Source organism: Peribacillus aracenensis, from assembly GCF_025175645.1.
In the GTDB taxonomy this organism is placed as follows: domain Bacteria; phylum Bacillota; class Bacilli; order Bacillales; family DSM-1321; genus Peribacillus; species Peribacillus aracenensis.
On record NZ_JANZMJ010000037.1, the window covers coordinates 1 to 57,317 of the forward strand.

The 57,317-nt window shown below is 41.2% G+C and carries 58 protein-coding genes, 2 tRNA genes and 2 rRNA genes; 59 read left to right on the forward strand and 3 right to left on the reverse strand.

Going from position 1 to position 57,317, the window contains the following annotated elements:
- Nucleotides 1–2: 2 nt before the first annotated feature.
- The 12 genes from rrf (at nucleotide 3) to rsmI (ending at nucleotide 8,094) form a co-directional block, all read left to right on the forward strand.
- Nucleotides 3–118: ribosomal RNA gene (rrf, locus tag N0M92_RS24800) — 5S ribosomal RNA — on the forward strand.
- A 209-nt stretch (nucleotides 119–327) separates the two neighbouring features.
- Complete coding sequence (locus tag N0M92_RS24805) at nucleotides 328–546, forward strand: sigma factor G inhibitor Gin (RefSeq protein WP_141993387.1); 219 nt, start codon at nucleotides 328–330, stop codon at nucleotides 544–546.
- A 241-nt stretch (nucleotides 547–787) separates the two neighbouring features.
- On the forward strand, nucleotides 788–2,236 hold the full coding sequence (locus N0M92_RS24810) for an aminotransferase class I/II-fold pyridoxal phosphate-dependent enzyme (protein WP_260288321.1): 1,449 nt from the start codon (nucleotides 788–790) through the stop codon (nucleotides 2,234–2,236).
- A 39-nt stretch (nucleotides 2,237–2,275) separates the two neighbouring features.
- Nucleotides 2,276–2,917, forward strand: a complete 642-nt coding sequence (gene tmk, locus N0M92_RS24815; RefSeq protein WP_260288322.1) for a dTMP kinase — start codon at nucleotides 2,276–2,278, stop codon at nucleotides 2,915–2,917.
- A 101-nt stretch (nucleotides 2,918–3,018) separates the two neighbouring features.
- Nucleotides 3,019–3,348: a cyclic-di-AMP receptor gene (locus N0M92_RS24820; protein WP_063235895.1), complete on the forward strand. Its 330-nt coding sequence runs from the start codon at nucleotides 3,019–3,021 to the stop codon at nucleotides 3,346–3,348.
- 24 nt (nucleotides 3,349–3,372) lie between these two features.
- Nucleotides 3,373–3,813, forward strand: a complete 441-nt coding sequence (locus tag N0M92_RS24825) for a YaaR family protein (RefSeq protein ID WP_260288323.1) — start codon at nucleotides 3,373–3,375, stop codon at nucleotides 3,811–3,813.
- 8 nt (nucleotides 3,814–3,821) lie between these two features.
- A complete protein-coding gene (gene holB, locus N0M92_RS24830) occupies nucleotides 3,822–4,826 on the forward strand; it encodes a DNA polymerase III subunit delta' (RefSeq protein ID WP_397443919.1) in 1,005 nt (334 codons plus the stop codon).
- A 1-nt stretch (nucleotide 4,827) separates the two neighbouring features.
- Nucleotides 4,828–5,658 (forward strand): PSP1 domain-containing protein, encoded by an 831-nt coding sequence (locus N0M92_RS24835; protein ID WP_061440314.1) that lies wholly within the window; start codon nucleotides 4,828–4,830, stop codon nucleotides 5,656–5,658.
- 50 nt (nucleotides 5,659–5,708) lie between these two features.
- Nucleotides 5,709–6,047, forward strand: coding sequence for a DNA replication initiation control protein YabA (gene yabA, locus N0M92_RS24840; protein ID WP_370662572.1), 339 nt, complete (start codon nucleotides 5,709–5,711; stop codon nucleotides 6,045–6,047).
- 173 nt (nucleotides 6,048–6,220) lie between these two features.
- Nucleotides 6,221–6,964, forward strand: coding sequence for a tRNA1(Val) (adenine(37)-N6)-methyltransferase (locus N0M92_RS24845; RefSeq protein ID WP_260288325.1), 744 nt, complete (start codon nucleotides 6,221–6,223; stop codon nucleotides 6,962–6,964).
- A complete protein-coding gene (locus tag N0M92_RS24850; RefSeq protein WP_260288326.1) occupies nucleotides 6,951–7,211 on the forward strand; it encodes a GIY-YIG nuclease family protein in 261 nt (86 codons plus the stop codon). Before N0M92_RS24845 ends, N0M92_RS24850 begins: the two co-directional genes overlap by 14 nt.
- A gap of 1 nt (nucleotide 7,212) precedes the next feature.
- Nucleotides 7,213–8,094, forward strand: coding sequence for a 16S rRNA (cytidine(1402)-2'-O)-methyltransferase (gene rsmI / locus N0M92_RS24855; protein ID WP_260288327.1), 882 nt, complete (start codon nucleotides 7,213–7,215; stop codon nucleotides 8,092–8,094).
- A gap of 46 nt (nucleotides 8,095–8,140) precedes the next feature.
- Here rsmI and N0M92_RS24860 read toward each other — a convergent pair whose 3' ends face one another.
- The gene (locus tag N0M92_RS24860) at nucleotides 8,141–8,425 is read right to left on the reverse strand and encodes an AbrB/MazE/SpoVT family DNA-binding domain-containing protein (RefSeq protein WP_048689982.1); all 285 of its coding nucleotides are present in this window, start codon (nucleotides 8,423–8,425) and stop codon (nucleotides 8,141–8,143) included.
- A gap of 631 nt (nucleotides 8,426–9,056) precedes the next feature.
- On the opposite strand from N0M92_RS24860, the gene metG reads away from it, so the two are divergent.
- The 30 genes from metG to N0M92_RS25010 all read left to right on the forward strand — a co-directional run bounded on the left by metG (nucleotide 9,057) and on the right by N0M92_RS25010 (nucleotide 38,929).
- Nucleotides 9,057–11,018, forward strand: a complete 1,962-nt coding sequence (gene metG / locus N0M92_RS24865; protein WP_260288328.1) for a methionine--tRNA ligase — start codon at nucleotides 9,057–9,059, stop codon at nucleotides 11,016–11,018.
- Nucleotides 11,019–11,214: 196 nt separating this feature from the next.
- A complete protein-coding gene (locus N0M92_RS24870; protein WP_260288329.1) occupies nucleotides 11,215–11,982 on the forward strand; it encodes a TatD family hydrolase in 768 nt (255 codons plus the stop codon).
- A 280-nt stretch (nucleotides 11,983–12,262) separates the two neighbouring features.
- Complete coding sequence (locus N0M92_RS24875) at nucleotides 12,263–13,417, forward strand: G5 and 3D domain-containing protein (protein WP_260288330.1); 1,155 nt, start codon at nucleotides 12,263–12,265, stop codon at nucleotides 13,415–13,417.
- A gap of 250 nt (nucleotides 13,418–13,667) precedes the next feature.
- Nucleotides 13,668–14,231 (forward strand): ribonuclease M5, encoded by a 564-nt coding sequence (gene rnmV, locus N0M92_RS24880; protein ID WP_260288331.1) that lies wholly within the window; start codon nucleotides 13,668–13,670, stop codon nucleotides 14,229–14,231.
- A complete protein-coding gene (gene rsmA / locus N0M92_RS24885; RefSeq protein WP_260288332.1) occupies nucleotides 14,224–15,102 on the forward strand; it encodes a 16S rRNA (adenine(1518)-N(6)/adenine(1519)-N(6))-dimethyltransferase RsmA in 879 nt (292 codons plus the stop codon). Before rnmV ends, rsmA begins: the two co-directional genes overlap by 8 nt.
- A 200-nt stretch (nucleotides 15,103–15,302) precedes the next feature.
- Complete coding sequence (yabG, locus tag N0M92_RS24890; RefSeq protein WP_260288333.1) at nucleotides 15,303–16,181, forward strand: sporulation peptidase YabG; 879 nt, start codon at nucleotides 15,303–15,305, stop codon at nucleotides 16,179–16,181.
- A 313-nt stretch (nucleotides 16,182–16,494) separates the two neighbouring features.
- Nucleotides 16,495–16,746: a biofilm formation stimulator Veg gene (veg, locus tag N0M92_RS24895; RefSeq protein ID WP_034316343.1), complete on the forward strand. Its 252-nt coding sequence runs from the start codon at nucleotides 16,495–16,497 to the stop codon at nucleotides 16,744–16,746.
- A 149-nt stretch (nucleotides 16,747–16,895) separates the two neighbouring features.
- On the forward strand, nucleotides 16,896–17,072 hold the full coding sequence (locus N0M92_RS24900) for a small, acid-soluble spore protein, alpha/beta type (protein ID WP_034316340.1): 177 nt from the start codon (nucleotides 16,896–16,898) through the stop codon (nucleotides 17,070–17,072).
- 320 nt (nucleotides 17,073–17,392) lie between these two features.
- The gene (gene ispE / locus N0M92_RS24905; RefSeq protein ID WP_098372657.1) at nucleotides 17,393–18,262 is read left to right on the forward strand and encodes a 4-(cytidine 5'-diphospho)-2-C-methyl-D-erythritol kinase; all 870 of its coding nucleotides are present in this window, start codon (nucleotides 17,393–17,395) and stop codon (nucleotides 18,260–18,262) included.
- 62 nt (nucleotides 18,263–18,324) lie between these two features.
- Entirely contained in the window at nucleotides 18,325–19,149 is an 825-nt protein-coding gene (gene purR, locus N0M92_RS24910) for a pur operon repressor (RefSeq protein WP_260288334.1), read from the forward strand.
- Between the two features lie 13 nt (nucleotides 19,150–19,162).
- Nucleotides 19,163–19,537 carry a RidA family protein gene (locus N0M92_RS24915; RefSeq protein WP_053537019.1) on the forward strand — a complete coding sequence of 125 codons (375 nt, stop codon included), beginning with the start codon at nucleotides 19,163–19,165 and terminating at the stop codon, nucleotides 19,535–19,537.
- A 189-nt stretch (nucleotides 19,538–19,726) separates the two neighbouring features.
- Nucleotides 19,727–20,023 carry a septation regulator SpoVG gene (gene spoVG, locus N0M92_RS24920; protein WP_034316332.1) on the forward strand — a complete coding sequence of 99 codons (297 nt, stop codon included), beginning with the start codon at nucleotides 19,727–19,729 and terminating at the stop codon, nucleotides 20,021–20,023.
- A gap of 642 nt (nucleotides 20,024–20,665) precedes the next feature.
- The gene (gene glmU, locus N0M92_RS24925; RefSeq protein ID WP_260288335.1) at nucleotides 20,666–22,039 is read left to right on the forward strand and encodes a bifunctional UDP-N-acetylglucosamine diphosphorylase/glucosamine-1-phosphate N-acetyltransferase GlmU; all 1,374 of its coding nucleotides are present in this window, start codon (nucleotides 20,666–20,668) and stop codon (nucleotides 22,037–22,039) included.
- A 15-nt stretch (nucleotides 22,040–22,054) separates the two neighbouring features.
- A complete protein-coding gene (locus tag N0M92_RS24930; protein ID WP_057276495.1) occupies nucleotides 22,055–23,008 on the forward strand; it encodes a ribose-phosphate diphosphokinase in 954 nt (317 codons plus the stop codon).
- Between the two features lie 309 nt (nucleotides 23,009–23,317).
- On the forward strand, nucleotides 23,318–24,298 hold the full coding sequence (locus N0M92_RS24935) for a sulfonate ABC transporter substrate-binding protein (RefSeq protein ID WP_260288336.1): 981 nt from the start codon (nucleotides 23,318–23,320) through the stop codon (nucleotides 24,296–24,298).
- Nucleotides 24,299–24,311: 13 nt separating this feature from the next.
- Nucleotides 24,312–25,484: an FMNH2-dependent alkanesulfonate monooxygenase gene (gene ssuD, locus N0M92_RS24940; protein ID WP_260288337.1), complete on the forward strand. Its 1,173-nt coding sequence runs from the start codon at nucleotides 24,312–24,314 to the stop codon at nucleotides 25,482–25,484.
- Entirely contained in the window at nucleotides 25,447–26,232 is a 786-nt protein-coding gene (gene ssuC, locus N0M92_RS24945; RefSeq protein WP_260288338.1) for an aliphatic sulfonate ABC transporter permease SsuC, read from the forward strand. Before ssuD ends, ssuC begins: the two co-directional genes overlap by 38 nt.
- Before the next feature lie 13 nt (nucleotides 26,233–26,245).
- On the forward strand, nucleotides 26,246–26,998 hold the full coding sequence (locus tag N0M92_RS24950) for an ATP-binding cassette domain-containing protein (protein ID WP_260288339.1): 753 nt from the start codon (nucleotides 26,246–26,248) through the stop codon (nucleotides 26,996–26,998).
- Between the two features lie 161 nt (nucleotides 26,999–27,159).
- Nucleotides 27,160–27,798, forward strand: coding sequence for a 50S ribosomal protein L25/general stress protein Ctc (locus N0M92_RS24955; RefSeq protein ID WP_260288340.1), 639 nt, complete (start codon nucleotides 27,160–27,162; stop codon nucleotides 27,796–27,798).
- Between the two features lie 262 nt (nucleotides 27,799–28,060).
- A complete protein-coding gene (pth, locus tag N0M92_RS24960) occupies nucleotides 28,061–28,621 on the forward strand; it encodes an aminoacyl-tRNA hydrolase (RefSeq protein ID WP_098372664.1) in 561 nt (186 codons plus the stop codon).
- A 105-nt stretch (nucleotides 28,622–28,726) separates the two neighbouring features.
- Nucleotides 28,727–28,957 (forward strand): anti-sigma-F factor Fin family protein, encoded by a 231-nt coding sequence (locus N0M92_RS24965; RefSeq protein ID WP_063574553.1) that lies wholly within the window; start codon nucleotides 28,727–28,729, stop codon nucleotides 28,955–28,957.
- Nucleotides 28,958–29,119: 162 nt separating this feature from the next.
- On the forward strand, nucleotides 29,120–32,656 hold the full coding sequence (gene mfd, locus N0M92_RS24970) for a transcription-repair coupling factor (RefSeq protein ID WP_260288341.1): 3,537 nt from the start codon (nucleotides 29,120–29,122) through the stop codon (nucleotides 32,654–32,656).
- Nucleotides 32,657–32,844: 188 nt separating this feature from the next.
- Entirely contained in the window at nucleotides 32,845–33,381 is a 537-nt protein-coding gene (gene spoVT, locus N0M92_RS24975) for a stage V sporulation protein T (protein WP_192207409.1), read from the forward strand.
- Nucleotides 33,382–33,603: 222 nt separating this feature from the next.
- The gene (locus N0M92_RS24980; RefSeq protein WP_260288342.1) at nucleotides 33,604–35,226 is read left to right on the forward strand and encodes a putative polysaccharide biosynthesis protein; all 1,623 of its coding nucleotides are present in this window, start codon (nucleotides 33,604–33,606) and stop codon (nucleotides 35,224–35,226) included.
- A complete protein-coding gene (locus N0M92_RS24985) occupies nucleotides 35,219–36,691 on the forward strand; it encodes a bifunctional methyltransferase/pyrophosphohydrolase YabN (RefSeq protein ID WP_260288343.1) in 1,473 nt (490 codons plus the stop codon). The genes N0M92_RS24980 and N0M92_RS24985 overlap by 8 nt, the downstream gene beginning before the upstream one ends.
- A gap of 23 nt (nucleotides 36,692–36,714) precedes the next feature.
- Nucleotides 36,715–36,978 carry an RNA-binding S4 domain-containing protein gene (locus tag N0M92_RS24990; RefSeq protein WP_034316386.1) on the forward strand — a complete coding sequence of 88 codons (264 nt, stop codon included), beginning with the start codon at nucleotides 36,715–36,717 and terminating at the stop codon, nucleotides 36,976–36,978.
- Between the two features lie 76 nt (nucleotides 36,979–37,054).
- Nucleotides 37,055–37,363 (forward strand): sporulation protein YabP, encoded by a 309-nt coding sequence (gene yabP / locus N0M92_RS24995; protein WP_034316308.1) that lies wholly within the window; start codon nucleotides 37,055–37,057, stop codon nucleotides 37,361–37,363.
- Nucleotides 37,360–37,992: a spore cortex biosynthesis protein YabQ gene (yabQ, locus tag N0M92_RS25000; RefSeq protein ID WP_260288344.1), complete on the forward strand. Its 633-nt coding sequence runs from the start codon at nucleotides 37,360–37,362 to the stop codon at nucleotides 37,990–37,992. The genes yabP and yabQ overlap by 4 nt, the downstream gene beginning before the upstream one ends.
- 13 nt (nucleotides 37,993–38,005) lie before the next feature.
- Nucleotides 38,006–38,392: an FtsB family cell division protein gene (locus N0M92_RS25005; protein ID WP_192207413.1), complete on the forward strand. Its 387-nt coding sequence runs from the start codon at nucleotides 38,006–38,008 to the stop codon at nucleotides 38,390–38,392.
- 81 nt (nucleotides 38,393–38,473) lie between these two features.
- A complete protein-coding gene (locus N0M92_RS25010) occupies nucleotides 38,474–38,929 on the forward strand; it encodes a S1 domain-containing RNA-binding protein (RefSeq protein WP_063235924.1) in 456 nt (151 codons plus the stop codon).
- A 164-nt stretch (nucleotides 38,930–39,093) separates the two neighbouring features.
- Here N0M92_RS25010 and N0M92_RS25015 read toward each other — a convergent pair.
- Nucleotides 39,094–39,165, reverse strand: a tRNA-Glu gene (locus tag N0M92_RS25015).
- 20 nt (nucleotides 39,166–39,185) lie between these two features.
- Nucleotides 39,186–39,259 (reverse strand) — tRNA-Met (locus N0M92_RS25020).
- Between the two features lie 327 nt (nucleotides 39,260–39,586).
- Between N0M92_RS25020 and spoIIE the strand changes: the two genes are divergently transcribed.
- From spoIIE to N0M92_RS25105, 17 genes are all read left to right on the forward strand, one after another.
- Nucleotides 39,587–42,061 (forward strand): stage II sporulation protein E, encoded by a 2,475-nt coding sequence (spoIIE, locus tag N0M92_RS25025; protein ID WP_260288345.1) that lies wholly within the window; start codon nucleotides 39,587–39,589, stop codon nucleotides 42,059–42,061.
- Nucleotides 42,062–42,250: 189 nt separating this feature from the next.
- Nucleotides 42,251–42,988, forward strand: a complete 738-nt coding sequence (locus tag N0M92_RS25030) for a VWA domain-containing protein (RefSeq protein ID WP_063235926.1) — start codon at nucleotides 42,251–42,253, stop codon at nucleotides 42,986–42,988.
- Nucleotides 42,954–43,952: a protein kinase domain-containing protein gene (locus N0M92_RS25035; protein ID WP_311202600.1), complete on the forward strand. Its 999-nt coding sequence runs from the start codon at nucleotides 42,954–42,956 to the stop codon at nucleotides 43,950–43,952. The genes N0M92_RS25030 and N0M92_RS25035 overlap by 35 nt, the downstream gene beginning before the upstream one ends.
- A gap of 93 nt (nucleotides 43,953–44,045) precedes the next feature.
- The gene (gene tilS, locus N0M92_RS25040) at nucleotides 44,046–45,440 is read left to right on the forward strand and encodes a tRNA lysidine(34) synthetase TilS (RefSeq protein WP_260288346.1); all 1,395 of its coding nucleotides are present in this window, start codon (nucleotides 44,046–44,048) and stop codon (nucleotides 45,438–45,440) included.
- A gap of 32 nt (nucleotides 45,441–45,472) precedes the next feature.
- On the forward strand, nucleotides 45,473–46,012 hold the full coding sequence (gene hpt / locus N0M92_RS25045) for a hypoxanthine phosphoribosyltransferase (protein WP_076373001.1): 540 nt from the start codon (nucleotides 45,473–45,475) through the stop codon (nucleotides 46,010–46,012).
- A gap of 117 nt (nucleotides 46,013–46,129) precedes the next feature.
- Nucleotides 46,130–48,190: an ATP-dependent zinc metalloprotease FtsH gene (ftsH, locus tag N0M92_RS25050; protein WP_260288347.1), complete on the forward strand. Its 2,061-nt coding sequence runs from the start codon at nucleotides 46,130–46,132 to the stop codon at nucleotides 48,188–48,190.
- Between the two features lie 167 nt (nucleotides 48,191–48,357).
- Nucleotides 48,358–49,137, forward strand: a complete 780-nt coding sequence (locus N0M92_RS25055; protein WP_260288348.1) for a type III pantothenate kinase — start codon at nucleotides 48,358–48,360, stop codon at nucleotides 49,135–49,137.
- A 27-nt stretch (nucleotides 49,138–49,164) separates the two neighbouring features.
- Entirely contained in the window at nucleotides 49,165–50,046 is an 882-nt protein-coding gene (gene hslO / locus N0M92_RS25060; protein ID WP_260288349.1) for an Hsp33 family molecular chaperone HslO, read from the forward strand.
- Between the two features lie 18 nt (nucleotides 50,047–50,064).
- A complete protein-coding gene (locus N0M92_RS25065; RefSeq protein ID WP_260288350.1) occupies nucleotides 50,065–50,961 on the forward strand; it encodes a peptidyl-prolyl cis-trans isomerase in 897 nt (298 codons plus the stop codon).
- Between the two features lie 129 nt (nucleotides 50,962–51,090).
- Nucleotides 51,091–52,017 carry a cysteine synthase A gene (gene cysK / locus N0M92_RS25070; protein WP_260288351.1) on the forward strand — a complete coding sequence of 309 codons (927 nt, stop codon included), beginning with the start codon at nucleotides 51,091–51,093 and terminating at the stop codon, nucleotides 52,015–52,017.
- 167 nt (nucleotides 52,018–52,184) lie between these two features.
- Entirely contained in the window at nucleotides 52,185–53,024 is an 840-nt protein-coding gene (folP, locus tag N0M92_RS25075) for a dihydropteroate synthase (RefSeq protein WP_260288352.1), read from the forward strand.
- Between the two features lie 5 nt (nucleotides 53,025–53,029).
- The gene (gene folB, locus N0M92_RS25080; protein WP_260288353.1) at nucleotides 53,030–53,389 is read left to right on the forward strand and encodes a dihydroneopterin aldolase; all 360 of its coding nucleotides are present in this window, start codon (nucleotides 53,030–53,032) and stop codon (nucleotides 53,387–53,389) included.
- A 2-nt stretch (nucleotides 53,390–53,391) separates the two neighbouring features.
- Nucleotides 53,392–53,919, forward strand: a complete 528-nt coding sequence (gene folK, locus N0M92_RS25085) for a 2-amino-4-hydroxy-6-hydroxymethyldihydropteridine diphosphokinase (RefSeq protein ID WP_192207423.1) — start codon at nucleotides 53,392–53,394, stop codon at nucleotides 53,917–53,919.
- Nucleotides 53,871–54,083, forward strand: a complete 213-nt coding sequence (locus N0M92_RS25090; RefSeq protein ID WP_063235935.1) for a helix-turn-helix domain-containing protein — start codon at nucleotides 53,871–53,873, stop codon at nucleotides 54,081–54,083. Before folK ends, N0M92_RS25090 begins: the two co-directional genes overlap by 49 nt.
- Before the next feature lie 23 nt (nucleotides 54,084–54,106).
- Entirely contained in the window at nucleotides 54,107–55,105 is a 999-nt protein-coding gene (gene dusB / locus N0M92_RS25095) for a tRNA dihydrouridine synthase DusB (RefSeq protein ID WP_260288354.1), read from the forward strand.
- Nucleotides 55,106–55,294: 189 nt separating this feature from the next.
- Complete coding sequence (gene lysS, locus N0M92_RS25100) at nucleotides 55,295–56,794, forward strand: lysine--tRNA ligase (protein ID WP_192208113.1); 1,500 nt, start codon at nucleotides 55,295–55,297, stop codon at nucleotides 56,792–56,794.
- A 424-nt stretch (nucleotides 56,795–57,218) separates the two neighbouring features.
- Nucleotides 57,219–57,317: ribosomal RNA gene (locus N0M92_RS25105) — 16S ribosomal RNA — on the forward strand; the annotation flags it as partial.

Genomic DNA, 57,317 nt, shown 5'->3' on the forward strand with positions numbered 1-57,317 from the left:
TGTTTGGTGGCGATAGCGAAGAGGTCACACCCGTTCCCATTCCGAACACGGCAGTTAAGCTCTTCAGCGCCGATGGTAGTTGGGGGTTTCCCCCTGTGAGAGTAGGACGCCGCCAAGCCATTTAAAAAGATCAGCCATCTGGCTGGTCTTTTTTTGCATAATGCAAAGAAAAATCATTGGATATAAAGGGATTATCAATTAAGGAAACTTTTATAAAGACATACACGTATTGAAATTCTTCATCATACATTGTTAAAAGCATCCCCGGTTCTCTTAAACTATTTAAATTAATGTATGCGAACAATGGTTTTTGGGGAGAATGCAGGTATGGAGGTGGAGATGTTGGGGACAACAACAACCAAAACAACGGCAGGGGAAACGTGCGCGGTTTGTGAACAAATAAAAGGGATGGGTATACATCTATATACGACCTTTATTTGTGAGGAATGCGAAAGGGATATGATCAGGACGGATACGAATGATCCCAAGTACCAATATTACTTAAAGCAATTAAGAAAAATCACTAATCCTGAAATATTATCATGAAAAAATAGTATGTGGAAAGTTAAAGAGTCAGAGAAAAAAGAAATGATGTGTTTCTTTAATCTCTGATTCTTTTTTTGGTACTTTAGAAGAATGCTTGGCAACAAGCTCCCATGTTACTGTTTGTTCCCCCAAACCGACATGTTCGGAAACGCATAATTGCCTTTCAGCCGACGCAATATGAGATAAAATTGAACTTATTTGATAAAATGAAAAAATACTATGATATATGAGGGAAGAGAAAATGAATCAATCACAGACACCGTTGTTCGATGCAATGAGTGCTTTTCATAAAAAAAGGCCAATATCTTTTCATGTTCCAGGGCATAAAAATGGGTGGGTGTTTAATAAAAAGGGCCAAGCCTTATATAACCTCATTCTTGGTATTGATGCCACGGAGATAAGCGGTTTAGATGATCTGCATGCTCCAGAGGGCGCCATTTTACAGTCCGAGCAACTACTCTCTGACCTATATGGGGTAAAGCGGAGTTATTTTTTGGTTAATGGGTCCACCGTAGGCAACATTGCCATGATTCTTGCTACCTGCCGGGAAGGTGATAAGGTCCTTGTCCAAAGAAACTGCCATAAATCGATTTTACATGGATTGATGTTAGCGAATGTACAACCGATTTTTTTACAACCAGCCTATTATGAGAAATGGGGCATTGCTGGCGGTGTGGGATCAACATTAATCGCAGAAGCCTTGAGTGTACATCCAGATGTAAAAGCAATCATTGTTACCTATCCTAATTATTATGGTCTTGGTGAAGACTTGACGGAAATGGTAAGACTCGCACATCAAAAGGGGATTCCTGTACTGGTGGATGAGGCACATGGCGCTCATTTTCAGTTGGGAAGCCCATTTCCTAAGCAGGCAATTTTGGCAGGGGCAGATGCCGTTGTCCATTCAGCGCATAAAACACTGCCGGCTATGACGATGGGGTCTTTTCTTCATGTGAATTCACCCTTAGTTGATGTCGACCAAGTATCATTTTATTTACAAATGCTTCAGTCGAGCAGCCCATCTTACCCAATTATGGGGTCGCTCGACTTGGCCAGGGCCTACTTAGCTGCTTTTACATCAGAAGATAAAATATCCCTTATTGAAAAGATATCAGACTTCAGAGGGGAATTAGGTGCCTTGCAAACAGTAAGGGTGCTGGAGGCGCCACAAGGCACCTTGGCAGACCCGTTGAAAGTGGTCATTCAATCAACAAATGGTTTAAGCGGGTTTGAATTACAGCGGCTATGTGAAGCCAAAGGCATTTTTACGGAATTGGCTGATCCTCATAATTTATTAATGATTTTACCCTTATTAAAAATGGGCACCGAATTTCCTTTTCATGAAATCGTTCAAACTATAAAAAGAGCCACTGAAGACAGAACTGGAAACAAGGAATCAGAACTTGGGGCCCCATGGACTGATGGAAGGTCAATGACAGGACTTGAAATACCATACTCCGTCATGAAGCATAGTAAATCAAAGCCTGTCACATTACGGGAAGCAGTGGGTGAGGTATCTGCCGAGATGGTCATTCCCTATCCGCCAGGCATCCCTTTAATTATGTCCGGGGAAATGATTACTCCTGAGCATATAGACAACCTGAGGGGACTGCGAGAACTGGGATCAAGGTTTCATGGCGGTTCCTCCCTTTCAAACGGCGAATTGATCGTTTATGAAAGCAGGCATTAAAATGATATACTACAAACAAAGAACCTTGGAGGTACATCGATGAAACGTGGTATTTTTATAACAATGGAAGGGCCTGAGGGTGCCGGGAAAACAACAATTACCCAAATGCTTGGCAAGGCCCTGCAACAAGAAGGCTATCAAGTCCTATTAACGCGTGAGCCAGGGGGTGTTCCCATTTCAGAGCAAATTAGGGAAGTGATCCTTAATAAAGATAATACAGCCATGGACTCGAGAACAGAGGCTTTATTATACGCAGCAGCAAGGCGTCAGCATTTAGTGGAAGTGGTCAGGCCTGAGTTGGAACGAGGGGGAATTGTCCTCTGTGACCGATTCATAGATAGCTCGTTAGCCTATCAGGGTCATGCAAGGGGTTTGGAAATAGAAGAAGTTTATAATATCAATAAATTCGCAATTGGAGATATGATGCCAGATGCCACGTTCTTTTTTGATATAGACCCGGAAGAGGGATTGAGACGTATCCAGTCCAATGGGGAACGGGAAGTGAACCGTCTGGATCTTGAAGCCCTCGACTTCCATAAAAAAGTTTGTGAGGGCTATCAGCTCATTATAAATAGATGGAAAGAGCGTTTCATTATCGTGGATGCAGGCCGGACAATAGATGAAGTTTTTGAGGAAACGAAAGCCAATTTGCTGAAATTTTTAGCGAAAGCAGGAAACTAAATATACAGGTTTCCATATTATTCAACCAATACTATTCCAGACAAGGACTAGTTGCTATAATGGAGTTAGTAAAAATTCAGAGTAACCGGAGGATGATGAGAATGAAAATGATCATTGCTGTCGTTCAAGACAAGGATAGTCATCGCCTGCTGAATGAATTAGTGGAAAATAATTTCGGAACGACCAAGCTAGCCAGCACTGGCGGGTTTTTAAAATCAGGCAATACGACTTTTATGATTGGCACAGAGGATGAACGTGTTGACAAAGCCATCCAGATCATCAAACAGAATTGTCAGTCACGATCCCAGTTAGTATCACCGGTTTCACCGATGGGCGGGAATGCCGAATCCTATGTACCTTACCCAGTGGAGATTCAAGTAGGCGGTGCGACCATTTTTGTTCTGCCAGTTGAAAACTTTTTACAATTTTAACGGTTCGTTTCAGGGAGGTTCATTATGAAAATCAACTATGATATCCCTATAAAGCTGGATAAATCGCGTCAGGATGCCAAACAGTTTCAAACCGGAAATGGCAGATTCCAACAAATGGTCCAGACACAGGATCAAAAGATGCAAGTCCAAACATTAAACCGTTTGTTAGGCGATATTGAAGGGGCGGGTCAGCGTTTAGTAAGGTCACGCACTTTTAGGGAATTGGCAAAATATAAAACATTGGTGAAACGGTTTGTTAAAGAAGCGGTTGAATATGGATTGGAACTGAAGCAATCCACGAACTGGAATGAATATGGACAGAGCAGGCCGTTGAAAACCGTGGAAACGATAGATGTAAGATTAGTTGAGTTAAGTGAGGAAATTCTTAATAAAGAGAAAAGCTCGCTTGAAATATTGGAAATGATAGGCGAAATTAAGGGTCTGCTGATTAATTTATATACTTAAGTGAGTTGATGGTTTTGGATAAAACATGGCGGGACATGAGTCAAATTCAGCCGCAGGTAATGACGATGCTGCAAAATAGCATAACGAAGAAAAGGGTGGCCCATGCGTATTTATTTGAAGGGGAAAAAGGGACAGGTAAGCAAGAGATAAGCAATGCCTTTGCCAAAAGCTTACTATGTGAAGCCCCGACAGCAGGTTATGAGCCATGCGAACTTTGTCGGAATTGCAAACGGATTTCAAGTGGGAATCATCCTGATGTCCATTTAATAGAAAGAGACGGTCTCTCAATAAAGAAAGAACAAATCAAGGGGCTTCAGGAAGAATTTTCGAAAAAAAGCGTAGAGGCGGATCGGAAGGTTTATATGATTGCCGATGCCGACAAAATGTCGGTGGGGGCAGCCAACAGTCTATTGAAATTTTTAGAAGAACCTTCAGCTGATACTGTAGCAATATTGATGACCGAACAGCTTCAGAGGATTCTGCCGACTATATTATCAAGATGCCAAGTGATTTCGTTCAAGCCATTATCTCCTGAGAATGTGAAACGGAAGCTGATGGAACAGGATGTAGAACCACTGCTGGCTTCGGTTATTGCACACATAACACAGAATGTGGAAGCTGGAATCGGGCTTAGTCATGATGAATGGTTTGTACAAGCTCAAAAAATAGTGGTAAAATTATATGAAGTGTTAAAACTTAATTCCTTGAAGGCATTGCTGTACCTTCAGACGGATTGGTTCACACACTTTAAAGAAAGAGAACAGGTTGACAGAGGTCTTGATTTGTTACTTCTTATATATAAGGATTTATTATACATTCAGTTGGACAAAAAGGACTTCGTTGTGTTCCAAAATAAACTGAAGGAATTTGAAACTCACGCTCTTCATCTTTCCCCAAGGCGCCTTGCTGAACATATGGGTTGCATTTTGGAAGCAAAAAGGAAGCTGATGTCCAACACGAATCCACAGCTGTTGATGGAACAGCTTGTGCTGAATTTGCAGGAGGGATCATGATTTGTATGATGTTGTAGGTGTCCGTTTTAAAAAGGCGGGCAAAATATACTACTTCGATCCGGGTGAATTCGCTATTCCTAAGGACGATTTTGTAATAGTGGAGACTGTCCGCGGTGTTGAATTCGGTAAAGTCGTTACAGCCCGAAAACAAGTAGATGAAAACGATGTTGTCCTGCCATTGAAAAAAGTACTTCGGGTCGCTGATGCAAAAGATAAGCTGATTGTAGACGAGAACAAGGCGGCTGCAGAAGAGGCTTACTCTATATGTTGTCAAAAGGTTGTGGAGCATAAGCTGGATATGAAGCTGGTTGATGTGTCATATACTTTCGACAGAAATAAAGTCGTGTTTTATTTTACAGCGGATGGTCGCGTGGATTTCCGTGATTTAGTCAAGGATTTAGCTGCCATATTCAGAACTCGCATAGAACTGCGCCAAATTGGGGTAAGGGATGAGGCAAAGATGCTTGGTGGCATCGGACCTTGTGGCAGAATGCTTTGCTGCTCCACATTTCTTGGAGATTTTGAACCGGTTTCCATCAAAATGGCGAAGGATCAGAATTTATCATTAAACCCTACAAAAATCTCAGGTTTATGCGGTCGATTGATGTGCTGTCTGAAATATGAAAATGATGAGTATGAAAGTGCGAAGGAAATGCTTCCTGATTTAGGTGAAATGATTAATACGCCTGGTGGCAAAGGCAAGGTAGTGGGGCTTAATATTCTAGAACGCGTACTTCAGATTGAACTAATCGAGCAAGAAAGAGTATTAGAGTATACTCTAGATGAGATTCTAAAAGAGGGAGCCGTTTCTATTCAAGCCACAGATTATTAAGGTGGTGGGAGAGCGTGGATAAGAAAGATATTTTTGAGTCGGTGACCAATATGGAAACCCAGATAGGCCAATTATATAAGCAGCTTGGAGAATTGAAGCAGAACTTAGCTGAAATCCTTGAGGAAAATCAGTCGCTCAAGCTGGAGAAAGAGCATTTGCGCCATCGGTTGGGCCTTGTGGAAGTCGAAAGTGCGCCTGCTGCAGTAAAGGTCAAACAAAAAGTGAAAAACCGTACCGCAAGTACGGACAAGGTTATGGATATCGGGGAAGGCTATGATAATTTAGCCCGTATCTATCAAGAAGGCTTTCATATTTGCAATCTGCATTTTGGCAGTTTACGAAAAGAAGGGGATTGCCTGTTCTGTTTATCTTTTTTAAACAAGAAGTGATAAAGGAATAATATAAAAGATGTTTCTTTTACGTGATAGATAGACCGTTTACAATATATAGTGATTCGGGGTCTGACGCATACTATGAGTCAGGCCTCTTTTTGTACGATAGTAATGTAGAAGCATGGTCCCTATACATGCTTTTTCGATACATGATTAGGAGGGTAACAGCAATGGTGGAACTTAAAGGCGATGAGCGCCTGGATTATCTATTGGCTGAGAATTTAAGGATCATCCAGAGCCCATCGGTGTTCTCTTTTTCATTAGATGCCGTTTTATTATCAAGGTTCGTAAATGTACCGATCCAAAAAGGGAAAATCGTAGATCTTTGCTCAGGTAATGGGGTCATACCCTTGCTGTTGAGTACAAGAACGAAAGGGACAATTACCGGTGTTGAAATACAAGAGCGGTTATATGACATGGCCCAGAGAAGCATGGACTATAATGGCGTGTCCTCCCAAATCGAGATGATTCATGGGGATATAAAGGAAATTCCAAAACAGATAGGGTATAGCAAATATGATGTCGTAACTTGCAACCCACCCTATTTCCCGACACCGTCCATCGAGGAAATTAACAAAAATGAGCACTTTGCAATTGCCCGACATGAAATAATGTGTAATCTTGAGGACGTCATGCGTGTTACAAGCCAGCTGCTGCGTCAAGGTGGGAAAGCTGCATTCGTTCATAGACCGGGCCGTCTGATGGATATCCTGCATTTCATGAGGATGTACAGAATTGAACCGAAGCGGCTGCAATTCGTTTATCCTAAGAGCTCAAAAGAAGCGAATACTATTCTTATAGAAGGGATAAAGGACGGCAACCCTGATTTGAAGATTCTTCCTCCGCTTGTTGTATATAATGATCAAAATGAGTATAATCCGGAAATCAGAAGGATTCTATATGGAGAGGAATAAACATTATTTTTATGTTTTGAAATGCAGGGACGGCAGCTATTATGCAGGGTATACGAATAATTTGCACCGAAGGATTGATGCTCATAATAATGGCAGGGGCGCAAAGTATACACGAGGCCGGGCACCGGTTGAACTGATTTATCATGAAATATTCGAAACACGGACATTGGCCATGCAGGCTGAATATAAGTTTAAGCAATTAACAAGAAAACAAAAGCAAAAGTGGATGGCAAAGGAGGATACATGATATGTGGCAGCAAAAGAGTTTTGAAAAAGAAGGATTGGAGCCAGCTCTATATCTGGTTCCTACACCGATAGGAAACCTTGAGGATATGAGTTTCCGGGCTTTAAGAATCTTGAAGGAAGCGGATGTCATTGCTGCTGAGGACACGCGAAATACGAAGAAATTATGCAACTACTTTGAAATTTCGACACCTATCGTCAGTTACCATGAACATAATAAGGAATATAGCGGGAAGCAAATGCTAGAGAGGCTTCGATCCGGCGAGGTCATCGCATTGGTAAGTGATGCTGGCTTGCCGACGATATCCGACCCGGGATATGAACTGGTCAAAGAGGCCATTGCCGAAAAGTTTAAAGTCATCCCGTTGCCAGGGGCCAATGCTGCATTAACTGCATTGATCGCATCAGGACTGATTCCGCAGCCTTTTTACTTCTATGGCTTTCTACAACGGGGAGCAAAAGAAAAAAAGCAGGAGCTGGAAAAATTAAAAAAAATGGAATCGACTTGGATCGTTTATGAATCGCCACATCGATTGAAAGAAACATTGAAACATATGCATGAAATTTTAGGCGACCGCCGTATAGTATTATGCCGCGAGTTAACCAAGAAATTTGAAGAGTTCATTCGGGGGACTGTAAGTGAAGCATTGACGTGGGCGATGGAATCAGAAATTCGCGGTGAGTTCTGTTTAATAATTGAAGGTGGGCAATGGTCGGAAGAAGAACCTGAAGAAGCTTGGTGGTCGGCCCTTGACATCGTCGGTCATGTTAATCATTATATGGAAACCAAGGAGTTCACCTCTAAGGATGCAATCAAGCAGGTCGCAAAAGATCGCAATATGCAAAAACGTGATGTATATCAGGCGTATCACATTGATATAAAATAATAATAAACATAAAAAAACTTCCGAAGACCGGAAGTTTTTTTATCATTTATTTAGAAGCAGTGAAGTTTTGTTGAATTTCTTGAATAAGTAATTCTGCACCTTCACGACTAAGGATCAATTTACCATTAGCAAGTGTAAGGTTGTTATCGGAAACTTCACCTGTAACTTGGCAAGTCATGTTTGGTTTGTATTTTTTCAGGATGATGCGCTCATCATCAACATAGATTTCAAGAGCGTCTTTCTCAGCGATACCCAATGTACGACGAAGTTCGATTGGAATAACCACCCGGCCTAACTCATCAACTTTACGAACAATACCTGTAGATTTCATTTAAAAAATTCTCCTCTCAGTTACAATCTAGTACCCTATTTCTATTTTTTTCGCCATTATTCGACAAATTTTTTATAAATTTATAATACCAGCCATTCCCAAATTCGTCAATGATTTATTTTCATTTTTTTGTAAGAAATAGCATGGCTCTTTTCGTGTAACAAAAAGGCTTTTAAAGAGAAAAAATCGGTTATATCATTAAAAAAGAAGAAATAGCAGGAAACAGAGGACTACTCACTTCACCACATTTCGACAAAGTATGCATATAAAAAACACACTTCACTATTATATGATTAAATATAATTTAGTTTCAAAACAAAAGTTCTGAATTAAGGATAATCTTCTGAAAAAATTTACGAATATGTGAGTTGTTGCACAAAAAAAGAAATTTAGGTATATTTTGTTGAGGTAAGAGGTAATGCTGTCATAAGGGAAGTTCACTTCCAGTCCCCTTATTGTTAAAATGAAAATTTACTTCTATTTTTTATTCTATTAACATGATGATTAGATTAGTGATTATTGTCGCACAGAATTGTATATAGCGTTAAAATAGAGATAATAGCTTAAAATATATTCTTATGGCTTGGGCGAGTCCTATAGCCGGTTTTTCAAATGATGAGGAGGGAACGAAGTGCAAGATAAATTAAAAACATTCTATATCACGACACCCATATATTATCCGAGTGGTAATTTACATATAGGGCACGCGTATACGACAGTGGCAGGGGATGCCATGGCTCGTTATAAAAGGATGCGTGGCTTCGATGTCATGTATTTAACTGGAACTGATGAACATGGTCAAAAAATCCAGCGTAAAGCGGCTGAAGAAGGAGTCACTCCTCAGCAATATGTAGATAATATCGTATCAGGGATTAAAGAGCTCTGGGAAAAGCTTGATATTTCATATGATGATTTCATCAGGACGACGGAAGATCGCCATAAAGAGGTCGTAGCCAAGATTTTTAAAAGGCTATTGGACCAGGGTGATATATATTTGGACCAATATGAAGGATTATATTGTACACCTTGCGAATCTTTCTTCACGGAACGTCAGGTGGAAGAAAGCAATGGAAATTGTCCTGATTGCGGTAGGCCTGTTGAAAAGGTGAAAGAGGAATCTTATTTCTTTAAGATGAGTAAATATGCGGATCGGTTACTGAAGTTTTATGAGGAAAACCCGGATTTCATTCAACCGGAATCGCGCAAAAACGAAATGATCAATAACTTCATCAAGCCTGGATTGGAAGATCTGGCCGTTTCCCGTACTACTTTCGATTGGGGCATCAAGGTGCCGGGAGATCCAAAGCATGTTATTTATGTATGGATTGATGCATTGACCAATTATATAACGGCATTAGGATACGGAACGGATAATGACTCTAAATACTTGAATTATTGGCCTGCCGATGTACATTTGGTAGGAAAGGAAATCGTTCGTTTCCATACAATCTATTGGCCGATCATGTTAATGGCTCTTGACGTGCCGCTACCAAAGAAAGTCTTTGCCCACGGATGGCTTCTCATGAAAGATGGTAAAATGTCCAAATCAAAAGGGAATGTTGTGGATCCCGTTACATTGATTGATCGTTACGGTTTGGATTCTTTACGCTACTACTTATTGCGAGAAGTACCATTTGGTTCAGATGGAGTATTTACACCGGAAGGGTTTGTGGAGCGGATCAATTTTGACCTGGCAAATGATTTAGGGAATTTATTAAATCGAACTGTTGCAATGGTCAATAAGTATTTTGATGGTGTGATTCCTAATTACGAAGGATCCAATGGCGAATTCGAAAAGGCTTTGCTTGAAATGAACCAAGATACGGTAGGCAAGTATGAGGAAGCCATGGAAAACATGGAATTTTCAGTTGCACTAACATCCATTTGGCAACTCGTGAGCAGAACTAATAAATTCATTGATGAGACCCAGCCATGGACTCTTGCTAAAGATGAATCAAGGAAAGAAGACCTTGCTAGTGTCATGGTTCATTTGGCGGAATCATTGCGCAGGACGGCAATCCTTTTGAAACCGTTCTTGACGCAAACACCAGAAAAAATCTTTGCTCAGCTTAGCATCAAAGATGATGTGTTAAAATCCTGGGACAGTTTAGCGGAATTCGGTCAAATTCCTGCTGAAACAAAAGTCTTGAAGGGAGAGCCGATCTTCCCTCGTCTGGATATGGAAGAGGAAGTTTTATATATTAAAGATCAAATGCAGGGCGGCGCCCCTAAGGCCGAGGAAAAAGTGGAAGAGACGATTCCTGAAGTCGATGAAATCACTATAGATGACTTTACAAAAGTGGAGCTTCGTGTTGCTCAGGTCATGGAAGTTGAGCCTGTAAAGAAAGCGGATAAGCTTCTTAAACTTCAGCTTGATTTGGGTTATGAGAAACGTCAAGTCGTATCAGGCATTGCACAGCACTATAAACCTGAAGATTTAGTAGGCAAAAAAGTGATATGCGTAACAAATTTGAAACCTGTTAAACTTCGTGGCGAGCTCTCTCAAGGAATGATTTTGGCGGGAAGCCAGGATGGAGTGCTTTCAGTTGCTACAATAGATTCATCGATTCCTAATGGTTCAAAGGTGAAATAAACCGATGAAAACATAAAGGTGTTTCATATGAAACATTTTTATGTTTTTTTCTTTATGCTTTTGGAAAAAGTAATTTAATACAGGTTCAGGTTCTGCATTTGGGCATATAGAAGCTTTTGTAATCTTTTTGTTACCTAAATGTGAAACATAAAACTTTCATTTTTTAATAAAATAGTGCTAGAAAGGGAGAAAAATAATGTTATTTGATACACACGTACATGTTAATGCGGAACAATTCAACGAGGATCTCGAGGACGTAATAGACAGAGCTAAGGAAGCAGGAGTCAATAATATGGTAGTCGTTGGTTTTGACCGGCCCACTATTATAAGGGCAATGGAATTAATAGAAGCTTATGATTTCATGTATGCCGCGGTCGGATGGCATCCTGTGGATGCTATAGATATGACAGAAGAGGACTTACAATGGATCGAGGAATTATCCAATCATCCAAAGGTTGTGGCCATTGGTGAGATGGGTCTGGATTATCATTGGGATAAATCACCGAAAGATGTTCAAATGGAGGTGTTCAGGAAGCAAATCCGACTGGCAAAAAAGGTGGGGCTGCCCATTATCATCCATAATCGGGAAGCGACCGCGGATATCGTGAACATACTCAAGGAAGAAGAGGCATCAAGGGTTGGAGGCATCATGCATTGCTTTAGCGGAAGTGCTGAAACGGCTTTGGAATGCATCAATATGAACTTTTATATTTCATTGGGTGGCCCTGTGACCTTCAAGAATGCAAAAAAACCAAAGGAAGTGGCAGCATCCGTACCTTTAGACCGTTTATTGATAGAGACCGATTGTCCATACTTGGCTCCCCATCCTTATAGAGGGAAGCGTAATGAACCTTCGTATGTGAAACTTGTTGCTGAACAAATTGCAGAAATCAAACAACTCACATTAGAGGAAGTTTCCCAGGCAACAACGGAAAATGCCAAGAAATTATTCGGCATTAACTGACATTTTTTTTTACAATATCTCCCGGGGTTCACTAGCTAAAATTGAATTTTTTCTAAGGTTTCTACAAATTTCACTCCAACCATAGGCTTATTATGTCGAGAAGTCGCCCTTTCCTTTTTAAGGTGAAATATGCATAATAGGTAGTAATTTCCTAAATGAGAAGTGAATGGGTTGACAGCTTGATAACTATGTCTATATAATCACCGGGAGGAAGGAGGAGTTTTTCATCCTATTAAAAAATATGAAAAACCTTATTCCCAGACCTTTTGGGAAGAAGAGAATGGCAATTGCCATTTTCAGTGCTATTCTTGTTTCTACAGCATTGGGAATACTGATATATCAAGGAACAAAGGATACAGTTACAATCATGCTAGACGGAAAAAAAGAGGTAGTGCGTACACACGCGGCTACTGTAAATGATATGTTGGAAGATTTAGAGATTACCGTTAAAGCCGCAGACTACGTCCATCCATCTAGAACCACCAAGGTAGATGATGATTTAGAGGTGGTTTGGAAGCCTGCACAAAAAATCGTCATGGTACAGGATGGTAAGACGAAGAATGTTTGGTCCACCGCCGATACGGTAGACGAACTTTTAAAAGACCAAAATCTTAGTGTGAAGGAACAGGATAAGATCACCCCTTCGAAAAATACGAAGCTGAAAGCGAATATGGAAGTTGCCATAGACAAAGCCTTTTCACTGAAATTAGTGGTAGGTGGAGACGAAAAGCAGGTATGGTCAACTTCGGCTACTGTCGCTGACTTTTTAAAGCAACAAGGAGTAAAACTCAATGATTTGGATCGTGTTGAGCCAGATTTAACCGAAAAAGTTGAAGCTGAGAATACGGTAAACGTAGTTCGAATTGAAAAAGTCACCGATGTAGTGGAAGAACCAGTTGACTTTGCTGTCATAACTAAAAAAGATGACTCTTTATCAAAAGGGAAAGAGAAAATTGTCACAGAAGGAAAAGACGGACTCATTTCCAAAGAATATGAAGTTATTAAAGAAAATGGCAAAGAGGTTAAAAGAGAATTACTTTCAGAAAAAGTGGTTAATAAAAAGCAGGATAAAGTTGTAACGGTCGGAACTCGAACGACGGTTGCCCAAGCATCACGCGGAGTAACTAACGTTAGTTCTTCAAGTGGAAAAGAAATATATGTATCATCAACAGCTTATACTGCCAGTTGTAAGGGCTGTTCCGGTGTCACGTCCACAGGCGTGGATCTAAAGAGCAATCCGGGTGCGAAAATCATCGCTGTCGATCCAAACGTAATTCCTATGGGCTCGAAAGTATATGTGGATGGCTATGGCTATGCAGTAGCTGCTGACAAAGGCGGAGCCATAAAGGGAAATAGGATTGACGTCTTCTTTTCCTCGAAGAATGATGCTTATCGCTGGGGTGTAAAGAGGGTAAAGATTCGTGTATTGGACTAATAAGGTTTCTCTCGCAGGAGATGAATTCGTCTCCTGTTTTTTGCGTTTTATTTTCCATTTGTTGAAAAACCCTATGTAAAACTGTTTTAATAAGATAGACGTTTCATTATTCCATAAGATTTCAATATGTGCGTGTGAACTTCATAAATGATCTTGACTGGATTCTCTATCCAAAAAAATTTACGTGGGACCGGTTACGTTTATCCAAGAGCTAATCAAAGCGCTTGCGCTTTTCTGTATGGAGGAAACCATGAAAAAGATTAAAGAAATTATTGTTGTAGAAGGAAAAGACGATACGGTAGCGATAAAAAGGGCTGTTAATGCTGATACAATAGAAACCAACGGTTCCGCGGTGAATGAGTCTTGTATTGAGCAGGTGAGGCTTGCACAAAGGACACGTGGAGCCATCATTTTCACAGACCCTGATTTTCCTGGTCAAAAAATCAGGAATATAATTTCAGAACAAGTAAAAGGCTGTAAACACGCCTTTTTAACGAAGAAGGAAGCCCTTCCTAAGTCAGGTAGAGGAATTGGTGTGGAACATGCTTCTCCTGAGGCAATTCGTAATGCTTTAAAGGAAGCCCAATTAATGGATGAAGAGGCTTCAGAAGAGATTTCACAACAAGATTTAATAGATGCCGGTTTAATCGGGGGATCCGGTGCCAAGGAACGAAGGGAAAAACTTGGCTCTATTTTAAAAATCGGGTTTACCAATGGTAAACAGTTATATAAGAGACTAAAAATGTTCCAAATATCAACTGAGGCTTTTGAGAAAGCGATGGTACAGATAATTCAGGAGGAAAAAAATGAATAAGGATATTGCAACCCCTGTCAGAACGAAAGAAATATTAAAGAAATATGGATTCTCCTTTAAAAAGAGCTTAGGCCAGAACTTTTTAATTGATACGAATATCTTGAAACGTATTGTCGAACATGCCAATTTGACAGAGGAAAGCGGCGCCATTGAAATTGGGCCGGGAATCGGGGCATTGACGGAACAACTAGCGAAAAGCAGCAAAAAGGTTGCGGCCTTTGAAATCGATCAGCGTCTGCTGCCCATCTTATCGGATACACTGTCTCCCTATAACAATGTAAACATCATTCACGGAGATGTTCTTAAAGCTGATGTCAAGAAAGTCATCGACGAGGAATTTTCTGGATTTTCGGACCTGATGGTCGTTGCGAATCTTCCATATTATGTCACGACGCCCATCATTTTAAAGCTATTGTCCGAAGACCTGCCCATTAGGGGCATCGTGTGCATGCTGCAAAAGGAAGTGGCCGATCGAATTGCAGCAAAACCTGGGACAAAGGAATACGGTTCTTTATCCATTGCCATTCAATATTATACTGAAGCCGAAACAGTGATGATAGTACCCAAAACGGTATTCATGCCTCAGCCTAATGTTGATTCTGCTGTAATCCGCCTTACAAAGCGCGTGAAGCCGATCGTCGAGGTCCTGGATGAGGATTTCTTATTCACGGTGACCCGGGCGAGCTTTGCCCAACGCCGGAAAACGATTTTAAATAACTTAACAAGTCAGCTGCCAGATGGTAAATCGAAAAAAGAACAAATACTGGCCGCTCTCGAAGCTGCGGAAGTGGATCCTTCCAGACGGGGGGAAACGCTGAGCATCAAAGAATTTGGCCGCTTAAGTGATGCATTATTGCCGAATTTCAAATAAAGGAAATGTGAAAGATTCAAGTCGGAATGGGGTCAATCCCCGCTTCCGGCTTTTTTTATTATGAAATTGGCCAACCTGAAGGAACGTATCCGAAAATGTAATCAATCCCCGCCTTTCACCATTCAAGAAGGGTTCGCATAACTTAAGAATGAAAATAAACTAGGGCGGGCTGAAAATAAGTCTTCTCATGGGGTGAGGCCATGAATATTCAAATAAACGATATTGTTGGTCGGGTTTCTTATAAATGCGACGTGTTGTTCCGGGTAATCGATATCCGTGATATTGACGGAAGGCGTCAAGCTGTTCTTTATGGGGAAGATATCCGATTGATTGCAGATGCACCTTTTCAAGATTTAATGATCATTAATGATAATGAAAGAAATGATCGACAAAGGTCGAATGAGGTACTTCAAGAACAATCTTACCGCTTATTAACGCAAGATCTAGAGCTGCAACAACAAAAAAATGGCTATCAATCAAGTAATGGTTATCGGTACGGCGGTGAATACTTTCAGATACCAGGGCGGGTCCTCCATGTTGATGGGGATGCCTCTTACTTAAGGAAATGCATGGATCTATATCAGAAATTCAGTATTCCGGTCAATGGCATCTATTGCAATGAAAAGGAAATGCCCCATAGAATTGGGGGGCTGTTGGACCATTATCGACCGGACATTCTTGTTGTCACCGGCCATGATGCCTATTCAAAATCAAAAGGGCCGATATCCGATATTAATGCCTACCGTCACTCAAAGGATTTTGTTCAGACGGTTAGAGAAGCGCGAAGGCGAGTTTCTCATTTAGACCAACTGATTATATTTGCCGGGGCTTGTCAGTCACATTTTGAATCGCTGATCCAAGCGGGGGCAAATTTTGCAAGTTCTCCTTCCCGCGTTAATATACATGCTCTTGATCCGGTATATATCGTCGGAAAGGTAAGCTTTACGCCTTTTTCTGATCATATTCATGTATGGGATGTCCTTCGAAATACATTAACTGGAGAAAAGGGGTTGGGGGGAATTGAGACAAAAGGGGTGTTACGGACCGGGTTGCCCTTCAAGCCATTTCAGGAAGAATGAACGAGCTGCATTTTGAAAGAATGCAGCTTGCTTTTGGTGAGTAAGAATTCGGATATCGTTACAGAAAAACCGGTTTTTGGTTAAGTGATGTTAGTAGGTAATGATTTAATTACGAAAATTCGGCTTAATAGATAATGGAATAGTTCGTTTACATAATTTTTCATTTCCCAGGATATAATAAAATTGTTCGCGATTTTGCCGAATTTCAGATAAAAATATATTGACTACATTTTTAAGTGCTGATATAATTTATTATTTTGTTTGCGTATATTTGTAAATTGTGATATACTTAACTTAGTGAGGTGGACCGAAAATGCCAAAAACTCTAGCTGATATTAAAACTGCACTTGATTCAAACCTAGGTAAAAGATTGCTCTTAAAAGCAAACGGTGGAAGAAGAAAGACTGTAGAACGATTCGGAACTTTGGCGGAAACTTATCCGGCTGTTTTTGTAATTGAGCTCGACCAAGATGAAAATGCGTTTGAAAGAGTATCTTACAGCTATGCGGATGTTTTAACGGAAACCGTGGAACTAACATTTTTAAACAAACAACAAGAGATGTAACTTAGACGAGGCAGTGAACAACTTTGTTTGCTGCTTTTTGTTTTGTATAGAATACCTGTGAGCTCCAATAAAGGCTTAAAAAGGATGTAATGAAATAGCGTATGATGCAAACACTAGGCATGTGACGGCATGGAAAGGGGTTGCTTCGCTTGAGCAGGAAAAAAGGGATTATGTCAAATGATCTTAAAGAGGAATTGGCTAAAGAACTTGGATTTTACGATGTTGTCCAGAAAGAAGGCTGGGGAGGAATCCGGGCCAGGGACGCAGGGAACATGGTAAAGCTTGCTATCGAAAAAGCACAACGTCAATTAGTGAACAAAGAGTAGATCAAACACTTAATTGCATCATGTCGTCATGTTGAAGAAGCCGGACTCTTTATACAATGTATAGCTCCATTCATTTTTGCTTACATTGTAGTTAAGGAGTCTGGTTTTTTTATGTATCGGTGAATGCTATATGGATATGTAGCAAGTCTTTTGGGATGCAGGAAGCAGCTGCTCCCCAATGTGCCTACATGTGTCTATTCTCCTCTAAGGGTGATCTTAGCTTCATTACATTGAAATTACGATGAAAAAACCTTTAGAATATAAACAAATATGATAGAATAGGACAAGAACTTTTAAGAACGTTAAAGTAGGTGGACATATTGAAGCTTATGGAGAAAGCCCCGGCTAAAATTAATTTGGCTTTGGATGTGCTTTTCAAACGGCCTGATGGATATCATGAGGTGGAAATGATCATGACGACAGTCGACCTTGCCGATAGAATTGAACTAAAGGAAATAAAGGGAAATCATATTCAAATTCTATCCCATAATCGATTTGTTCCGGATGATCATCGGAATTTAGCTTATCAAGCTGCATTTATTCTAAAGGAACGTTTTGGAATCAAAAAAGGTGTTTCCATAACTATAGAGAAAAATATACCTGTGGCTGCAGGACTTGCTGGTGGAAGCAGTGATGCCGCTGCTACCTTGAGAGGCTTGAATAGACTGTGGAAACTTGGTCTTTCCATGGATGAACTTGCGGAAATAGGAGCTGAAATTGGCTCTGATGTTTCATTTTGCGTATATGGAGGAACGGCATTGGCCAGGGGGCGCGGGGAAAAAATCACGCATCTTCCCGCACCGCCAAAATGCTGGGTCATCTTGGCCAAACCGACGATCGGCGTATCGACGGCAGATATATACAAAAGGCTCCAGACGTCAAAAATGGAGCATCCGGATGTACCTGGAATGATTTCGGCTATTATGGAAAACAATTATCACGATGTATGTGAAGGGTTGGGTAATGTTCTGGAACAAGTGACATTGCAGTTATACCCAGAGGTTGCGAACATTAAAGATCAAATGAAGACATTTGGAGCGGATTCGGTCTTGATGAGCGGAAGTGGTCCGACCGTTTTTGGTTTGGTGGAACATGATTCGCGCATGCAAAGAATTTATAATGGACTTCGTGGATTTTGTGACCAAGTCTATGCGGTCCGTTTACTGGGTGATCGAAACAATCTTGAATAGAAACGTACATTAGTGGTATAGTTGCTATATAATATTCGGGAATTAACAAAGGGGGTGTCTCAATGAAATTTCGTCGCAGCGAGAGGCTAGTCGATATGACCAATTATTTATTAGAACATCCAGGGGAACTTGTTTCGCTGACTTATTTTGCTGAAAGATATAGTTCGGCAAAATCCTCGATCAGTGAAGATTTGACAATCATCAAAGATACCTTTGAACAACGGGGGATAGGATCTTTAACAACCGTTCCAGGTGCGGCCGGTGGGGTGAAATATATTGTTTCCATCAAGGAAGAAGAAGCCAATGCCTTCATTGACGGATTATGCAATACGATCGCTAGTCCCGAAAGGTTACTTCCTGGCGGTTATCTATATATGACAGACATATTAGGACATCCGCAAACCGTGAATAAGGTTGGAAGGATAATCGCTTCAATGTATGCCAAGAAAAATGTCTCAGTCATCATGACAATGGCAACCAAAGGGATATCATTAGCATACGCCGTGGCAAATTATTTGAATGTTCCAGTTGTCATTGTAAGAAGGAATAATAAAGTAACGGAAGGTTCTACAGTGAGCATCAATTATGTTTCAGGCTCTTCAAAGCGGATTCAGACTATGGTACTCTCTAAGAGAAGCTTGGTTGAAGGTTCGAATGTATTAATTGTAGACGATTTCATGAAGGCTGGGGGTACCATTAACGGTATGGTCAGTCTATTGGATGAATTTAAGGCAACAGTTGCCGGAATAGCAGTGCTGGTTGAATCCGAACATACTGAGGAGTGCCTTGTCGAGGACTATGTTTCATTAATCAAGTTGACGCAGGTGGTCGAAAGAGACAAGAAAATCAATGTAAGCCGTGGGAATTATTTTACGAAAAAGGAATAGGGGGAATCATTTAATGAAAACGATACATACTGATGAAGCACCGGCAGCGATCGGACCATATTCACAAGGCGTGATCGTGGATAAGTTATTTTTCAGTTCAGGACAGATCCCACTTACTGCTTCTGGTGAGATGGTGACTGGGGATGTAAAGGAACAGACACACCAGGTCTTTAAGAATCTCCAAGCTGTATTGAAAGAAGCTGGGGCTTCATTGGAAACTGTCATTAAGGCAACAGTATTCATTAAAAGTATGGATGATTTCGGTTCGATTAATGAAATTTACGGAGAATATTTTTCTGCTCACAAACCTGCTCGTTCTTGTGTAGAGGTTGCTCGCCTTCCTAAAGATGCACTAGTGGAAATAGAAGTGGTAGCGCTCGTTAAATAAACGGGCGTTTTTTTATTTTTTAGGAAATTCGTAATGGGTATCATCCTGTGATATCAGGGGGATTTTTATTGTTTTTGAAAACTAGGCTGAATTTTCTAAAAAAATTACAGATAATAGAAGGAGTTCACGTTTTTTTGTTGAATATGTACTTTAAGTTTTAACAACAACAAAAAGGGATGGTGAGCTTAAATGGAAGTAACTGACGTAAGATTACGCCGTGTGAATACGGATGGTCGTATGAGAGCTATCGCATCAATTACACTGGATAATGAATTTGTGGTTCATGATATTCGTGTGATCGACGGAAACAATGGTTTATTTGTAGCAATGCCAAGTAAACGAACTCCAGATGGAGAATTCCGGGATATCGCTCATCCAATCAATTCCTCAACACGCGGGAAAATTCAAGAAGCTGTCTTGACAGAATATCATCGATTGGGAGAACTTGAAACTGAATTAGAGGAAGCTGGAGCAGGTGCTTCTTAAAATAACCTTACTTTTAAACTTTAAATTTATAATTCGTGCATCTAGAGCCTACTTCATAAGTAGTGCTCTTTTTTATTTATTCATAAACGGATAAGTTTAGAACCTATTCGCTCATCGCACAGACAATTGCTTTAATTATCAAAATTGTAAAATTAAGGTGATATCTTCAAAGTTTAAGTACCCGCCCTTTTTATTTTTTAAACCTTTTTGTTCATCCTGAAATTGAAATTCCCGTAGGCGGGATTTGAGGATATCACTTACTCCATCCATCTTATGAGCTGAAGATGAATTGAAACGGTAATCCGGTTTTGGAATGGAAGTTAACAAAGGGTGCAGTACTTTCATATGGCTTGTACATAGGTCTAGCACGATCATGGCAGTGTTTTGGGACAATGGGGCTTGCTGGTGTTATAGAGGGGAGGGGACATGGTTCCTGTATTATGCCGTTAATGAAAATGACATCGACCATGATTTAAAATAATGCTAAAAGATCCATTAATAACTTTAACAAGGCTGTCGGAAATTGAACTTTTTTTACCTGATTGGTTGACAATTATATGTACTTTTAATTGTTACCTTGAAAAGAATCACTATTTGAGATAATATTTTTAGTGGATAAAAAGGTGAAAATGGAGGCCTGTTATGAGTAATCGCTATGCAATAATATTGGCCGCTGGGCAAGGTACTAGGATGAAATCTAAGCTTTATAAGGTTTTGCACCCTGTTTGCGGGAAACCAATGGTACAACATGTTATCGATCAAGTCAATCAACTTCAAATAGAAGATATTGTTACAGTCATCGGCCATGGAGCTGAAAAAGTACAAGAACAACTTGGTGATTCATGCAAGTATGCCTTACAAGAACAGCAATTAGGTACGGCACATGCTGTAATGCAAGCGGAAAGCGCTTTATCCGTAAAAAGTGGAACAACCCTTGTTATTTGCGGTGATACGCCTCTGATTAAAGCGGAAACGATGAAAGAGCTTATAGCATTGCATGAGCAAAGTCAGGCGAAAGCAACAATCTTAACAGCATATGCAGATAATCCTGCTGGTTATGGAAGGGTCCTTCGCGGTGAAGGCGGTCTTGTAGAAAAAATCGTCGAGCATAAGGATGCCACTGATGAAGAAAGATATGTTAAGGAAATAAATACCGGTACATATTGCTTCGATAACCAAGCATTATTTAGCGCGCTGAAAAAGGTTTCAAATGAAAACGTCCAGGGAGAATATTATTTACCGGATGTTATTGAAATCTTAAAAGAGGAAGGCGAAGTGGTGACGGCCTTCCAATCCAGTGATTTCGAGGAGACATTGGGGGTAAATGATCGAGTTGCTTTATCGCAGGCGGAGCAAATTTTACGGAAACGCATCAATGAAACGCATATGAGGAATGGTGTAACGATCATCGATCCGCTAACTACGTACATTGAAGCGGATGTGCAAATCGGGCAGGATACAGTCATTAGCCCTGGCTCATTCATTAAAGGAAAAAGTATTATCGGTCAGGATTGCTTAATTGGCCCGAATACGGAAATCAGTAATTGTGAAATTGGTGATGGAACGGAAGTCCTCCAATCGGTTGTACATGAAAGCAGTATTGGAAGTTTTGTTAAAATCGGTCCATTCGCGCACGTTAGACCTCAATCAGATATTAAGGATTCCGTTAAGATCGGTAATTTTGTCGAAATTAAAAAGACCGTTTTTGGCGAAGGAAGCAAGGCCTCTCACTTGAGTTATATTGGGGATGCAGAGGTTGGGGAGAATGTTAATATAGGCTGCGGATCAATTACCGTGAATTACGACGGGAAAAATAAACATTTGACGAAGATTGAAGACAATGTCTTCATAGGCTGCAATTCTAATCTGGTTGCACCCGTGACGGTAGGAGAAGGGGCATATGTAGCTGCTGGGTCAACCATTACGCAAGATGTACCGCCGGAAGCCCTATCCGTTGCCCGTGCTCGTCAAGTTAACAAAGAAGATTATGTCAAGAATTTGAAATTTAATAAATAACCGACGGAGGTCATCATGTCAAATCAGTATTTAGATCCTAATTTAAAAGTATTCTCTTTAAATTCAAACTTCGATTTAGCTCAGGAAATTGCTGCTGCAATCGGTGTTGAACTTGGAAAGTGTAGCGTAACAAGTTTCAGTGACGGTGAAGTTCAGATCAATATTGAAGAAAGTATTCGTGGCTGTGACGTTTACGTAATCCAATCAACAAGCCAACCAGTCAATGAAAATTTAATGGAACTTTTAATTATGATCGATGCTCTTAAACGTGCTTCAGCTAAAACGATCAATATTGTCATGCCGTATTACGGTTATGCCCGACAAGATCGTAAAGCGCGTGCGCGTGAACCAATTACAGCTAAACTTGTCGCAAATCTTCTAGAAACGGCTGGTGCCCACCGTGTTATCACATTAGATCTTCACGCACCACAAATTCAAGGTTTCTTCGATATTCTGATCGATCACCTTGTTGCTGTTCCGATTTTAGCTGATTTCTTCAAGGAAAAAGATTTAAGTGATATCGTCATCGTTTCCCCAGATCATGGTGGTGTAACACGTGCCCGTAAAATGGCCGATCGCCTAAAAGCACCGATTGCCATTATCGATAAGCGCCGTCCAAGACCGAACGTGGCTGAAGTCATGAACATCATTGGTAATATTGAAGGGAAGACAGCAATACTGATTGATGACATCATCGATACTGCCGGGACTATTACACTAGCGGCCAATGCCCTTGTAGAGAATGGTGCTAAAGCAGTGTATGCTTGTTGTACACACCCAGTCCTTTCAGGCCCTGCCATCGAAAGGATTCAAAATTCAACGATTAAGGAATTGGTCGTGACTAACTCGATTGCCCTATCTGAAGATAAGAAAATCGATAAAATTACTGGACTTTCTGTAGCACCTTTGATTGCAGAGGCAATTATTCGTGTGCATGAGGAACAATCAGTCAGCACATTATTCGATTGATAAAAAAATTAACCAAACACGGCGGGCCCTAGGGCTCGCCGTATTTTGGGTTGGAATTTTCAAAAAATATTAAATCCATAGTTGACAGATATGAATACTGATAATAAAATAGCTATACAAATTCAATTCATATTCATGGAATGAAAACCTGTACTAAAGCAAGTGCATATTAGTTAACGCCGATCGGACTACCGAAGGCTCCTTTTCACTTACCATTGAACATTAGGCATCTTTTTGCCCTATTGTCCTATTGGTGAAGAAAAGGAGCCTTTTATTTTTAAATAAATAGTTTAAGAAGGTGTGCAGAATATGAAGAAAAAACGAAAGATATGGCTGCTGTCCATCTTCAGCATCTTTATGCTGATAGTAAGTGCATGCGGGCAGGAAAAGAACAGTTCCACAAGTGCTGATGCAAAAGAATCGAATAAGACCATCCGAATCGGTTATCAAAAATTCGGGACATTAAATATTTTAAAATCAAAAGGGGAGCTGGAAACACATTTAAAGGAAGTGGGTTATACAGTCGATTGGACTGAATTCCCTGCAGGACCTCAACTGCTTGAAGCTTTGAATGTCGGCAGCATTGATTTTGGGCACACAGGGGAGGCACCGCCGATATTTGCACAAGCGGCCAATGCTCCGCTTGTCTATATTGCCAATCAGCCGTCTAACCCATCAGGAGAGGCTATAGTTGTACAAAAGGATTCACCCATTAAAAATGTGAAAGATTTAAAAGGTAAGAAGGTTGGCTTGAATAAAGGTTCCAATGTTCATTACCTATTGGTCAAAGCGTTAGAGGAAGCAGGTCTTACTCTTGATGACATTCAGCCCGTCTACTTGCCACCGGCTGATGCGAGGGCTGCTTTTGAAGGGAATCAAATCGATGCCTGGGTAATATGGGATCCATTTTTATCAGCAGCGGAATTGGAACTTGAAACGAAAACGATTCAGGATGGAGAAGGACTGGTGTCGAATCGTGAATTCTTTTTGGCAACTGATTCATTTGCCGGGAACGAAGATGCCTTGAAGATTATCAAAGAAGAACTGATAAAAGTTGATAAATGGATTGAAGAAAACCCAAGGGACGTCGCTGAGTTTTTATCTCCGGAAATTGGATTGAGTGTAGAGGCATTGGAAAAAACATTAAATAGAAAAGAATATGGACTTGAGGAGATTTCCAAAGGGGTTTTGGATGATCAACAAAAGATTGCCGATACGTTTTACAATCTTAAATTAATTCCAAGCAAGATTAATGTTCTGGATGCATCTGCAGATGTTAAAAAAAATTAAGGGGGAAATGAAAATGAAAGTATTTTGGTTTTTACCATCGCATGGGGAAAGTCGCTATTTAGGATCGACAAAGGGAGGAAGGGCAATCACGCTTCCTTATTTAAAACAAATAGCGCAGGCGGTTGATCATTTGGGTTTTGAAGGGGCTTTGCTTCCGACGGGACGGTCTTGTGAGGATGCATGGGTAGTGGGCTCTTCATTGATTTCCGCAACGGAAAGAATGAAATTTCTAGTTGCGGTCCGACCAGGTTTAATGTCGCCAACCTTGGCTGCCAGGATGGCTTCGAGCTTCGACCGGCTGTCGAATGGACGTCTCTTGATCAATGTGGTAACTGGAGGGGACCCGGTCGAACTGGCAGGTGATGGCGTATTTCTGAATCATAAGGAACGGTATGGGCAAACAGATGAATTTCTTGATATCTGGAGAAAGGAGATGTCCGGGGACAAAGTGGACTTTGAAGGGGAGCACCTAAAGATTGAAGGCGGGGATATTCTGTTGCCACCTGTACAAAAACCGTACCCACCGCTCTATTTCGGAGGTTCATCCGACCCGGCCATCGATATATCAGGAAAGCATATTGATGTGTACTTAACTTGGGGTGAGCCCCCGGTGCAAGTGGCTGAAAAAATTGAAAAGGTACGTAAAAGGGCAGCGGAATATGGACGTGAGGTCAGGTTTGGCATACGGATGCATGTCATTGTAAGGGAAACGGAAGAAGAAGCTTGGCAGGCAGCGGATGAACTCATAAAATATGTGGATGATGAAATGATTGAAAATTCACAAAAGATCTTTGAAAGGTTTGATTCAGTGGGCCAAAAGCGTATGTCGCAACTCCATAACGGAAACAGGGATTCGCTTGAAATCAGCCCTAACCTATGGGCAGGTGTAGGCCTAGTCCGTGGAGGCGCTGGTACGGCACTAGTAGGGAGTGCAGAAAATGTTGCTGCCAGAATGAAGGAATATGAAGAAATCGGAATAGAATCCTTTGTTTTATCTGGATACCCTCATCTTGAAGAAGCGTACAGAGTTGCGGAATTATTATTCCCTTTACTCCCTGTTGAACAGTTGGAAAGTCCCGTTTCTAAAGCTACGAGCCCATTTGGGGAAATACTGGCCAATGACCACTACCCTACAAAAGGAAGTGAAAATGAAGATGCAGAAAAAATTAAGCAAAAAGTTCAATAGGTTTCACCTCATATCTTGGCTTGTGCCCATTCTCCTTTTGATAACTTGGCAGCTGCTGTCTTTGTGGGGGATTTTGTCGGATCGGATATTGCCTGCCCCGACTGAAGTGTTTCAAGCAGGTGTCGCTTTATTGGGGACAGGTGAACTTATAGATTATATTGGCATCAGTGCCCAGCGTGCCTTCATCGGCTTTTTAATAGGCGGGATCATTGGTTTTGTACTAGGTTTATTAAATGGATTATCATCCATTGCTGAAACCTTATTCGATACCTCGCTTCAGATGTTGCGTAACATTCCGCATTTAGCTTTAATACCGCTGGTGATTCTATGGTTTGGTATAGAAGAAGAAGCGAAAATCTTCCTTGTCGCTTTAGGGGTTCTTTTTCCTATCTACCTAAATACATTTCATGGAGTGAAATCGGTGGATAAGGGATTGATCGAAGCAGCGAGGGTTTATGGGTTAAGCGGTTTTTCTTTATTCTGGAATGTTATTCTCCCTGCCGCCTTTCCATCCATTTTGGTGGGTATCCGCTTCTCTCTTGGAATCATGTGGGTCACATTAATTGTCGCAGAAACAATATCTGCTAATTCCGGAATAGGATATATGGCTATGAATGCCCGGGAATTCATGAGGATGGATATTGTTGTTCTTAGTATTCTCTTATATGCCTTATTGGGAAAAATATCGGACGTTGCGGCCAAAATGATCGAAAAAAGATGCTTGAAGTGGCACCCATCATACCAATGAGGAGGTCATTAATATGAAAAATGGAAATTCGTTGGAGTTGCAGGGTGTAAGAAAGGATTTTGGGGAGTTTGAAGTATTAAAAGGGATGGACCTCACATTTAAAAAAGGAGAATTCGTAGCCATTGTCGGTAAGAGTGGATGTGGAAAGAGCACATTGCTTCGTCTTGTGGCAGGCCTGGAAAAACCGACGGGCGGGCAGATACTGGTGAATGGAAAGCCATTGAAAGGATTAAATAAATCTTCACGTACGATGTTTCAGGACGGAAGGCTTTTTCCTTGGAAAAAAGTCCTTGAAAATATTGGAATAGGCTTGAAAGGGGATTGGAAGCCAAATGCTATGGAATTACTGGAGCAAGTGGGCCTAGCAGACCGGGCAAGTGATTGGCCGTCCGTTTTATCCGGCGGGCAAAAACAAAGGGTTGCATTAGCAAGGGCATTGGTGAACCAACCTGACATTCTCCTCTTGGATGAGCCGTTAGGGGCATTGGATGCTTTGACGAGAATTGGCATGCAAAGGCTGATTGAAGAATTATGGAGGAAAAGGGACTTTACTGCCTTGCTTGTTACACATGATGTTGAAGAGGCCGTAATGCTAGCCGACCGTGTCATATTAATCGAAGAGGGCAAAGTCGTCATGAATAAGGAAATCAATCTGCCGAGACCACGGAAAAAGGATAGTATTCAATACTCATCACTAGCAGCACAAATCCTTGACAGAGTGATGCAAGTTGAGGGGGAAATGGAAAAAAAGGCAATTCATGCTTGAATGAGAGAAAAAAATTTTTGCGGGAAATACCTATGTTTACCATATGTTTATCCCCTTCTTGCTTCCTTCGGATTTTACCTTTCATGTTTAATGATTCGCCATTTAGGGAAATGTTAAATATAGAGAAACTTGTAATTCATATTCAGGAAGGCGGAGGATGTATGAGTAATATATTAGCTGCAAAAGAACGTACGGATTCAAAACACTCTAATTTAAGGAATTTGAGGGAAAGCGGCGAAATCCCTGCGATAGTATATGGCAATAAAAATGACAGTACGGCCATTTCAGTCAATAGTATCGAGCTTCAAAAGACGATCAAGGAAATAGGCCGTAATGGAATCATTTCTTTGGAAATGGAAGGTTCGAGTTATAAGGTCATGCTCTCTGACTATCAAAAGGATCCAATAAAGAACTCCATTTATCATGCAGACTTTTTAATTGTAGATATGTCCGCTCAATTACAAGCGCAAGTTCGCATTAACCTTGTCGGTGTTTGTAAAGGCGTGAAAGACGGTGGGGTCCTTCAGCAGTCACTTCATGAAGTCATGGTTACGGCTAAACCTAATGACATTCCAGACTCCATCGATGTGGACGTTACTGAACTTCAGGTAGGGGATACAATCTACATATCCGATATCCAAACGAAAAAGCAAGTTACAATCGACAATGATGGAGAAGAAGTTGTTGCATCCGTTTTGGCTCCTCGTCAGGAAGAGGAAATAAGTACAGGTGAACAGCAAGATGGCGGTATCCCTAAAAATGAAGAAGGCAGGGAAACCAAGGCATCACCAGAGTCATGATGCCGGGATTAAACAAGTGAATCGTGATATAATAGGCGTAGCTCTTAACGAGTTACGTCTTTTCAATCTCTGGATGCAGCCTTTTAAACCGGACCATTTTTTTCGTAATGGATTCCTTAAATTAGGATTTTTCCTAATTAGTTCTCCTGTCGCTTGCAGGCCAGCTTGAAATTAGGGTACTATTTTTTCTAAGGTCAATGATCTTGGGAAAACTTCGTCCCAGCGTAACTCCCTAAATAACCGTAATGACGGAGTGTGAATCATGAAAATTATTGTAGGGTTAGGGAACCCAGGTAAACAGTATGAAAAAACCCGGCATAACGTCGGATTTGAAGTAATAGATGAGCTATCCAAAAGATGGTCGATTCCGCTTGATCAAGCAAAACATAAGGGAATATATGGTGCAGGGATGGTAAAGGGAGAAAAAGTTTTATTGCTTAAACCATTAACCTACATGAATTTGTCAGGCGAATCCATTTCGGCTGTCATGCATTTCTTTAAGGTGGATATCGCGGATGTGGTCATTATCTATGATGACCTTGATTTGCCTCCAGGGAAGCTCCGCCTTCGTCAAAAGGGTAGTGCAGGCGGTCATAATGGGATAAAATCATCAATTGCCCATTTGGGTACGCAAGAATTCAATCGAATCAGAATAGGCATTGGCCGCCCGATTGGCCGCATTCCGGTATCTGATTATGTATTGGGGCGTTTTTCGCCTGAAGAATGGGATCATGTCGGGGCAACGATCGAAAAAAGCGCAGCTTCTTGTGAAGCCTGGATGGAAAAGCCATTTATACAGGTCATGAACGAATATAACCAATAAGCAGAGAGTAGATATAAGTAAAGAATAATATCTTCCTGTTTCGCTGAATAAAACTCCTCCATTTTTGTACATACTAACACTATTACTAAAATAGGGGGTTACCAAATGGCTCTCCATTATCGATGCCGACATTGCGGAACTAAGCTGGGCTCAATCGAGGCACACTCACTGAGTACGGAGCAGTTAGGTTTTAATCAACTTACCGATGAAGAGCGACAAGAGATGATCGTTTATGATTCTGAAGGGGATATGCATGTAAGGGCGATATGTGAAGATTGCCATGAAACGCTGCAAAGAAACCCTGATTTATACGAAAACGATTATATTATTCATTAGCGGGAGAGGGCTTTGGACAAAATCCAAAGCATTTTTCCGTTTGTCTGGAATACCAGGGCACATAAAATTGCCGTTAATAAAGAGGACGCTTGGTGAAATGGCCAAGTTCAAATAAAAGGATTACAAATGTTTTTCGCACGTTAAAGAGAGGGGGGAAAGAAAATGAATGGATTGCAGAACTTGTTCTCCAAACAAGATGATGTTCATTCGTTAATAGCCGGCATCGATGAAGGACTTAAGGAGCAGATCGTCTCTGGTCTCACAGGTTCCTCGAGATCTCTATTGCTGGCTTCCGTATATGAAAAGACGAATAGGCCTATTTTATTGGTTACCCATAATTTATTGCAAGCACAAAAATTCCATGAGGACTTATCCAGTTTCATTCCCGAGGAAGAATTATATATATATCCAGCCAATGAATTGATTGCGGCTGATTTGAGTGTTGCCAGCCCGGAATTAAGGGCCCAACGTGTAGAGGCATTGAACTTTTGGGCGGAGGGAAAGAAAGGGATCGTCATTGCGCCAATTCCCGGGGTGCGTCGCGTGCTTCCTCCGAAAGATATTTGGAAGAGACATCAGCTTATCTTTACTTTAGGGGAAGACATCGAGCTTGAACCAACGCTTAGTAAATTCATTGCCATGGGTTATAACCGGTCTGAAATGGTTGCTTCTCCAGGTGAATTCAGTATCAGGGGCGGTATAATCGATATTTATCCGATCACCGAACCCAATCCAATACGAATTGAATTATTCGATACCGAAATAGATTCAATAAGGACCTTTTCAAGCGAAGATCAGCGATCCATCGAGAAACTCAAGAAAGTGACGATTGGTCCCGTCAGTGAGGCTTTGCTAGAGACGGAGCATATCGAAAGAATCATAACAAGGCTCGAGAGCGGATTAAGTAAAAGCTTGAAGAAACTTAAAGACGAGAAAACCAAGGAACAGCTGGTTCAAACGATCAGTTATGAACTTGAACAGCTGAAAATGGGGAATATACCCGACAAAATCTTTAAATACTTAAGTTTAGCGTATGAAGATCCAGCTAGTTTAATAGATTATTTACCGGTAAATGGTTTGGTTTTCTTGGATGAAATCAGTAGAATTCAGGAAATCAATGATTCTTTGGAAAAAGAAGAGGCTGGGTGGTACACGGATCTTTTAAGTCAGGGACAAATAATCCATGACATCAAATTGGCTCATCCGATGCAGGAATTAATCATGAAATCCAGCAGGCCGTTTGTATACCTTTCATTGTTTTTACGGCATGTACCGCATACGAATCCTCAGAATATCCTGAATTTTGCCAGTAAACAAATGCAAAATTTCCATGGACAGATGAATGTGTTCAAAGCTGAGCTGGAACGTTGGAAAAAAGGGAAATATACAGTCGTAATACTTGGACAGGATGAAGAACGGGTAAAAAAGCTGCATTCGGTTTTAGCCGATTATGATATAGAGGCCGCAGAACTGTTTAATGCGGACAGCATTCTTCCAGGTAAAGTACAGATTTTACGCGGCAGTCTAAATAGCGGCTTTGAATTACCTATGCAAAAGTTCAGTATCATTACGGAAACGGAATTGTTTAATAAGAAGTCAAAGAAATCAATACGGAGACAGAAACTATCGAATGCGGAGCGAATCAAGAGTTATTCCGAACTGAAGATCGGTGACTATGTCGTTCATGTTAACCATGGTATCGGTAAATACTTGGGAATTGAAACCCTTACGATAAATGGGGTCCATAAAGATTACCTGAATATTCGTTATCAGGCGGATGACAAATTGTATGTTCCTGTCGACCAAATTGATCTTGTCCAAAAATATGTCGGTTCTGAAGGAAAAGAACCGAAGCTTTATAAGCTAGGCGGAACGGAATGGAAACGTGTCAAAAGTAAGGTTCAATCATCCGTTGAGAACATTGCCGATGATTTAATTAAATTATACGCAGAAAGGGAAGCCGCAAAGGGCTATGCCTTTTCACCTGATGGTGATATGCAGAGAGAATTCGAAACATCATTCGCTTATAACGAAACGGAAGATCAATTACGTTCCATAGTCGAAATCAAAAAGGATATGGAACGTGAACGGCCGATGGATCGTTTATTATGCGGCGATGTTGGATATGGGAAGACAGAGGTGGCGATCCGAGCCGCTTTTAAAGCCATAATGGATGGCAAACAGGTTGCATTTCTTGTTCCGACCACAATCCTCGCCCAGCAGCATTATGAAACATTAAGGGAGCGTTTTCAGGATTATCCCATTTCGATCGGTCATATGAGCCGTTTCCGGACTAAAAAACAGCAAACGGAGACGATTAAAGGATTGAAGGCCGGCACGGTTGATATTGTCGTTGGAACGCATAGGATTTTATCCAAAGATATCGTGTACCGCGATTTGGGATTGCTTATCATTGATGAAGAACAGCGTTTTGGCGTTACACATAAGGAAAAGATCAAAAGGTTAAAAACGAATGTGGATGTACTGACTTTGACTGCGACGCCGATTCCGAGGACCCTTCATATGTCCATGTTGGGCGTGAGGGATTTATCCGTAATCGAAACACCGCCTGAGAACCGGTTCCCGATCCAAACTTATGTCATGGAGTATAATGGCTCATTGGTAACGGAAGCCATAGAACGGGAATTGGCAAGGGGGGGTCAGGTTTATTTCCTTTACAATCGGGTAGAGGATATAGCAAGAAAAGCAGAAGAAATTTCCATGCTGGTGCCCGATGCCCGTGTCACCTATGCTCATGGGCAAATGACAGAGCAAGAACTGGAAGCCGTCATGTTCAGCTTTTTAGAAGGCGAATATGATGTTTTGGTAAGTACAACCATTATAGAGACGGGTGTCGATATCCCGAATGTCAATACGCTCATAGTAAATGAAGCGGATAGAATGGGACTTTCACAGCTCTATCAGCTGCGTGGACGTGTAGGGCGATCCAACCGGGTGGCATATGCATTCTTCACTTATAGGAAAGATAAAGTGTTGACGGAAGTGGCAGAAAAACGTCTTCAATCCATTAAGGAATTTACAGAATTGGGCTCAGGGTTCAAAATCGCGATGCGTGATTTATCCATCAGGGGAGCTGGAAACATTCTAGGGGCTCAACAACATGGCTTCATCGATTCAGTTGGTTTTGATCTGTATTCACAAATGTTGAAAGAAGCTGTTGATGCGAAACGTAATGACCAACCAGCCGAAGAAAAGAACACCCTGGAAATTGACGTTGAAGTGGATGCTTATATCCCTGATGCCTACATAATGGACGGACATCAGAAAATAGAAATGTATAAAAGGTTCAGAGGGATTGCGTCGCTTGAAGAAGTGGAAGAATTACAGGATGAAATGATCGATCGTTTCGGAGAATACCCAGAAGAAGTTTCCTATTTATTCATGATTGCTGAAATGAAGGTATATGCTGAAAAGGCCGGAATTGAAAGCATTAAACAATTAAAGCAGGAAATCAGCATTCTCCTTAGGGAAAAGGTCAGCAGCGATGTGGATGGACAAAAGGTATTCGAGCTGGGATCGAAGTATGGCCGAATGGTGGGCTTCGGCATGGACGGCAATCGAATGAAACTGGTCCTGCACATAAAAGGTGTAGAACAAAGCAAATGGCTTAATATCTTATTTGAGATGGCCAAGGGTTTACAGTATGTAAAAAAAGAGACGCAAGCCACTAAAAACTAAAATTGAATGATAGTCCTCTTGAAGAATTTTTTTTAGGTACCATGGTAAAAAAATGCAACAAGAAGAAAAATTTTTTCAAAGTGCATAGAACTTACCATTAGAAAAATACTAAGTACAATAGCTGGTGATGATTTTGCTACAAAATGAGGATTTATCAAATCAATTAGATGAAAGTGAGGCAACATTAGATGAAAGCAACTGGTATCGTTCGCCGAATTGATGATTTAGGAAGAGTCGTCATCCCGAAAGAAATTCGCAGGACCCTCCGTATTCGTGAAGGAGATCCACTGGAAATATTTGTGGATAGGGATGGAGAAGTCATCCTAAAGAAATACTCTCCTATCAGTGAATTAGGCGATTTTGCAAGGGAATATGCAGAAGCACTTTATGATAGCCTTGGAAACCCAGTTATGATTTGTGACAGGGATACTTACATTGCAGTGGCAGGCGGCTCCAAAAAAGAATACTTAAATAAAAGCGTTAGTGACCTGGTGGAAAAAATCATGGAAGAAAGAAATCCTGTCCTGGAATCTCCAAACGGACAAATTTCATTCGTTGATTCCAATGATGAAGATGTCCAATCTTATACGGCAGCTCCGATCATTGCGAGTGGCGACCCGATTGGTGCCGTCTTGATTTTCTCTAAAGATAGCACCATTGGTGAAGTGGAACAGAAATCGGTTGAAACAGCAGCAAGTTTCCTAGCTAGACAAATGGAACAGTAACCTTGGACATGCCATTATAATTTTTAAGGTGGAAGGGCAGCAATCGCGCTGTCCTTTTTGCTCTTTCTAAAAGGTTAACCCGATGGGGGCAGACATAAAGAGACGGAGATTATTCTTCAAGGTGAATATGGAAACTAATTAACAGTATGCGCTGGAATTAAAAAATAACCATTCGAATTATGCTATAATAACTACCACATATGAGTGAAAAGGGGAAAAAGAATGGCTGAAAAGCCTTATAAAACATCAAATGAACTTTTCCGGGGAGCGCTGATTTTGAGCGCAGCGGCGATTATCGTAAAAGTATTGAGCGCGGCCTATCGCATACCATATCAGAACATTGCGGGTGACATCGGGTTTTATATCTATCAACAGGTTTATCCCTTCTACGGTGTTGCTTTTACATTATCAACACTCGGCTTTCCGGTAGTCATATCCAAACTTATTGCAGAACGGGACTCCTCCAAAAATAACTTTGCGGTCAAGGACATTTTAGTAACTTCATTCGTCGTCTTAAGTTCGATAGGAGTCATGATGTTTGCTGCACTATTCCTTGGAGCTGATTGGATTGCAGGGTGGATGAAGGATCCGCATTTAGCCGGTCTGCTGAGAATCGTTGCCTACTCCTATTTATTAATGCCGATTTCATCTGTGTTAAGAGGCTATTTTCAAGGAATAAACGACATGCTGCCTACGGCAAGTTCGCAGGTCGCTGAACAATGCATCCGTGTGTTGACGATTCTGGTTCTTTCCACAATATTCGTTTCTCAGGGCTATTCTCACTATGTGGTCGGCAAGGGGGCGGTCCTCGGCTCGATCACCGGCGGCATAACTGGCCTGGTACTGCTTATTGCTTTCGTTATTTTAAGAGAAGAATGGAAGCTTTTTTTACGAATGAGAATCAAACCTGTAAATTTCATCAAAATCTCCAAAGCCCTGATTTTCCAAGGGCTGGCCTTTTGCATAACTGGCTTGATCCTTATCTTGTTTCAGTTTGTCGATTCATTGCACCTGTATTCCTTACTGAGGGAAACGGGAATGGGGGAAAGGGAAGCAAAAGAATGGAAAGGGGTATATGATCGAGGACAGCCGTTGCTTCAGCTAGGTACAGTCGTGGCTAATTCTTTTGCATTGGCGCTTGTACCTGTAATATCCGGATTCGTTCAGAGGAAAAGTGAGCATGAATTATTGAATAAGATCAAATTGGCGCTTCGTGTAAGTGCGACGATAGGACTTGCTGCTGCGATTGGGCTGGTGGTGACGATGAAGCCTGTCAACCATATGCTGTTCACGGATAACAAAGGGACGATTACTTTAGCGATTTTCTCTTTATCAATCTTATTCACATCCCTCATAATGGCAGAAGCGGCAGTGATTCAAAGTTTAGGCCATTCGTTCGTGCCGGTGATCATCACGATTGTGGGGGTTGGCAGCAAGTGGGCTTTGAACCTTGTTCTAGTGCCCCATTACAAGATCGCGGGAGCAGCCTCGGCAACAGTACTTGCGTTTATAATCATGTCTGTATTATTTTATGTGGTATTGAGAGTACATATCAAAAAGCCATTAATTGAAAAGAAGCACGTGTTAATAATCTTGAAGAGTACGGTTTACATGGGAACGGCGGTTGTTTTATTCAATAGTCTATTCGAATTGATGTTATCGGGCGAGAGCCGCTTGTTAGCTACGATCCAAGCTTTGACCGGTGTTGGGATCGGTGCAGCCGTTTTTGTGATGACGGCCATTCGTGCAGGTTTATTTAGTGAAAAAGAACTTTTACTTATACCTGCAGGTTCGAAGCTTAAACGATTTATAATAAAGAATAGGAGTATGCGAAATCATGAATGAGATTACGATAATAGGCCTTGGTGCAGGGGATTTAAATCAGCTTCCCCTAGGGATTTATAAAAAATTGATACAAACGGAACAATGTTTCGTCAGAACGATTGATCACCCGGTAATCGGGGATTTGAAAAGGGAAGGGATAAATTTCACGGCGTTTGACGGGATATATGAAAAGCACGACCAATTTGAAGCTGTATATGAAGAAATTGCCAGAACGTTATTACAAGAGGCTTCAAACCGTTCCGTTCTATACGCAGTTCCGGGGCATCCCATGGTTGCGGAAAAAACGGTGCAGCTTTTGCTTGAAAAGGGTCCGGCTCTTGGAATAGCCATTAATTTGGAAGGCGGGCAAAGTTTCCTTGATCCCTTGTTTCAGGCTGTTAGAATCGATCCGATTGAAGGGTTTCAGCTATTGGATGGAACAGCCCTTTCACCAGATGATTTGCACATTGCCCAGCATATGATAATCGGACAGGTGTATGACGGATTCAGTGCATCCAATGTGAAGCTGACCTTAATGGAAAAGCTACCGGATGACTACGAGGTATATATTGTTACAGCGGCTGGAAGCAGTCAGGAAAAAGTGACAAAATGCGCCCTCTTCGAACTCGACCGTCAGATGGAGTTAAGTAACTTGACGAGTGTTTATGTCCCGCCTGTTAGCGAAGAAGCTTTACGATATAGGGAGTTCTCTAAGCTGCGGCAGGTCATTGCAGAACTTAGAGGCCCTGAAGGATGTCCTTGGGATAAGAAACAAACTCATGAAAGCTTGAAGAAATATCTAATAGAAGAGGCATATGAGCTGATTGATTCCATCGATGAAGAGGATGACGAGGGCATGATTGGTGAACTTGGGGATGTCCTGCTTCAGGTGATGCTTCATTCACAAATCGGTGAAGATGAGGGCATGTTCACGATAGATGATGTGATTGAAGGCATTACGGCAAAAATGATTCGACGCCACCCTCATGTATTCGGAGATGTTAAAGTGAGCGGTGAGGAAGATGTATTAGTGAACTGGCAGAAAATCAAAGAAGATGAAAAAGGGAGCGAAACAAAAGCTCCGAAATCCATACTGGATGGTATTGAGAAATCGCTGCCAAACTTACTACGGGCCGAAGAGTATCAAAAAAGGGCTGCCAAGGTTGGATTTGATTGGGATGAGGTTTCCGAAGCCTGGAAAAAGGTCAGGGAAGAAGTACAGGAATTGGAAGAGGAAATATTAAGCCCGAACAGGGATGTCGAAAGAATAAAATCAGAGCTGGGCGACCTCTTTTTTGCGCTTGTCAACATTTCACGTTATTATGACATACAAGCGGAAGAAGCCGTCTACAAAGCAAACCGAAAATTCCACCAGCGTTTTACATATATAGAAGAGTGCATTCGAAGGGCAGACAAAAAATTTGAGGATTATACATTGGAAGAACTGGATTCATATTGGGATGAAGCAAAAACTAAAGGACTTTAATTAAGGGAGAGATTTGAATGTCGATGAGATTGGATAAATTCCTAAAAGTTTCAAGGTTGATCAAGCGCCGCACACTTGCGAAGGAGGTTGCGGATAAAGGGAGAATCACGATTAACGGACAACAGGCCAAAGCAAGTTCGAATGTGAAAGATGGCGATGAGTTGACTGTAAGGTTCGGTCAAAAGCTTGTTACAGTACGTGTCGATAAAATTCAAGAAACGACGAAAAAAGAAGCCGCTGCAGATATGTATACCATCGTAAAGGAAGAAAAGCTAGCAGAGGAGTAAGGACAGGCTTGGTTCTAATTCCACTCTTACGGACATACACTTGTACAAAATCAGTGGTACTGTGAGGGATGAAAAAATGAGCCAATATATTGATCCGAATGCTGGTTACACAAAAGGAACGACCCAAGAGCATGATGTAACGATGAAAGGCCGCCGTTTGCTTGATATTACCGGTGTCAAACAAGTTGAAAGTTTCGATAATGAAGAATTTCTGCTCGAAACGTCAATGGGTTTCTTATCTATCCGGGGCCAAAACTTGCAAATGAAGAATTTAGACGTTGATAAAGGCATCGTTTCGATTAAGGGAAAGATTTTCGACCTTGTTTATTTAGATGAGCAATCAGGGGAGAAAGCTAAAGGCTTCTTTGGCAAGTTGTTCAAATGACCTTAACGATCCAATTTTATACGTTGCTTGCGATGATAGGCATGGGCAGTGGCTTTGGAGCTGCCCTGGATACGTATAGCCGGTTCCTGAATCGTTCAGAAAGGAAAAGGTGGGTTGTATTCATCCATGACTTCCTTTTCTGGATCATTCAGGGTCTCCTTATCTTTTATGTTTTGTTTTTAGTGAATGAGGGGGAGTTTCGCCTCTATTTATTTTTGGCCTTATTATGCGGTTTTTCAGCTTATCAAGCACTTTTCAAAGGTTTCTATCAACGTTCATTAGAGTTTTTGATAATACTTGTGATAAAGTTGGCGAGATTTATAACGAATTCGGTTCACATGCTGATATTTCTACCGATAAAATGGGTATTAGTATCTGTATTGGCCATCATCATCGGGATAAGTAAGTTCGTTTTGGCATTATTAAAATGGGCGGGAAAAATACTTCTCTTTATTTTGACTATATTCTGGAGACCAGTAAAATGGATTCTGACTTATATATGGAATTTATTGCCGGTTTTTGTTACGAAAAACGTCGGGAAGTTTTATAATAAAGGAAAAGGGATTTTATTGAAAATAAAGAATTCTATATTTAGAACGCTAAATGGATGGAGAAATAAAAAGAAATGAGGAGCGATAAAAAATGAGTAGCCTGCGTAAAAAGAAAGTGGCAAAAATGGAAAATCCCTACGTCGCTCAACAAGAGAAAAAAGTACAAACCGTAGAAAAAAAGAAGCGTGGTCTAATGCGTAGATTAACCCTTTACTCAGTTTTCGCCGCTGTCTTTTTGATTTTTGCCGTTTCCACCCTCATAACGCAAAATGTTGCACTGGATGAGAAAGTTAAACAAAAGGAAGAAATGAAGGGGAAGTTAGCTGAATTGAAAAAAGACGAGACCCTTCTTAAAGAAGAAATCGTAAAGCTTAATGATGACGATTATATAGCGAAAATAGCCAGACGGGATTATTTCTTATCTGAAAAAGGTGAAATCATTTTTACCCTTCCAAAAGGGAAGGAAGATAGTGACTAATATTGACACTGTTTTTTTACTTTCGTTATAATATAATGTGAAGAGATTTTTTTAACATTTCTAAGGAGGAACATTTTTTTTATGTCAATCGAAGTAGGCAGCAAGTTACAAGGTAAAGTAACAGGCATAACTAATTTTGGTGCATTTGTAGAGCTACCTCAAGGTTCAACCGGTCTTGTCCATATCAGTGAAGTGGCTGATAATTATGTCAAGGATATCAATGATCATTTAAAAGTGGGCGATACAGTTGAGGTGAAAGTCATCAACGTTAAAGATGGCAAGATTGGCTTGTCCATAAAAAAAGCGATAGACCGTCCTGAAGGTGAGCAAAAACCTGCATACACACCACGTCCGCGCCAAGGAAGAGGGAATGACAGCCGTTCCAAAGACTTCCGCTCGAAAGGTAATAGTTTCCAACCTAAAGAAAACTTTGAGCAAAAAATGGCTAAATTCTTAAAAGATAGCGAAGACCGCTTAACGACCCTTAAACGTAGCACCGAAACGAAACGGGGAGGTCGAGGAGGAAGACGCGGATAAAACTGCTGCTGAAAATAATAGTTTAGCAACTTTTCCTGTGAAATTATTCATAGTGTAGATAAAGGCAAGCTTGCTGGCTTGTCTTCTTTTAATTATCAACGACATAAAAAAACGCCTCTGCACACTTACCGATATAAGTGTGCAGAGGCGTTTTTGATATATGATGACCCGTACGGGATTCGAACCCGTGTTACCGCCGTGAAAGGGCGGTGTCTTAACCGCTTGACCAACGGGCCGTGATTTTCATGAAAAAAGATAGCGGCAGAGGGGATCGAACCCCCGACCTCACGGGTATGAACCGTACGCTCTAGCCAGCTGAGCTACGCCGCCATAATGGTAAGTGCTACTGAAGCACAAGTTATATCTTACAGTCGTGAGGAAAAAATGTCAACAAAAAAAATAAAGTTTGTCGGTTTCCATTTCCTGACTATTTATTCGTGTTATTTTCCGCAAAAATAACCTAAAAACTTTGCTTTTCTTCAAAAAAAAAAGAACGCCCGTTTCCGTATTGAAAAAAAAGGGACAAAAACCTGTATACAAATGATTGTTCAAGAAGAATTTCGTCGAACGTTTTTGTTATCCGCTTATAAAATTCTGACAAAAAAATAGACAAGCCCTCTATATAATAAAAACCACTAATACGAATGGGGTGTTGAAATGGAAAAAGTAGAAAGACCTATGATGGAACCTCTTGGAGATGTTCAATTAAAAGAAGCGAAGGCAGGGGCCATCAATTGGATCCAACAACTGCAAATGAAGTCGGAAGACATATTCATAAAAAAAGGTATCTCTTTAGCAATTATCGGTTTTTTATTAGGACGGGCTTTGATTCTTTCGCAGCTTGCACCATTTGGACTTCCGTTTTTCGCAGCTGTTTTTCTCATGAGACGTGATAGGGCTCCACTGGCTTTATTCGGATTGATTGCAGGTGGGCTGACCGTTCACTATTCGAATAGTTTAGTCATCTTTGCATCGGCGTTCCTGCTCCTGTTATTTCATAAAATCAAGAAGCCCGCCGTGGAGGGACAATTCAAGACCATGTCGATGTACGTCTTTGCTTCACTATTCCTGGTCAACCTGGCGGAGCAATATCTGGTATTTCGAACGATTCAGCTGTATGACTTAATGATGATAGGGGTAGAGGCGGGACTCGCAATGATTTTAACCTTAATCTTCATACAATCCATCCCGATGCTGACCGTTCGGACAAAGTCCCAATCATTAAAGACGGAGGAAATCGTCAGCATCATCATCCTGCTGGCTTCGGTGATGACCGGAACCATCGGCTGGATGATCTACGATTTATCACTCGACCATATATTCTCGCGATACCTGGTTCTCCTCTTCGGGCTGGCAGGAGGGGCCGCCATAGGCTCCACTGTAGGTGTAGTTACTGGATTGATATTCAGCTTGGCAAGTATTGCAAGTCTTTATCAAATGAGCCTTCTCGCATTTTCAGGGCTCCTGGGAGGCTTATTGAAGGAGGGAAGGAAGATAGGGGTTGCTAGCGGCCTCTTGATTGCTACATTACTGATAGGTTTATATGGTGAGGGCACCAATAATATTATGGTGACCCTTTATGAATCACTTATAGCTGTGGCCCTATTTATATTGACGCCGTCATCCATAATCAACAAAATAGCGAAACATATACCGGGAACAGTCGAGAATTCTGATGAGCAGCAGCAGTATGCCCGAAAAGTGAGGGATGTCACCGCTCAAAGGGTGGAGCAATTCTCACATGTATTTGAGGCGCTCTCAAATAGCTTTTCCCAAGTGGATGAAAGGGGGAGATTGGAGGAAGATGAGAAAGAATTCGACTACTTCTTAAGTAATGTGACGGAAAAGACGTGCCAGCTTTGTTTTAAGAAGGAACAATGCTGGTCCAAGAACTTTAATACAACCTATGACGGCATGCAGGAAATTATGCTTCAATTAAGTGAAAATAATGGTCAGCTCCCCCAAAAAACTTCGAAAGAATGGGGGAAATATTGTAGCCGCGGGCCTCAGGTCATTGGGGCGATAGCACAGGAACTTACTTATTTTGAAGCTAACCAAAAATTAAAAAGGCAGGTGAAGGAAAGTCGGAAACTGGTGGCGGATCAACTGAGGGGCGTTTCGGCAGTAATGGATGATTTTGCGAAAGAAATTCAAAGGGAAAGGAAGAATCATCATGTACATGAAGAATCTATTTTGGAAGCCATCCAGGATTTTGGCCTGCACATAGGCCATGTTGAAATATACAGTCTAGAACAAGGAAATGTTGATATAGAGATGAGTGTCCCATACTGCCAGGGCAGAGGGGAATGTGAAAAGTTGATTGCACCCATGCTTTCTGACATTTTAGGAGAAACGATAGTCGTTCATTCAGAAGAGTGTGCAACATATCCAAACGGGCAATGTGAGGTGATATTTAGGTCAGCAAAAAAATTCACGGTCGAAACGGGTGTGGCTCATGCTGCCAAGGGGGGAGGGCTTGTATCAGGAGACAGTTATACGACCATGGAAATTGGCTGCGGCAAATTCGCGATAGCCATCAGTGATGGAATGGGAAATGGGGAAAGGGCCCATTTTGAAAGTACAGAGACATTGAAGCTGCTACAAAAATTTTTACAATCGGGAATAGAAGAAAAAATAGCCATTAAATCCGTAAACTCCGTATTATCTCTACGCACTACCGATGAAATATTTTCGACTCTTGATTTGGCAATGATTGATCTTCAGGACGCAAGGGCTAAGTTTTTAAAAATCTGTTCGATACCGAGTTTCATTAAAAGGGGGGATAGGATAATAAAAATCGAATCAAGTAACCTCCCTATGGGAATCATCCAGGATTTCGATGTTGATGTTGTATCAGAAGAGCTGAAGGCAGGGGACATATTAATCATGATGAGCGATGGAGTGTTCGATGGCCCCTCACATGTCGAAAATATCGAGTTCTGGCTTAAACGAAAAATCAAGGAAATGGAAACAGACGACCCGCAGGAAATCTCTGATTTAATATTGGAAGAAGTCATCCGAACTAAAGGGATCATAGATGATGACATGACAGTGGTTACATCGAAAATAAAGCATAACACACCGAAATGGGCGTCCATTCCCGTTTCTCCAAAACGTAAAAAGGCACAGTAGGGGCCGTTTATATAAATAAAATGAATAAAACAAAAAGAGGTGGAGAAATGGAAGACGGATAAAAGGTAAGGGTTGCACTCTTTTCAATCCCTTCCCTCCATAATGTGACTTGATGAGATGTCTTTGGCGTATAATTTCCCCCTTTTTAGTCAATTATGGTAACAAATTGATAGGAAGGGAGAGCAAAACATGAAAGCAGGAACATTAAGACAGATTTTGCTTATAACCGACGGATGTTCTAATCATGGTGAGGAACCTTCTGCCATGGCTGAATTGGCAAGGGAGCAAGGCATAACCATCAATGTCATAGGTGTCATGGAAAATGATGTGATAGATGAAAAGGGTCTTAAGGAAATTGAGAAGATTGCTGGTTCCGGAGGTGGCGTAAGTCAAATAGTCTATGCTCAGCAGTTGTCCCAAACCGTCCAAATGGTGACCCAAAAGGCAATGACTCAAACTATACAGGGAGTTATCAATCGTGAACTTCAACAAATACTTGGAGATTCAAAAACGATGGAGGATCTTCCGCCTGATAAACGAGGAGAAGTGATGGAGGTGGTCGATGAGCTTGGGGAAACAAGCAAGCTCGAAGTATTGATTCTTGTTGATACAAGTGCAAGCATGAAACATAAACTGCCTACAGTAAAAGATTCCTTATTAGATCTTTCCCTTAGTATGAATGCAAGAATGGGTGATAGCCGTTTTTCCGTATTCGTATTTCCTGGGAAAAGAAATGATGTTGAAAAGTTGCTGGATTGGACCCCGAACCTTGAAGCCTTGACGGCAACTTTTCCTAAGCTTAGCACAGGGGGACTCACTCCGACTGGTCCGGCCATTCGTGAAGCTTTGACATATTTCAATAAAAAACGTTCGTTGAGGGGATTGTTATCGCATGATGATGAACAATACTTTGAGGAATCAATGTAAACTCCTGCCTGGCAGTGTAGTCACTGGAAAATGGAATAAAAATCAGTACAAAATCATTAAGGAATTGGGGTGTGGTGCGAACGGGATCGTCTATTTGGTTGAAAGCGGAAATCGTCATTATGCTTTAAAGCTCAGTGATAATGGGACGTCCATTATTTCGGAGATGAATATCCTAAAATCCTTTTCAAAGGTCCAGGGGTCTACCCTTGGACCTTCCTTTTTGGAAGCGGATGATTTCATGAAAACAGGAAAGCAGCTCCCTTTTTATGTCATGGAATATATCCACGGACACGATTTTTTGCGTTTCATCGATAAAAAAGGTTCATCATGGATTGGAGTCTTGATGCTTCAGCTTTTAACAAGCTTGTCTGCCTTGCATGCCAATGGATGGGTATTCGGGGATTTAAAACCTGAGAATTTAATCGTGACTTCACCAGCCTATAAGGTACGGTGCGTGGATGTTGGCGGAACCACCTTAATCGGGCGATCTGTTAAAGAATTCACTGAGTTTTTTGACAGGGGTTACTGGGGACTTGGATCAAGAAAGGCTGATCCGCAATATGACTTGTTCGCTGTGGCGATGATTATAATCAATTCAGCCTACCCTGGACGTTTCCATAAGAAAGGGGAGGGGTATAGACAGCTTAACGACCTGATTAAGCAGAAAAAGGAATTGCACCCATATAGAAAGATGCTGGATAAAGCACTCCGCGGGCAGTATGATTCAGCCCTCCAAATGCGGGAGGATTTGGTCATGGTTCTAAGTAAGCAAAATCATTCGAAGAAAAAGGGCCCGACTCAGGCAGCGGCAGGTCAGCCGCATACAATACAACCTGCAACAAGACAAGCAAGAAGGTCCCAAAACCATTCAAAAAAGAAAAGTGGCGGTTTTTTTGAAACTTTTTTGCTGGTTGCCATCATATCGATGCTCTATGTTCTATACATATATGAACAGTTGTTATGATATAGTTATTATGTGAATGCCATGGAATAGTTGAAACCATTTCATGATTGAATCGTATAAAACTAATGCCTGTTCATAAAGAAGGAAGATTGTATGTTAAAGGAAAAAGTTCTGAGTACCATTTATAGAAATGAATTGATTAAGGAACACTCGAAGTTGCTAATAGGCGTTTCCGGAGGACCGGACTCATTGGTGCTTCTCCATATCCTTAAGGAAATTCAACCTCTTTTTCATTACGAGATGATCGTTGCAAGTGTTGACCATATGTTTCGAGGTGAAGAATCCTATGAGGATTACAAATATGTCGAGCATATATGTAAACGGTGGGGCATTACATTCGAAGGAAAAAGGATCGATGTTCCTGCCCGGATGGAGCAGACGGGGGAAAGTTCACAAGTAACGTCAAGAAAGTCACGTTTTGCTTTCTATGAGGAAATGATGGATAAACATCAAGCCTCCACGCTTGTCCTCGGGCATCATGGAGATGATCAAATAGAAACGATGCTCATGCGTTTAACAAGAGGGGCGACAGGTAAGGCGAGAGCTGGTATTCCTATAAAAAGACGGTTCCATACCGGGAATCTGGTCAGGCCTTTTCTTGAAATTACGAAAAGCCAAATAATCGAATATGCGGGCCTTCATAATATTGAACCAAGGTTTGATCCGAGCAATGAAACGGGTGCCTATGCAAGAAATCGTTTTAGACATGAAGTCCTTCCATTTTTAAAGAAAGAAAATAGGAAGGTTCATGAGCATTTTCAACGATTCAGTGAAGAGCTTTATGAAGATGAAGAGTTTTTTTTGAACATGGTTTCAAGCAAAATGTCCGAGGTTTGGATCCAACAGGATAAAGATCAAGCGGTTATTCAGATTGATAAGGTTCTAGCGATGCCTAAACCTTTACAAAGAAGGGCGATTCAACTAATATTAAACTATCTTTATTTGGAGAGACCTTCATCGCTTTCGGCATTACATATTGACCAACTTTTAGTTTTGTTTTTAAATCCTCAACCATCTGCAGAATTGCATCTTCCGGAGGGCCTTATTGCGGAAAAATCATATCAAGCTTGCACTTTTAGATTTTTTCGGCAAAAAAGCCTTAAATATTCCCTTAAATTACAAATTCCCGGTGAGACTATTCTTCCGAATGGATATAAGATTAAAGCGCACTATATAAAAGAAGAAATTCCGGTACTTAGAGGAAATCATTCTTTTATTCTTCCCGAATCAGCTGTTCAGTTTCCTCTTACAGTCCGAACCAGGAATGAAGGCGAACGGATGGCCGTCAAGGGATTGGGTGGAACTAAAAAGTTAAAGGATATTTTTATTAATGAAAAGATCCCGATGCTAGAAAGAAATGTGTGGCCGGTCATCATCGATCAAACGGGAACGGCCATTTGGCTACCTGGTTTAAAGAAATCGAATATTGAGCCGGATATAATTTCTGATGAAAAATCTTTAATCTACTTAGAATATAAAAAAGCTTAATTCTTCTTGGGGGGCAATAAATTACAATGACCATGCAAAACGACATTGAAAAGGTTTTAATATCAGAGGAAGAACTTCAAAAAAAAATCAGGGAATTGGGTGCGCAGCTTGAAGCTGATTACCAAGGTAAGTTCCCATTGGCCATCGGAGTGCTGAAAGGCGCCATGCCATTTATGTCAGATCTACTGAAGCGTGTGGATACACATCTTGAAATGGACTTTATGGATGTTTCAAGCTATGGTAACTCCACTGTATCTTCCGGTGAAGTGAAAATCATCAAAGATCTTGATACATCAGTTGAAGGCCGGGATATTTTAATCATCGAAGATATTATCGACAGCGGTTTGACTCTTAGCTATCTTGCGGAACTTTTCCGTTATCGAAAAGCAAAATCAATTAAAATCGTTACATTATTGGATAAACCAACAGGCAGGAAAGCGGATATAACTCCGGATTATGCCGGGTTCATCGTTCCGGATGCATTTGTTGTCGGATATGGTCTTGATTTTGCGGAAAAGTATCGTAATCTCCCGTATATTGGCATATTGAAGCCTGAAATTTACTCGAATTAATCGTACTTGTTTGAAAGAGAAGACCAGATAAAAACAGCGGTGTTAAATTATTGTAATTCATTAATTTTGTATGATAGTATTTACTATAGTTTGTTTACCCGTGGGAGGAGGTAAGGGATGAATCGGATCTTCCGTAATACCATATTTTATTTACTGATCTTTTTGGTCATCATTGGGATTGTAAGCATTTTTAATAATAACAATGAACCAACGGAGAAAATGACCCAAGATGAATTCTATAAGCATTTGGAGAATGGGGATGTAACTGCACTGACGATGCAGCCCGAAAGCAGTGTATTTGAAATCACAGGAAAGCTCAAAGGTTATGAGGAAAATAAATTCTTTGTGACGTACGTGCCTTTCAGTGAATATTCTCAAAGCAGAATCAATGATGCCGTAACCAAGTTGGGTAAGGACATCATCACTGTTGAACCTCCAGAAAAAACAAGTGGCTGGGTGACATTTTTCACTTCCATCATTCCATTTGTAATCATTTTTATTCTCTTCTTCTTTTTACTTAACCAAGCTCAGGGCGGCGGCGGCGGCCGTGTCATGAACTTCGGGAAAAGTAAGGCGAAATTGTATAATGATGATAAGAAAAAAGTACGCTTCAACGATGTTGCCGGGGCGGACGAAGAAAAGCAGGAACTTGTCGAGGTTGTTGAATTCTTGAAAGATCCTCGAAAATTTGCCGAGCTTGGAGCCCGTATTCCTAAAGGGGTACTTTTAGTTGGGCCTCCTGGTACAGGTAAAACTTTACTTGCACGAGCAGTGGCTGGTGAAGCCGGAACTCCTTTCTTCTCAATCAGTGGTTCTGATTTTGTTGAAATGTTTGTGGGTGTCGGTGCATCCCGTGTTCGTGATTTGTTTGAAAATGCTAAGAAGAATGCACCATGTATCATCTTTATCGATGAAATTGATGCAGTCGGACGTCAACGTGGCGCAGGTCTTGGCGGCGGTCACGATGAACGCGAACAGACATTGAACCAACTTCTGGTGGAAATGGATGGTTTCGGAGGTAATGAAGGAATCATAATCATAGCTGCGACTAACCGTGCTGATGTATTGGATCCGGCATTACTGCGTCCAGGACGTTTTGACCGTCAAATAACGGTAGGGCGCCCTGATGTTAAGGGCCGTGAAGAAGTTCTGAAAGTGCATGCACGCAATAAACCATTAGCAGAAACAGTCGATTTGAAAGCGATAGCTCAGCGTACTCCAGGATTTTCTGGTGCGGATCTTGAAAACTTATTGAATGAAGCTGCGCTTGTAGCTGCCCGTCAAGATAAGAAGAAGATCGACATGTCCGATTTGGATGAAGCTTCGGATCGCGTTATCGCTGGACCTGCCAAGAAAACCCGTGTCATTTCCAAAAAGGAAAGAAATATCGTAGCGTGGCATGAAGCAGGCCATACCATTATTGGATTGGTTCTGGATGATGCCGAAGTCGTTCATAAGGTTACGATTGTCCCTCGTGGTCAAGCTGGCGGTTATGCAGTTATGCTGCCGAAAGAGGATCGTTTCTTCATGACGGAACCTGAGCTTAAAGATAAAATCGTAGGGCTATTGGGTGGCCGTGTAGCCGAAGAAGTCACATTCGGAGAAGTGAGTACCGGTGCTCATAACGATTTCCAACGTGCAACGGGCATAGCTAGGAGCATGGTTATGGAATATGGCATGAGTAAACTCGGACCACTTCAATTCGGTAATTCACAAGGTCAGGTCTTCCTAGGCCGGGATTTCAACAATGATCAAAACTATTCAGATGCAATAGCATATGAAATTGATCTTGAAATCCAACGTATCATCAAGGAAGCTTACGAAAGATGTAAGACGATTCTTACTGAAAATCGTGAAAAACTTGATTTGGTTGCAAAAACCTTGCTTGATGTGGAAACGCTTGATGCTGAACAGATCAAAGGTTTATTCCATAATGGTAAATTGCCAGAACGGGATTATACAGCCCTTAATGGGAATTTAACCACTGATGAGAATGTCAAGGTGAACATCAATACGAAGAAGGAAGAAAAAGAGGCCCTATTAGATCCATTGGATAAGAGAGGACCTGAGGACCTTGAAATAACGGAGGAAGGATTGAATACTCCTCCAATCAAAGAAGGTGCGCCTCAAGATCAGCCGCTTTCCTTCCCGAACGAAGATGACAATAAAAAGTCTTAAGTTGACTGAATTCAAAAGGGTATTTCCGCCTCGGAAATACCCTTTTCTTCACTCTTGAATTAATTACGATGAAGTTTCTGGGTTACCTTTCGAAAAGTGCGACTAATAGCGTGGTAAATAACAGTGTGGTATGATGTTGGAGAATAATTTACCGGAGTGATGAAACGATGATTTTTGTATTGGATGTTGGGAATACGAATACTGTACTAGGCGTATACGATGAAGATATTTTAAAATATCATTGGCGAATTGAGACTAGCCGTCACAAGACAGAAGATGAATATGGAATGGTCATAAAGTCTTTGCTGCAACATGAAGATCTTTCGTTTGATCAATTTGATGGAATCATCATTTCTTCGGTAGTTCCGCCAATTATGTTTGCGCTTGAACGAATGTGCAAAAAATACTTTGGTATTAAACCGCTTATAGTTGGACCTGGAATAAAAACTGGATTGAATATTAAATACGAAAATCCGCGTGAGGTGGGTGCGGACCGAATCGTTAATGCTGTTGCAGGCATTCAGGAATATGGAAGCCCTCTCATTATCGTGGACTTTGGCACGGCAACTACATATTGCTATATAAATGAGGATAAACAATACATGGGCGGAGCCATTGCCCCGGGTATAAATATTTCTACTGAAGCACTTTATTCAAAGGCGGCCAAACTTCCAAGAATAGAAATCAGCCGGCCAGAAGGGATTATTGGGAAAAATACGGTGTCCGCCATGCAGGCTGGTATTTTGTATGGGTATGTTGGACAGGTAGAAGGAATCGTTAATCGAATTAAGGAGCAAAGTAATCTAGAACCAACGGTAATAGCAACTGGTGGATTGGCTACCTTAATTGCCAATGAGTCTACTGTGATTGACGTAGTGGAGCCATTTTTGACCTTGAAGGGGCTGCAGTTGATTTATAAACGTAATCGCGAGCAAGTGAAGAGGTAACACAAAGCATGAAAGGAGCAAAAATAAATGAAAGATTATCTAATAAAGGCGTTAGGTTATGAGGGACAGGTTCGGGCATATGCTGTTTCAACAACAGACACGGTAGGAGAAGCCCAGCGGCGCCATTATACATGGCCTACTGCTTCAGCTGCCCTTGGACGGGCGATGACGGCAGGTGTCATGATGGGCGGAATGTTAAAAGGTGAAGAAAAGCTGACGATTAAAATCGAGGGCGGAGGACCGATCGGTTCCATCCTGGTCGACAGCAATGCAAAGGGAGAAGTCCGCGGATATGTCACTCACCCGCAAACCCATTTTGATTTGAATGAGCAAGGAAAGCTTGATGTGAGGAAAGCGGTGGGTACCGATGGATTGTTGACTGTTGTCAAAGATATCGGTCTTCGTGATTACTTTTCAGGTCAGGTACCGCTTGTATCGGGAGAATTAGGTGAAGATTTCACATATTACTTCGTTACTTCCGAACAGGTGCCTTCATCTGTGGGGGTTGGGGTCCTGGTGAATCCGGATAATTCAATCCTTGCAGCGGGTGGATTCATCATCCAGTTGATGCCGGGTACCTCGGAAGATACGATTTCGAAAATCGAGAATCGACTAAGCACGATAACTCCTGTTTCTAAGATGATTCAAAGCGGGATGACTCCTGAAGAAATCCTAACCGAAATTTTAGGTGAGGGCAATGTGAATATATTAGAAAAAATGGATGTCCAATTCTCCTGTCAATGTTCTAGGGAAAGAATTGCAAATGCATTGATTAGCCTAGGGCAAGCTGAGATTAGGGATATCATTGATACAGAGGGACAAGCGGAGGCACATTGTCATTTTTGTAATCAGACCTACCAATTTTCGAAGGAAGATCTCGAGGAACTAGAAGCAGAAACCAAAAATTAATATACGGGGGATAAGGGTTTGCCAAAACAAAAGCTTCGGGCGATTATTGCTGCCCTTGCCTTGTTGAACCTATTGACTATCATTATCTTTGTCATAAAACCACTAATCATTTCAAAATCCGTCATCGGGGAAGAAACGGCCGCAAAGGTTGGATCTAAGGATATTTCCCGGGACGCATGGATTAATGAGCTCGAAAAAAGATATGGGGAAGATGTACTTGAGGAAATGGTCGATAAAGAGGTCGTGAAACAGGCAGCTGAAAAATATAAAGTGAAAATTTCGGATGAAGAGCTTGATCGGGAACTTAAAATGATGAAAACGATGTATGGGACTGCCGGTCAGAACCTTAATAAAAGTAACGATCAACTGAGGCAGGAAATTCAATCGAGTCTCCTCCTCGAGAAGCTCCTCACCAAGGACGTTTCGGTCTCCGAAACGGCAATGCGGAATCATTATGATAAAAATAAGGATATCTACAGAATCCCTACTGCTTTCCATATTTCCCATATTACCTCGTCTACAAAAAAGCAAGCGGACCAAATCGTACGTGAACTGGAGAAAGGCGTCCCCTTTGATGTCTTAGCGATGGAAAAGTCCCTTGATGAATTCACTGCCAACCAAGGAGGCGACATGGGTTATATATCCCAGGATAACGAGAAAGTCTCCAAGGAATACATTACTGCTGCCGAGAATTTGAAGGTAAAAAAGTGGAGTGATCCGATTCAAACGGAAGAAGGGTGGGCCATTATCTATCTGCATGAAAGAATAAAGGGCAAGCAGTATGAATATGATGAGGTTAAAGACAAGATTCAACGCCAAATAGCTCTTGAACAGATTCAGGCACCGGTCTCAGGGAAAATTTTCTGGGACGAATTTGATGTAGAGTGGTTTTATGGATCGAAAGAACAAAAGTAGGTCGATGGTTGTGTGAGAAAATTTAGAATATAGTATATAATCATTGACAATGAACTATAAAAACTGGTAACTTTAAATTTATAAAACCAATAAACATACTCGGTATTAAGATGATAAGGAGTGGAGAAAATGGCACGTATAGCTAATTCTGTAATCGATTTAATTGGACAAACACCTATTGTGAAGTTAAACAAGCTTCAAAATGAAAACAGTGCAGATATCTATCTGAAACTTGAGTATTTTAACCCAGGCAGTAGTGTAAAAGACCGTATCGCCCTTGCGATGATCGAAGCGGCAGAAAAAAATGGTACCCTTAAGCCAGGTGATACGATCATTGAACCTACAAGCGGAAACACTGGAATAGGACTTGCGATGGTAGCTGCGGCAAAGGGCTATAAATCAATTCTGGTTATGCCGGAGACGATGAGTTTGGAACGCCGTAACTTGCTTCGTGCTTATGGTGCAGAATTAGTTCTTACTCCTGGACCTGAAGGAATGAAGGGTGCAATTTCAAAGGCGACTGAGCTGTCTAAAGAAAAAGGTTACTTCATTCCACAGCAATTCGAGAATGTAGCCAACCCTGAAGTTCATCGGAACACTACAGGACCTGAAATCGTTGAAGCCTTTGGTGATGAAGGTCTGGATGCATTCGTTGCCGGAATCGGTACTGGCGGAACGATAACAGGTGCTGGTGAAGTCCTGCGTGAAAAATACCCTGACATTAAGATTTACGCTGTTGAGCCTGCGGACTCTCCGGTATTATCGGGTGGGGCTCCAGGGCCTCATAAAATCCAAGGAATCGGTGCAGGCTTCGTCCCAAGTATTTTGAATACTGATCTCTATGACGAAATCATTCAAGTCAATACAGAGGAATCGTTTGATTATGCCCGCCGTGCGGCTAAAGAGGAAGGAATCCTTGGTGGAATTTCTTCTGGTGGCGCAATTGCAGCTGCCATTAAAGTGGCTGACAAGCTGGGGAAAGGCAAAAAGGTACTAGCTATCATACCAAGTAATGGTGAACGCTACTTAAGTACGCCATTATATAACTTTGAGTAAGACAAGACACTAAAAATTAGAAGCGAAGTTCCTTCCTTAGGGGCTTTGCTTTTCTTTTTGTAGTAAAGTCTGCAGAAGCTTCCCAAATCTTCATGGAACTTGCACTATGCCTATGTAAATGGGTAAACTCGTATATATAGATTTCTTTAGGCGAAGGAGAACGTTGGATGTCATTAGCTGGAGCGTCAAAAATAAAATGCGGTTCATTTGATTTGGATTACAGTAATAGAACCTTAATTATGGGTATTTTGAATGTTACGCCGGACTCCTTTTCGGATGGCGGGAAATATAATCGGATAGATGCCGCTTTGAAGCATGCCGAACGAATGGTCAACGACGGAGCTGATTTATTGGATGTAGGCGGGGAGTCCACCCGTCCTAACTATGAGAGGATATCGGATGAAGAGGAAATAGAGAGAGTCGCCCCGATTATTGAAGCCATATCCCGTAATATTGAGGTACCAATATCGGTCGATACGTATAAATCAAGAGTAGCCGAAGCGGCTGTAAAAGCAGGTGCCCATATATTAAATGACATTTGGGGAGGTAAGGCCGATTCCTTGATGTCAAAGGTTGCTGCGGAATATAAGGTGCCTATTATCTTGATGCATAACAGGGATAATATGAGTTATGGACATTTTGTGCGAGATGTACTTCAGGATTTATTCGAAAGCATCATGTTGGTTAAGGATGCGGGAGTCAAGGATGAAAACATCATTCTCGATCCGGGAATCGGCTTTGCGAAAGATTTAAATTTAAATTTGGAAATGATGAGGAATCTTGATAAGCTGGTATCTTTAGGTTATCCTGTACTGCTAGCAACATCAAGGAAGTCCATGATTGGACATGTTCTGGACCTGCCGCCTGATGAGCGGATGGAAGGAACAGCCGCCACGATCTGCCATGGCATTCAACAAGGCTGTCAAATGGTTCGTGTACATGATGTGAAGGAAATGGCACGGACTGCAAAGATGATGGATGCTCTATTAGGAAAAGGTGAAAGGTGAATGAAATGGATAAGATATATGTGAATAAAATGGAGTTTTACGGTTATCATGGAGTTTTTCCGGAAGAAACGAAGCTTGGTCAGCGGTTTAAGGTGGATTTAATTGTCCAGACTGATTTAACCAAGGCTGGGAAGAGTGACAACCTTGAAGACTCAATCAACTATGGTGAGTTATATGAAGTGTGTAAAAGTGTTGTCGAGGGAGAACCTTTTAAGTTAGTGGAGGCTGTTGCTGAAAAAATTGCCTCTGAACTACTTATTAAATATTCTTCCATCGAGACATGCACCGTGAAGGTTTATAAACCAGATCCTCCAATAGCAGGTCATTATGACTCGGTTGCTATAGAGATTGTTAGGGGACGCTGATTGTGGTAAATATTGCTTACCTTTCAATAGGTTCGAACTTAGGGGATCGCCTTGAAACATTCCAAAGGGCTTTCCAGTTATTGTCTGAAAATCCGCATATCAAGTTGGTGGCCTGCTCTTCTTTATATGAAACAGACCCGATAGGATATGAAGATCAGGACTGTTTTTTAAATGCTGTCCTAAAAGTGAAAACCGATTTAGAACCGGAAAAATTACTTCACGCATGTATGAAAATTGAACAAGAATTAGGGAGAAAAAGGGAAATCAGGTGGGGTCCCCGTACTTTAGACCTTGACATTTTGTTATATAATCATGAAAATATTGAGACAGAGATTCTTTCAGTCCCGCACCCTCGTATGCACGAGAGGGCTTTTGTTATCGTGCCTTTAATGGAAGTGGACCCTGATATATCACTTCCGCAAATGTATGCACCTTTGAGCGACCTGCTTGAACAGATTTCGGATAAAGAAGGAGTTCGATTATGGAAGGTGAAAAATGGGGAAGGCGTATTCGCGCTTTTCGAAAGTTAAAGGGTTATACCCAGGAAGGATTTGCGAAAGAAATAGGCGTTTCTGTTTCCTTGTTGGGAGAAGTCGAACGAGGGAACCGCAACCCTTCAGAAGCATTTTTACTGGAAGTGGCGGAAATTCTTCATGTTTCCATTGAGGAGCTTCAGCCACCAGAGGATAAATGAAAGAATGTTATAGGAGGCACACCGTGTTAAAAATAGGCAATATAGAAATGAAGAATCCGGTAGTGCTAGCACCGATGGCGGGAGTCTGTAATTCGGCATTCCGCTTGACCGTCAAGGAATTTGGTGCTGGCCTTGTTTGTGCGGAGATGGTCAGTGACAAGGGAATCGTTTTACAAAATGCTAGAACGATGAATATGCTTTATATAGATGAAAGAGAAAAGCCGTTAAGTCTGCAAATCTTTGGCGGTGAAAAGAAATCTTTGGTCGAAGCAGCACAATTTGTAGATAAAAATACAAATGCTGACATCATTGATATCAACATGGGCTGCCCTGTCCCTAAAATCACTAAATGTGATGCGGGTGCAAAGTGGCTTCTCGATCCAAACAAAATTTATGAGATGGTTTCAGCGGTGGTTGATGCTGTTGAAAAGCCGGTAACGGTGAAAATGCGCATAGGCTGGGATGATGAGCACGTTTTTGCGATTCAAAATGCCCAGGCTGTTGAACGCGGAGGTGGCAAAGCTGTTTCCATGCATGGCAGAACACGAGTTCAAATGTATGAAGGAAAAGCTAACTGGGACATCATCCGTGAGGTAAAGAAATCAATTAATATTCCACTTATCGGTAACGGCGATGTGGAAACTCCACAGGATGCGGAAAGAATGCTGAAGGAAACGGGTGTTGATGGAGTCATGATCGGCCGTGCAGCTCTAGGTAACCCGTGGATGATTTACAGGACTGTGAAATATCTGGAAACTGGTCAACTGATGGATGAACCTTCTGTTCGTGAAAAGATGGAAGTTTGCGTGCTTCATATGGATCGTCTAATCGCGTTGAAAAATGAAAATGTCGCTGTTCGTGAAATGCGCAAGCATGCTTCTTGGTATTTAAAAGGTGTTAAAGGGAATGCTAAGGCACGTAAAGGGATTAATGTTTGTGAAACAAGGGAAGATGTTGTTAGCCTTCTATATGGACTCGTTGATGAAATTGAAGCTAAGCAACAAAATATCCAAATGGTCTGATGTTTGACATTACCTTCCTATTTTCCTATAATACGCTTATCTTAAACTGCCAGTAATCCTGGCAGTTTTTATATGTACATAAACGATGTTTTAAGATAAAAAGCTGTTGAATTCCTTTACTTTATGTAAGAATAAATATGTATGCAAAAGAATTTCTGATTAATTATATAATTGCATTTATTAATAAAGATGGAGATGATTTTCGTGAGTCATGAAGAATTGAATGACCAACTGCAGGTAAGGCGCGATAAAATGCAGGCCATGATGGATAATGGACAAGACCCTTTCGGGAGCAGATTCGAGCGCACACATAACACTGAGGAGATAGTCAGTGCTTATGGTGAATTAGAAAAAGAAGATCTTGAAGAAAAAGAAATTGAAGTTACGATCGCTGGCCGTGTCATGACGAAGCGTGGAAAAGGGAAAGCGGGATTTGCCCATATCCAGGATATTAGTGGCCAAATCCAAATCTACGTCCGTTTAGATAACATAGGAGAAGATTCTTACCAAATTTTCAACCAAACGGATCTTGGCGATATCGTAGGGGTAACTGGCGTTATTTTCAAAACGAAAGTCGGGGAACTTTCCATAAAAGCTAAAGAATATGTGTTCCTTGCTAAAGCGCTTCGTCCGTTGCCTGATAAATTTCATGGCCTAAAGGATGTTGAAGAGCGTTACCGGAAGCGTTATGTCGATTTAATTACAAATGAGGAAAGTAAAAACACATTGATCATGCGCAGTCGTATTGTACAAGCCATGAGACGGTATTTGGATGATCACGGATACCTTGAAGTGGAAACGCCTCTACTGCACTCTGTTGCTGGTGGAGCTGCAGCACGACCTTTCCTTACTCACCATAATGCCTTGGATATGCCTTTGAATTTAAGGATTGCCATCGAACTTCATCTAAAACGCTTAATCGTCGGCGGATTGGAGAAAGTTTATGAAATTGGCCGGGTTTTCAGAAATGAAGGCGTATCTACAAGACACAATCCTGAATTCACATTGATTGAATTATATGAGGCATATGCAGATTACCAAGATATCATGAGTTTAACGGAAAACCTGATTGCCCATATCGCTCAAGAAGTTCTGGGGACAACTACCATCCAGTATGGGGAGTATGAGATAGAGTTAAAGCCGGAATGGAAACGACTTCACATGGTTGATGCTGTAAAAGAATATACTGGTGTGGACTTCTGGACTCAAATGAGTAAAGAAGAAGCCCAGCAGCTTGCTAAAGAAAATGGGATTGAAGTTAAGGAATCCATGGAGTTCGGCCATATCGTAAATGAATTCTTTGAACAGAAGGTAGAAGATAAGTTGATTCAACCTACATTCATCTATGGCCATCCAGTGGAAATCTCACCTTTGGCAAAGAAAAATCCGGAAGATTCCCGATTCACAGATCGTTTTGAGTTATTCATAGTAGGTAGGGAGCATGCAAATGCCTTCACGGAGCTAAATGATCCTATTGATCAACGTCAACGCTTTGAAGCTCAATTAAAAGAGCGAGAGCAAGGTAATGATGAAGCCCATGAAATGGATGAAGATTTCTTGGAGGCGTTAGAATATGGAATGCCGCCAACTGGCGGACTTGGAATTGGTGTTGACCGTTTGGTTATGCTATTGACCAATTCTCCGTCTATACGTGACGTCCTGTTATTCCCGTTGATGAGACATCGCTAATATAAGCAAAATGAATAATGATTTCAGGCCGAATTCGGATGGCTGGGATCATTGGGCGTAGCTCATGATCCTGGTATGTCCCATTCGGTTTTTGTTTTTTTATTATAATTTCATGTCTTTCAATAGAATGGATTCGAGGGCTCGAAAGAAAAATAAGATTATCTCAAAAAAACTTTTAAAAAAGTATTGCACAGTTAACGTAATGGTGTTATATTTATATCTGTCGTTACGAACGAGTTGCAAACAGATTACAAACTTTTAAAAAGTTTTAAAAAAAGTTGTTGACTCACGGTAATGAAAATGTTATTATAAATAAGCTGTTTAGAAAGATATTGCTCTTTGAAAACTGAACAAAACAAAGCGCCAACGTTAAATTTTAAGTGAGCACACACTATCAAAAAAGCAAATGAGCAAGTCAAACATTTCTTCGGAGAGTTTGATCCTGGCTCAGGACGAACGCTGGCGGCGTGCCTAATACATGCAAGTCGAGCGAATCGACGGGAGCTTGCTCCCTGAGATTAGC

Coding starts and splice junctions, on each gene's coding strand:
- N0M92_RS24805 (WP_141993387.1), top strand. CDS start 328: ATGGAGGTGGAGATGTTGGGGACAACAACAACCAAAACAACGGCAGGG.
- N0M92_RS24810 (WP_260288321.1), top strand. CDS start 788: ATGAATCAATCACAGACACCGTTGTTCGATGCAATGAGTGCTTTTCAT.
- tmk (WP_260288322.1), top strand. CDS start 2,276: ATGAAACGTGGTATTTTTATAACAATGGAAGGGCCTGAGGGTGCCGGG.
- N0M92_RS24820 (WP_063235895.1), top strand. CDS start 3,019: ATGAAAATGATCATTGCTGTCGTTCAAGACAAGGATAGTCATCGCCTG.
- N0M92_RS24825 (WP_260288323.1), top strand. CDS start 3,373: ATGAAAATCAACTATGATATCCCTATAAAGCTGGATAAATCGCGTCAG.
- holB (WP_397443919.1), top strand. CDS start 3,822: ATGGTTTTGGATAAAACATGGCGGGACATGAGTCAAATTCAGCCGCAG.
- yabA (WP_370662572.1), top strand. CDS start 5,709: ATGGAAACCCAGATAGGCCAATTATATAAGCAGCTTGGAGAATTGAAG.
- N0M92_RS24845 (WP_260288325.1), top strand. CDS start 6,221: ATGGTGGAACTTAAAGGCGATGAGCGCCTGGATTATCTATTGGCTGAG.
- N0M92_RS24850 (WP_260288326.1), top strand. CDS start 6,951: ATGGAGAGGAATAAACATTATTTTTATGTTTTGAAATGCAGGGACGGC.
- rsmI (WP_260288327.1), top strand. CDS start 7,213: ATGTGGCAGCAAAAGAGTTTTGAAAAAGAAGGATTGGAGCCAGCTCTA.
- N0M92_RS24860 (WP_048689982.1), bottom strand. CDS start 8,425: ATGAAATCTACAGGTATTGTTCGTAAAGTTGATGAGTTAGGCCGGGTG.
- N0M92_RS24870 (WP_260288329.1), top strand. CDS start 11,215: ATGTTATTTGATACACACGTACATGTTAATGCGGAACAATTCAACGAG.
- N0M92_RS24875 (WP_260288330.1), top strand. CDS start 12,263: ATGGCAATTGCCATTTTCAGTGCTATTCTTGTTTCTACAGCATTGGGA.
- rnmV (WP_260288331.1), top strand. CDS start 13,668: ATGAAAAAGATTAAAGAAATTATTGTTGTAGAAGGAAAAGACGATACG.
- rsmA (WP_260288332.1), top strand. CDS start 14,224: ATGAATAAGGATATTGCAACCCCTGTCAGAACGAAAGAAATATTAAAG.
- yabG (WP_260288333.1), top strand. CDS start 15,303: ATGAATATTCAAATAAACGATATTGTTGGTCGGGTTTCTTATAAATGC.
- veg (WP_034316343.1), top strand. CDS start 16,495: ATGCCAAAAACTCTAGCTGATATTAAAACTGCACTTGATTCAAACCTA.
- purR (WP_260288334.1), top strand. CDS start 18,325: ATGAAATTTCGTCGCAGCGAGAGGCTAGTCGATATGACCAATTATTTA.
- N0M92_RS24915 (WP_053537019.1), top strand. CDS start 19,163: ATGAAAACGATACATACTGATGAAGCACCGGCAGCGATCGGACCATAT.
- spoVG (WP_034316332.1), top strand. CDS start 19,727: ATGGAAGTAACTGACGTAAGATTACGCCGTGTGAATACGGATGGTCGT.
- glmU (WP_260288335.1), top strand. CDS start 20,666: ATGAGTAATCGCTATGCAATAATATTGGCCGCTGGGCAAGGTACTAGG.
- N0M92_RS24930 (WP_057276495.1), top strand. CDS start 22,055: ATGTCAAATCAGTATTTAGATCCTAATTTAAAAGTATTCTCTTTAAAT.
- N0M92_RS24935 (WP_260288336.1), top strand. CDS start 23,318: ATGAAGAAAAAACGAAAGATATGGCTGCTGTCCATCTTCAGCATCTTT.
- ssuD (WP_260288337.1), top strand. CDS start 24,312: ATGAAAGTATTTTGGTTTTTACCATCGCATGGGGAAAGTCGCTATTTA.
- ssuC (WP_260288338.1), top strand. CDS start 25,447: ATGAAGATGCAGAAAAAATTAAGCAAAAAGTTCAATAGGTTTCACCTC.
- N0M92_RS24950 (WP_260288339.1), top strand. CDS start 26,246: ATGAAAAATGGAAATTCGTTGGAGTTGCAGGGTGTAAGAAAGGATTTT.
- N0M92_RS24955 (WP_260288340.1), top strand. CDS start 27,160: ATGAGTAATATATTAGCTGCAAAAGAACGTACGGATTCAAAACACTCT.
- pth (WP_098372664.1), top strand. CDS start 28,061: ATGAAAATTATTGTAGGGTTAGGGAACCCAGGTAAACAGTATGAAAAA.
- N0M92_RS24965 (WP_063574553.1), top strand. CDS start 28,727: ATGGCTCTCCATTATCGATGCCGACATTGCGGAACTAAGCTGGGCTCA.
- mfd (WP_260288341.1), top strand. CDS start 29,120: ATGAATGGATTGCAGAACTTGTTCTCCAAACAAGATGATGTTCATTCG.
- spoVT (WP_192207409.1), top strand. CDS start 32,845: ATGAAAGCAACTGGTATCGTTCGCCGAATTGATGATTTAGGAAGAGTC.
- N0M92_RS24980 (WP_260288342.1), top strand. CDS start 33,604: ATGGCTGAAAAGCCTTATAAAACATCAAATGAACTTTTCCGGGGAGCG.
- N0M92_RS24985 (WP_260288343.1), top strand. CDS start 35,219: ATGAATGAGATTACGATAATAGGCCTTGGTGCAGGGGATTTAAATCAG.
- N0M92_RS24990 (WP_034316386.1), top strand. CDS start 36,715: ATGAGATTGGATAAATTCCTAAAAGTTTCAAGGTTGATCAAGCGCCGC.
- yabP (WP_034316308.1), top strand. CDS start 37,055: ATGAGCCAATATATTGATCCGAATGCTGGTTACACAAAAGGAACGACC.
- yabQ (WP_260288344.1), top strand. CDS start 37,360: ATGACCTTAACGATCCAATTTTATACGTTGCTTGCGATGATAGGCATG.
- N0M92_RS25005 (WP_192207413.1), top strand. CDS start 38,006: ATGAGTAGCCTGCGTAAAAAGAAAGTGGCAAAAATGGAAAATCCCTAC.
- N0M92_RS25010 (WP_063235924.1), top strand. CDS start 38,474: ATGTCAATCGAAGTAGGCAGCAAGTTACAAGGTAAAGTAACAGGCATA.
- spoIIE (WP_260288345.1), top strand. CDS start 39,587: ATGGAAAAAGTAGAAAGACCTATGATGGAACCTCTTGGAGATGTTCAA.
- N0M92_RS25030 (WP_063235926.1), top strand. CDS start 42,251: ATGAAAGCAGGAACATTAAGACAGATTTTGCTTATAACCGACGGATGT.
- N0M92_RS25035 (WP_311202600.1), top strand. CDS start 42,954: ATGATGATGAACAATACTTTGAGGAATCAATGTAAACTCCTGCCTGGC.
- tilS (WP_260288346.1), top strand. CDS start 44,046: ATGTTAAAGGAAAAAGTTCTGAGTACCATTTATAGAAATGAATTGATT.
- hpt (WP_076373001.1), top strand. CDS start 45,473: ATGCAAAACGACATTGAAAAGGTTTTAATATCAGAGGAAGAACTTCAA.
- ftsH (WP_260288347.1), top strand. CDS start 46,130: ATGAATCGGATCTTCCGTAATACCATATTTTATTTACTGATCTTTTTG.
- N0M92_RS25055 (WP_260288348.1), top strand. CDS start 48,358: ATGATTTTTGTATTGGATGTTGGGAATACGAATACTGTACTAGGCGTA.
- hslO (WP_260288349.1), top strand. CDS start 49,165: ATGAAAGATTATCTAATAAAGGCGTTAGGTTATGAGGGACAGGTTCGG.
- cysK (WP_260288351.1), top strand. CDS start 51,091: ATGGCACGTATAGCTAATTCTGTAATCGATTTAATTGGACAAACACCT.
- folP (WP_260288352.1), top strand. CDS start 52,185: ATGTCATTAGCTGGAGCGTCAAAAATAAAATGCGGTTCATTTGATTTG.
- folB (WP_260288353.1), top strand. CDS start 53,030: ATGGATAAGATATATGTGAATAAAATGGAGTTTTACGGTTATCATGGA.
- N0M92_RS25090 (WP_063235935.1), top strand. CDS start 53,871: ATGGAAGGTGAAAAATGGGGAAGGCGTATTCGCGCTTTTCGAAAGTTA.
- lysS (WP_192208113.1), top strand. CDS start 55,295: ATGGAGATGATTTTCGTGAGTCATGAAGAATTGAATGACCAACTGCAG.